General features: G+C 37.1%; 56 protein-coding genes and 1 tRNA gene (2 of these 57 running past the window's edge). 20 read left to right on the top strand and 37 right to left on the bottom strand.

All coding sequences use genetic code 11. From position 1 onward, the window contains the following. From lipB to folP, 7 genes are all read right to left on the bottom strand, one after another. Positions 1 to 546, bottom strand: the 5' portion of a protein-coding gene (lipB, locus tag B8780_RS02205) for a lipoyl(octanoyl) transferase LipB (protein WP_236719355.1). Its footprint begins 99 nt before the window's first position; 546 of the gene's 645 nt are visible here — the first part of the coding sequence; it begins with the start codon at positions 544 to 546; its stop codon lies beyond the left edge, outside the window. Then, complete coding sequence (locus tag B8780_RS02200) at positions 530 to 1810, bottom strand: FAD-dependent oxidoreductase (protein ID WP_011177347.1); 1281 nt, start codon at positions 1808 to 1810, stop codon at positions 530 to 532. The genes lipB and B8780_RS02200 overlap by 17 nt, the downstream gene beginning before the upstream one ends. A gap of 1 nt (position 1811) precedes the next feature. Then, a complete protein-coding gene (locus tag B8780_RS02195; protein ID WP_084272496.1) occupies positions 1812 to 2972 on the bottom strand; it encodes a dihydrolipoamide acetyltransferase family protein in 1161 nt (386 codons plus the stop codon). A gap of 9 nt (positions 2973 to 2981) precedes the next feature. Then, the gene (locus B8780_RS02190) at positions 2982 to 3947 is read right to left on the bottom strand and encodes an alpha-ketoacid dehydrogenase subunit beta (protein ID WP_011177349.1); all 966 of its coding nucleotides are present in this window, start codon (positions 3945 to 3947) and stop codon (positions 2982 to 2984) included. Further along, a complete protein-coding gene (locus B8780_RS02185; RefSeq protein WP_084272495.1) occupies positions 3944 to 4945 on the bottom strand; it encodes a thiamine pyrophosphate-dependent dehydrogenase E1 component subunit alpha in 1002 nt (333 codons plus the stop codon). The genes B8780_RS02190 and B8780_RS02185 overlap by 4 nt, the downstream gene beginning before the upstream one ends. Then, positions 4938 to 5798 carry a lipoyl synthase gene (lipA, locus tag B8780_RS02180; RefSeq protein ID WP_011177351.1) on the bottom strand — a complete coding sequence of 287 codons (861 nt, stop codon included), beginning with the start codon at positions 5796 to 5798 and terminating at the stop codon, positions 4938 to 4940. Before lipA ends, B8780_RS02185 begins: the two co-directional genes overlap by 8 nt. 64 nt (positions 5799 to 5862) lie before the next feature. After that, on the bottom strand, positions 5863 to 6831 hold the full coding sequence (gene folP / locus B8780_RS02175; RefSeq protein ID WP_084272494.1) for a dihydropteroate synthase: 969 nt from the start codon (positions 6829 to 6831) through the stop codon (positions 5863 to 5865). 78 nt (positions 6832 to 6909) lie between these two features. Here folP and B8780_RS02170 point away from each other — a divergent pair, with 78 nt between their 5' ends. Next, positions 6910 to 8088, top strand: coding sequence for an MFS transporter (locus tag B8780_RS02170; protein WP_011177353.1), 1179 nt, complete (start codon positions 6910 to 6912; stop codon positions 8086 to 8088). A gap of 2 nt (positions 8089 to 8090) precedes the next feature. Here B8780_RS02170 and B8780_RS02165 read toward each other — a convergent pair whose 3' ends face one another. Beyond that, complete coding sequence (locus B8780_RS02165; RefSeq protein ID WP_084272493.1) at positions 8091 to 9482, bottom strand: MFS transporter; 1392 nt, start codon at positions 9480 to 9482, stop codon at positions 8091 to 8093. Between the two features lie 175 nt (positions 9483 to 9657). Here B8780_RS02165 and B8780_RS02160 point away from each other — a divergent pair, with 175 nt between their 5' ends. Together B8780_RS02160 and B8780_RS02155 are read left to right on the top strand one after the other, a co-directional pair. Then, complete coding sequence (locus tag B8780_RS02160) at positions 9658 to 10089, top strand: DUF6015 family protein (RefSeq protein ID WP_011177355.1); 432 nt, start codon at positions 9658 to 9660, stop codon at positions 10087 to 10089. A 26-nt stretch (positions 10090 to 10115) separates the two neighbouring features. Continuing rightward, positions 10116 to 11882, top strand: a complete 1767-nt coding sequence (locus B8780_RS02155; RefSeq protein ID WP_011177356.1) for a ribosome biogenesis/translation initiation ATPase RLI — start codon at positions 10116 to 10118, stop codon at positions 11880 to 11882. Here B8780_RS02155 and B8780_RS02150 read toward each other — a convergent pair. From B8780_RS02150 to pyrG, 5 genes are read right to left on the bottom strand one after another with little or no spacing between them, the layout of a single operon-like run. Then, complete coding sequence (locus B8780_RS02150) at positions 11873 to 12484, bottom strand: hypothetical protein (RefSeq protein WP_084272492.1); 612 nt, start codon at positions 12482 to 12484, stop codon at positions 11873 to 11875. The genes B8780_RS02155 and B8780_RS02150 overlap by 10 nt on opposite strands. 1 nt (position 12485) lies before the next feature. Next, positions 12486 to 13421: a transcriptional regulator gene (locus B8780_RS02145; protein ID WP_084272491.1), complete on the bottom strand. Its 936-nt coding sequence runs from the start codon at positions 13419 to 13421 to the stop codon at positions 12486 to 12488. A gap of 34 nt (positions 13422 to 13455) precedes the next feature. Continuing rightward, a complete protein-coding gene (locus tag B8780_RS02140) occupies positions 13456 to 16698 on the bottom strand; it encodes a DNA polymerase II large subunit (protein ID WP_084272490.1) in 3243 nt (1080 codons plus the stop codon). Between the two features lie 2 nt (positions 16699 to 16700). After that, entirely contained in the window at positions 16701 to 17030 is a 330-nt protein-coding gene (locus tag B8780_RS02135) for an SCP2 sterol-binding domain-containing protein (RefSeq protein ID WP_084272489.1), read from the bottom strand. Next, a complete protein-coding gene (gene pyrG / locus B8780_RS02130) occupies positions 16999 to 18603 on the bottom strand; it encodes a glutamine hydrolyzing CTP synthase (RefSeq protein WP_084272488.1) in 1605 nt (534 codons plus the stop codon). The genes B8780_RS02135 and pyrG overlap by 32 nt, the downstream gene beginning before the upstream one ends. A gap of 112 nt (positions 18604 to 18715) precedes the next feature. On the opposite strand from pyrG, the gene B8780_RS02125 reads away from it, so the two are divergent. Further along, positions 18716 to 19204: a DUF367 family protein gene (locus B8780_RS02125; RefSeq protein WP_236719354.1), complete on the top strand. Its 489-nt coding sequence runs from the start codon at positions 18716 to 18718 to the stop codon at positions 19202 to 19204. Here B8780_RS02125 and B8780_RS02120 read toward each other — a convergent pair. Genes B8780_RS02120 through B8780_RS02110 form a run of 3 tightly spaced genes read right to left on the bottom strand, consistent with a single transcriptional unit; the run spans position 19201 to position 22597 of the window. Next, complete coding sequence (locus B8780_RS02120; RefSeq protein ID WP_084272487.1) at positions 19201 to 20613, bottom strand: metal-binding protein; 1413 nt, start codon at positions 20611 to 20613, stop codon at positions 19201 to 19203. The two genes, B8780_RS02125 and B8780_RS02120, sit on opposite strands and share 4 nt — an antisense overlap. Positions 20614 to 20621: 8 nt before the next feature. Further along, positions 20622 to 21650 (bottom strand): N-acetyltransferase DgcN family protein, encoded by a 1029-nt coding sequence (locus tag B8780_RS02115; protein WP_084272486.1) that lies wholly within the window; start codon positions 21648 to 21650, stop codon positions 20622 to 20624. Then, the gene (locus B8780_RS02110) at positions 21650 to 22597 is read right to left on the bottom strand and encodes a pyridoxal-phosphate dependent enzyme (RefSeq protein WP_084272485.1); all 948 of its coding nucleotides are present in this window, start codon (positions 22595 to 22597) and stop codon (positions 21650 to 21652) included. The genes B8780_RS02115 and B8780_RS02110 overlap by 1 nt, the downstream gene beginning before the upstream one ends. Positions 22598 to 22702: 105 nt before the next feature. Here B8780_RS02110 and rpiA point away from each other — a divergent pair, with 105 nt between their 5' ends. Beyond that, the gene (gene rpiA, locus B8780_RS02105) at positions 22703 to 23359 is read left to right on the top strand and encodes a ribose-5-phosphate isomerase RpiA (protein WP_084272484.1); all 657 of its coding nucleotides are present in this window, start codon (positions 22703 to 22705) and stop codon (positions 23357 to 23359) included. A 3-nt stretch (positions 23360 to 23362) separates the two neighbouring features. Here the strand turns inward: rpiA and B8780_RS02100 are convergent, their stop codons facing one another. From B8780_RS02100 to B8780_RS02090, 3 genes are read right to left on the bottom strand one after another with little or no spacing between them, the layout of a single operon-like run. Continuing rightward, the gene (locus B8780_RS02100) at positions 23363 to 24325 is read right to left on the bottom strand and encodes a phosphate signaling complex PhoU family protein (RefSeq protein ID WP_084272483.1); all 963 of its coding nucleotides are present in this window, start codon (positions 24323 to 24325) and stop codon (positions 23363 to 23365) included. Positions 24326 to 24380: 55 nt separating this feature from the next. Beyond that, positions 24381 to 25097 (bottom strand): hypothetical protein, encoded by a 717-nt coding sequence (locus B8780_RS02095; RefSeq protein WP_011177368.1) that lies wholly within the window; start codon positions 25095 to 25097, stop codon positions 24381 to 24383. 26 nt (positions 25098 to 25123) lie between these two features. Beyond that, positions 25124 to 26263 (bottom strand): geranylgeranyl reductase family protein, encoded by a 1140-nt coding sequence (locus tag B8780_RS02090; protein WP_011177369.1) that lies wholly within the window; start codon positions 26261 to 26263, stop codon positions 25124 to 25126. A 63-nt stretch (positions 26264 to 26326) separates the two neighbouring features. On the opposite strand from B8780_RS02090, the gene B8780_RS02085 reads away from it, so the two are divergent. Continuing rightward, positions 26327 to 27370: a DUF763 domain-containing protein gene (locus tag B8780_RS02085; protein ID WP_084272482.1), complete on the top strand. Its 1044-nt coding sequence runs from the start codon at positions 26327 to 26329 to the stop codon at positions 27368 to 27370. Here B8780_RS02085 and ribA read toward each other — a convergent pair. Then, positions 27362 to 27940 (bottom strand): GTP cyclohydrolase II, encoded by a 579-nt coding sequence (gene ribA / locus B8780_RS02080; protein WP_084272481.1) that lies wholly within the window; start codon positions 27938 to 27940, stop codon positions 27362 to 27364. The two genes, B8780_RS02085 and ribA, sit on opposite strands and share 9 nt — an antisense overlap. A 189-nt stretch (positions 27941 to 28129) precedes the next feature. Here ribA and B8780_RS02075 point away from each other — a divergent pair, with 189 nt between their 5' ends. Together B8780_RS02075 and B8780_RS02070 are read left to right on the top strand one after the other, a co-directional pair. Continuing rightward, positions 28130 to 28675, top strand: coding sequence for a hypothetical protein (locus B8780_RS02075; protein WP_084272480.1), 546 nt, complete (start codon positions 28130 to 28132; stop codon positions 28673 to 28675). Positions 28676 to 28816: 141 nt separating this feature from the next. After that, positions 28817 to 29716: a 4-hydroxybenzoate octaprenyltransferase gene (locus tag B8780_RS02070; RefSeq protein ID WP_011177373.1), complete on the top strand. Its 900-nt coding sequence runs from the start codon at positions 28817 to 28819 to the stop codon at positions 29714 to 29716. Here B8780_RS02070 and B8780_RS02065 read toward each other — a convergent pair. Further along, entirely contained in the window at positions 29713 to 30576 is an 864-nt protein-coding gene (locus B8780_RS02065; protein WP_084272479.1) for an NAD(P)/FAD-dependent oxidoreductase, read from the bottom strand. The two genes, B8780_RS02070 and B8780_RS02065, sit on opposite strands and share 4 nt — an antisense overlap. 35 nt (positions 30577 to 30611) lie before the next feature. Beyond that, complete coding sequence (locus B8780_RS02060) at positions 30612 to 31403, bottom strand: winged helix-turn-helix transcriptional regulator (protein WP_084272478.1); 792 nt, start codon at positions 31401 to 31403, stop codon at positions 30612 to 30614. 78 nt (positions 31404 to 31481) lie between these two features. Here B8780_RS02060 and B8780_RS02055 point away from each other — a divergent pair, with 78 nt between their 5' ends. Together B8780_RS02055 and B8780_RS02050 are read left to right on the top strand one after the other, a co-directional pair. After that, positions 31482 to 32567 (top strand): M20/M25/M40 family metallo-hydrolase, encoded by a 1086-nt coding sequence (locus B8780_RS02055; RefSeq protein WP_084272477.1) that lies wholly within the window; start codon positions 31482 to 31484, stop codon positions 32565 to 32567. Positions 32568 to 32696: 129 nt separating this feature from the next. Next, complete coding sequence (locus tag B8780_RS02050) at positions 32697 to 33734, top strand: TrmB family transcriptional regulator (protein ID WP_236719353.1); 1038 nt, start codon at positions 32697 to 32699, stop codon at positions 33732 to 33734. Here B8780_RS02050 and B8780_RS02045 read toward each other — a convergent pair. The 9 genes from B8780_RS02045 to B8780_RS02000 form a co-directional block, all read right to left on the bottom strand. Then, on the bottom strand, positions 33721 to 35439 hold the full coding sequence (locus B8780_RS02045; protein WP_084272475.1) for a glucosidase family protein: 1719 nt from the start codon (positions 35437 to 35439) through the stop codon (positions 33721 to 33723). The two genes, B8780_RS02050 and B8780_RS02045, sit on opposite strands and share 14 nt — an antisense overlap. After that, positions 35423 to 37336: an amylo-alpha-1,6-glucosidase gene (locus tag B8780_RS02040; protein ID WP_236719352.1), complete on the bottom strand. Its 1914-nt coding sequence runs from the start codon at positions 37334 to 37336 to the stop codon at positions 35423 to 35425. The genes B8780_RS02045 and B8780_RS02040 overlap by 17 nt, the downstream gene beginning before the upstream one ends. Then, positions 37320 to 38420 (bottom strand): ABC transporter ATP-binding protein, encoded by a 1101-nt coding sequence (locus B8780_RS02035; protein ID WP_084272473.1) that lies wholly within the window; start codon positions 38418 to 38420, stop codon positions 37320 to 37322. The genes B8780_RS02040 and B8780_RS02035 overlap by 17 nt, the downstream gene beginning before the upstream one ends. A 4-nt stretch (positions 38421 to 38424) precedes the next feature. Beyond that, entirely contained in the window at positions 38425 to 39291 is an 867-nt protein-coding gene (locus B8780_RS02030; RefSeq protein WP_084272472.1) for a carbohydrate ABC transporter permease, read from the bottom strand. A 5-nt stretch (positions 39292 to 39296) separates the two neighbouring features. After that, positions 39297 to 40001 carry a carbohydrate ABC transporter permease gene (locus tag B8780_RS02025; RefSeq protein WP_236719351.1) on the bottom strand — a complete coding sequence of 235 codons (705 nt, stop codon included), beginning with the start codon at positions 39999 to 40001 and terminating at the stop codon, positions 39297 to 39299. Between the two features lie 230 nt (positions 40002 to 40231). Beyond that, a complete protein-coding gene (locus B8780_RS02020; protein WP_084272470.1) occupies positions 40232 to 41554 on the bottom strand; it encodes an extracellular solute-binding protein in 1323 nt (440 codons plus the stop codon). Between the two features lie 940 nt (positions 41555 to 42494). Beyond that, on the bottom strand, positions 42495 to 42764 hold the full coding sequence (locus B8780_RS02010) for a hypothetical protein (protein ID WP_084272468.1): 270 nt from the start codon (positions 42762 to 42764) through the stop codon (positions 42495 to 42497). A 282-nt stretch (positions 42765 to 43046) separates the two neighbouring features. After that, positions 43047 to 43118, bottom strand: a tRNA-Ala gene (locus B8780_RS02005). Beyond that, positions 43118 to 44074 (bottom strand): replication factor C small subunit, encoded by a 957-nt coding sequence (locus B8780_RS02000; RefSeq protein WP_011177388.1) that lies wholly within the window; start codon positions 44072 to 44074, stop codon positions 43118 to 43120. Before B8780_RS02000 ends, B8780_RS02005 begins: the two co-directional genes overlap by 1 nt. Before the next feature lie 82 nt (positions 44075 to 44156). On the opposite strand from B8780_RS02000, the gene rdgB reads away from it, so the two are divergent. Next, complete coding sequence (rdgB, locus tag B8780_RS01995; protein ID WP_084272467.1) at positions 44157 to 44693, top strand: RdgB/HAM1 family non-canonical purine NTP pyrophosphatase; 537 nt, start codon at positions 44157 to 44159, stop codon at positions 44691 to 44693. A 30-nt stretch (positions 44694 to 44723) separates the two neighbouring features. Next, entirely contained in the window at positions 44724 to 45368 is a 645-nt protein-coding gene (locus tag B8780_RS01990; RefSeq protein ID WP_084272466.1) for a phosphoribosyltransferase, read from the top strand. On the opposite strand, the gene B8780_RS01985 is transcribed toward B8780_RS01990, so the two are convergent. Then, entirely contained in the window at positions 45359 to 46210 is an 852-nt protein-coding gene (locus B8780_RS01985) for an amino acid kinase family protein (protein WP_011177391.1), read from the bottom strand. The genes B8780_RS01990 and B8780_RS01985 overlap by 10 nt on opposite strands. Before the next feature lie 210 nt (positions 46211 to 46420). On the opposite strand from B8780_RS01985, the gene B8780_RS01980 reads away from it, so the two are divergent. Together B8780_RS01980 and eif2g are read left to right on the top strand one after the other, a co-directional pair. Beyond that, positions 46421 to 46804, top strand: a complete 384-nt coding sequence (locus B8780_RS01980; RefSeq protein WP_011177392.1) for a 30S ribosomal protein S6e — start codon at positions 46421 to 46423, stop codon at positions 46802 to 46804. Further along, on the top strand, positions 46804 to 48021 hold the full coding sequence (gene eif2g, locus B8780_RS01975) for a translation initiation factor IF-2 subunit gamma (RefSeq protein WP_011177393.1): 1218 nt from the start codon (positions 46804 to 46806) through the stop codon (positions 48019 to 48021). Before B8780_RS01980 ends, eif2g begins: the two co-directional genes overlap by 1 nt. Here eif2g and B8780_RS01970 read toward each other — a convergent pair. After that, the gene (locus B8780_RS01970; protein ID WP_084272465.1) at positions 47989 to 48636 is read right to left on the bottom strand and encodes an endonuclease III domain-containing protein; all 648 of its coding nucleotides are present in this window, start codon (positions 48634 to 48636) and stop codon (positions 47989 to 47991) included. The genes eif2g and B8780_RS01970 overlap by 33 nt on opposite strands. After that, positions 48637 to 50631, bottom strand: coding sequence for a threonine--tRNA ligase (locus B8780_RS01965; RefSeq protein ID WP_236719350.1), 1995 nt, complete (start codon positions 50629 to 50631; stop codon positions 48637 to 48639). 40 nt (positions 50632 to 50671) lie between these two features. On the opposite strand from B8780_RS01965, the gene B8780_RS01960 reads away from it, so the two are divergent. Then, on the top strand, positions 50672 to 51001 hold the full coding sequence (locus B8780_RS01960) for a DsrE family protein (RefSeq protein ID WP_084272463.1): 330 nt from the start codon (positions 50672 to 50674) through the stop codon (positions 50999 to 51001). Here the strand turns inward: B8780_RS01960 and B8780_RS01955 are convergent. After that, positions 50992 to 51417, bottom strand: coding sequence for a winged helix-turn-helix domain-containing protein (locus tag B8780_RS01955; protein WP_084272462.1), 426 nt, complete (start codon positions 51415 to 51417; stop codon positions 50992 to 50994). The genes B8780_RS01960 and B8780_RS01955 overlap by 10 nt on opposite strands. Before the next feature lie 56 nt (positions 51418 to 51473). On the opposite strand from B8780_RS01955, the gene B8780_RS01950 reads away from it, so the two are divergent. Then, positions 51474 to 52085 (top strand): type I 3-dehydroquinate dehydratase, encoded by a 612-nt coding sequence (locus B8780_RS01950; protein WP_084272461.1) that lies wholly within the window; start codon positions 51474 to 51476, stop codon positions 52083 to 52085. Here the strand turns inward: B8780_RS01950 and B8780_RS01945 are convergent. Together B8780_RS01945 and B8780_RS01940 are read right to left on the bottom strand one after the other, a co-directional pair. Then, positions 52066 to 52695, bottom strand: a complete 630-nt coding sequence (locus B8780_RS01945) for a MarC family protein (protein WP_084272460.1) — start codon at positions 52693 to 52695, stop codon at positions 52066 to 52068. The two genes, B8780_RS01950 and B8780_RS01945, sit on opposite strands and share 20 nt — an antisense overlap. A gap of 35 nt (positions 52696 to 52730) precedes the next feature. Continuing rightward, positions 52731 to 54572: a glycoside hydrolase family 15 protein gene (locus tag B8780_RS01940; protein WP_084272459.1), complete on the bottom strand. Its 1842-nt coding sequence runs from the start codon at positions 54570 to 54572 to the stop codon at positions 52731 to 52733. A gap of 92 nt (positions 54573 to 54664) precedes the next feature. Here B8780_RS01940 and B8780_RS01935 point away from each other — a divergent pair, with 92 nt between their 5' ends. The 4 genes in view from B8780_RS01935 to B8780_RS01920 are tightly spaced (each overlapping or abutting the next) and all read left to right on the top strand, a layout consistent with a single transcriptional unit that may run on beyond the window. Then, positions 54665 to 55681: a 3-dehydroquinate synthase gene (locus B8780_RS01935; protein ID WP_084272458.1), complete on the top strand. Its 1017-nt coding sequence runs from the start codon at positions 54665 to 54667 to the stop codon at positions 55679 to 55681. Further along, a complete protein-coding gene (locus B8780_RS01930) occupies positions 55678 to 56478 on the top strand; it encodes a shikimate dehydrogenase (protein WP_084272457.1) in 801 nt (266 codons plus the stop codon). Before B8780_RS01935 ends, B8780_RS01930 begins: the two co-directional genes overlap by 4 nt. Then, entirely contained in the window at positions 56471 to 57310 is an 840-nt protein-coding gene (locus B8780_RS01925) for a shikimate kinase (RefSeq protein ID WP_084272456.1), read from the top strand. The genes B8780_RS01930 and B8780_RS01925 overlap by 8 nt, the downstream gene beginning before the upstream one ends. Continuing rightward, positions 57288 to 57671, top strand: the 5' end (the start) of a protein-coding gene (locus tag B8780_RS01920) for a 3-phosphoshikimate 1-carboxyvinyltransferase (RefSeq protein WP_084272455.1). 852 nt of this gene lie beyond the right edge of the window; only the first 384 of its 1236 coding nucleotides appear in the window; its start codon is at positions 57288 to 57290; the stop codon falls past the right edge of the window. Before B8780_RS01925 ends, B8780_RS01920 begins: the two co-directional genes overlap by 23 nt.

Here is a 57671-nt window from a genome sequence, read left to right as displayed (position 1 = left end):
TATGTAATCCATAACGGCCGGCGGGAGCCCGCATGGGTTTATTTTTATAAATCCGTTTAAAACCTCCTTGTTTATGTTAAGTGCAACACCATGATATGATACATAATCATCTATGGCCATGCCTATGGAAGCAACCTTTTTTAATTTACCGTTTTTTTCTATCCAGATGCCCGGTTCATCACCTGTTGATGCACTGTATCCAAGATTCTTTAGTAGATTTATGTAGACGTTTTCTATATTATTAAGAAAGGTTTTTACCTCCTTTTTACCATTTATTCTTACATCAAAGATAAAGTAAGAAACCAGCTGGCCGGGGCCGTGATATGTTATATCACCACCGCGGTCTGTTCTTATAACATTTACGTTTGAATAGTTCCTTGGGTCAGCCTTTCTGCCTATTGTGTAAACAGGATCGTGCTCAACGAAAATTATTGTATTACCTATTAAATCGTTCTTTCTCATTGAGACAAGCCTGTACTGTATGTCAAGGCATTTTTTGTAATCAAATCTTTTAAGATCAATATAATAATTAATTTTCGAAGTCATCATGTATCCCCTCGGCTATTGTTGGATGTGGATGTATCGTAAGCAGCAGATCATTTATATTTAAATAAGATTCAACGGCAAGGCTTATCTCTGTTATAATCTCTGATGATCTTGGCGCGGCGATGGCCGCTCCTGTTACTGTTCCATCATCATTGTAGTAAATCCTGAAGAAGCCATCGCCCTCATTCATTGTAAGTGCCCTTGGAACTGCCGATGTCATAATCTTCTTTGAATTGTTTGATACACTACCTGTGAACGATATCTCAGGATCTGTATATATCACATATGGCATTGCTTTATAGTCTATTATTACGTCATTGCCGAGAATATTCTCTGATGCAATGTATGCATCATAAAATGCCTTATGTGCCAGCATCGGTCCTGTTGTGACATCGCCTATCGCGTATATATTTTTTACATTTGTCCTTCTATGCTCATCGGTTTTTATAAATCTTCCATCCATTTCAATTTTAAGATTCTCAAGCCCTATATTTTTTGTGTTTGGTATCCTTCCAACAGACATCAGAACCATTTCAGATTTTATCTCATCGTTCTCTGTTTTCACAGTGTAATATTTATCTTTTGATACAGAGATTACCTTGCTGGACGTCATTATTTTTACGCCGATGGATCTTAATTTTTTATCAACGGCATTTGAAAGCTCGCTGCTGACCTCTGGAAGTATTCTCTCCTTTGCCTCTATAATGTAAACATCTGAACCAAGCTTTGCCATTGCCGTTCCTATCTCAACGCCTATGTAACCGCCGCCTATGATTGCAATGCTCTCCGGTATATGATCAATGCCAAGTATTTCCCTGTTATAATAAACATTGTCTATTCCAGGTATCCTTGCCGGCGATGATCCCGTGTCTATTATAATGTTTTCCGCAGTGTAATCCTTTCCATTGACATTAACGGTGTTTTTATCCTTTAATGTTCCAAAGCCATATAATATATCAGCACCAAGTGATTTGCACTGCCTCTCTGCGTTTCCAGTTATCCTTGCAACCATACTATTCTTCCAGTCCTGCCATGCCTTCATATCTATTTTATATTCCATTGAAATGCCCGGCATGTTCTTCAGGTAGTAAATACTCTCACTCATCTCTATTAATGCCTTTGATGGTATGCATCCGTAGTTAAGGCACTCACCGCCGAATTTCTCCTTTTCTATCATTAATACTCTTTTTTTATTTTTTAGAAGATGAACAGCAGCTTTATATCCACCAGCACCGGCCCCAAGGATAATGACATCGTAATCCATGTTAATCACCAATGTAAAGCATTGGCTGCTCTATGATCTCCTTTATCTTTTTTATAAACCTTGCAGCCTCGGCACCATCTATTAATCTGTGGTCGCAGGCGAGTGTAACATAGACGCCGCTTCTCATTGAACCATCTATAAATGCATTTGTCCTTGTGTTAACAGCAAGAATTGCGACTTCAGGATAGTTTATTATCGGTGTTGAATATATTCCGCCTATTGCCCCTATGTTTGTTACTGAAAACGTCGAGTCCCTAACATCATCCATTTCGAGTTTGTTTGATCTTGCCTTTTCGGCGAGCTCCCTTATTTCCATTGATATCTCAAAGATGCTCTTCTTATCAACGTCCTTTACAACAACAACGGTTAATCCATATGGAGAATCAACGGCTATTCCAATATTATACCTCTTCTTTATTGTGTATGTGCCATCATCATTATATAAGGCATTCATCTTTGGGAACTCCTTAAATGCTATTGTGCATGCCTTTGCAAAGAATGATGTAAAGCTAACATAGCCCTTCTTTGAATAATAATCAATGGCCTTTTCAATATTCTCCGTTGATATAAAATCTGTTATTGTAAAATGTGGTATGATCTGCTTTGATTTCGTCATCTTGTCGAAGATGATCTTTCTTATGCCTGATGGTTTATATACCTCATCGTTTTGTATCTCGACATTTTCCTGAACAGTTTTATTCTTCATTGATATATAGTTGTCTATATCCTCTTTTCTTATCCTGCCATCAGGTCTGGACGGCCTTACATTTGAAAGATCTATTCCCTTCTGCCTTGCGTATGCCCTCACAGCGGGTGTTGCCTTTACCAGCTCAACGTTTTTTACATTACTCCCATAATTTTTGTTTTCTATTTTAATTTCCTTTGATTCCTGGGCATTGTTCTCATTGTTAATTTCTTCATTGCCCTCCTGCGAATCTATTGTTGCTATGCTGTCACCGACCTTGACGGTTTTTCCCTCTGGCTCAATCAATTTTAATACCTTTCCGCTGACCGGGGATGGAATCTTTATTGTTATCTTATCAGTCATTATCTCAACGATCTCCTGATCCTTTTCTATTGTGTCGCCCTCCTTTACATTCCATTTTACTATCTCGCCCTCACTGACGCCCTCTCCTATTGGTGGAACCTTCAACGTGTACATCAATCTCACCTAATAATTTATAACCTTATTTATAGCATTCATAATTCTCTTCTCATTTGGAACATAGTAATCCTCAAGTATAAAAGGAACAGGTATGTCCATGCCTGTAACCCTTAAAATAGGTGCCTGAAGGTAATCTATGGCCTTTTCAGCTATTGTTGCTGCTATTTCAGCACCGGCACCAAACATCTTTGGCGCCTCATGGACAATTACCGCGCGGCCCGTTCTCTTAACAGAGTTTATTATAGAATTCACATCAAATGGATTTAATGTTATTAGATCTATGACATCGGCATTTACATTGTTTTTCTGAACAACAGATTTTACCAGTGGAACCATCGGGCCATATGTTATTAAGGTAACATCATCACCCTCAAGGATCCTTTTGGCCCTTCCTATATCAACCTTATAATAATTGTCAGGCACATCGTTCTTTATTGAATAGTAAATCCTCTTGGGCTCCAAAAACATAACAGGATCATTGCTTTCTATTGCAGATATTAAAAGGCCCTTTGCATCGTATGGATTTGATGGCGTGACAACAACAAGACCTGCAGTATGTGCAAAGTATGCCTCGCTGCTCTGTGAATGATAAGGCCCGCCTGAAACGCCACCGCCATATGGTGTTCTAAGAACCATTGGCAGGGTGTAATCGCCATTTGTTCTGTACCTTATCTTTGCCATCTGGCTCACTATTTGATCCATTGCAGTGTATATAAAATCCAGAAACTGGATCTCAGGCACGGGCCTCAGGCCATCCATTGCCATGCCGATGCCCATGCCAACTATGCCAAGTTCTGAGAGTGGTGTGCTTATAACACGCTCCCCACCGTACTTTGCATAAAGACCGTCTGTAACTCTGAAAACACCACCGTCCTTGGCTATATCCTCTCCAAGAAGTATGACGTTTTTATCCCTTTCAAGCATTGTATCAAGTGCGCTGTTAAGCGCCTTTACCATATTCATCTCGGTCATTCTATCTCACCCCTTTCCTCTGTTATATACCATGGCTCGTTTTCATAGATGTTTTTAAACAGCGTTTCCTTTCCAGGCTTGTTCATCTTCTCGTATCTTTCAACCTCCTTTGATACCATGTTATTTATCTCGTTTTTTATATTTGATATCTCCTCATCGTTGAGTATCTTCATCTTTTTTATATCATCCTCAATGATGGACAGCGGATCAAGGGGATCACCCTCATTTATTATGGTTTTTCTGTATTTATTTGGATCATCCGCCGTTGTATGCGGCCCCATTCTGTATGTTACAGCATCTATTAACAATGGCATTTTATTTTTTTCAACATCTTTAATGGCATTTCTTATTGCGTGATATGCCTCTATGAAGTTATTGCCATCGATCTTTATGCCTGTAAAACCATAGGCCTCTGCCTTTTTTGATATCTCAACCTTTGTTTGCTCCTCAACAGGATATGATATCGCCCACTGGTTGTTCTCACATATAAAAAGTACCGGAAGCGAATAAACCGCTGCGAAATTCATTGAAACATGGAAATCCGGCGTTGATGTTGCACCATCACCAAACGTTGTAATAACTATGCCCGGCTTTTTCTGATATTTGTATGAGTATGCAACACCGGTTGCAGCCATAAGATGCCCGCCGACGGTGGTTATAACCGGGCCAACCTTTTTGGCCTTATTTGATATATGCAACGGCATATCACGCCCAAGCTCGTTGTCCATTTCAGTTGAGAACATCTGGGCAAGCACAAAATCAAGTCCAACCCTGGCTATGTCCGATCCAAGGTCCCTGTAATATGGATAGAAGAAATCATCATCCCTTATGGCCATGCCTATCGCGGCATGCAAAGCCTCATGTCCAATGTTTGGTATATAAAATGGCAAAAATCCCTGTCTGTTTATTCCAAGCAGTTTTTTATCAAGAAACCTTTCCAAAACCATGTTTCTGTATGCACTAATAATATCCTCTTTACTAATATCTTCTTCAATCATTTTTAAAACCCCCCTTGACAAAAGCCTCAGCCGCCCTGTAAGATGTCCTTACAAGCGGACCCGAGGCCACAAAGGAAAAACCTATGCTATAGGCGGACTCCTCAAGATTTTTAAATCTTTCCATTGGGGAATACTCCTTAACCTCAAGCTGCTTCTTTGTTGGTCTGAGGTATTGTCCAATCGTTACAATGTCAACACCAGCATCATGCAGGTCGTGCAGTGTTTCGATAACCTCATCATCGGTCTCTCCAAGGCCAAGCATTATAGACGATTTTGTTATGATGTTTGACCTGGACTTCACATACCTTAGAACGTTAAGACTCTGATCATATCCGGCCCTTGGATCCCTGACAGTTTTTGTAAGCCTGCGAACCGTTTCAATGTTATGTGCTATCACATCAGGTCTTTCATCTATAATTTTGTCAATAAATTTATGAACGCCGCTGAAGTCCGGGATCAAAACCTCTATTTTTATTTTAAGGTCTTTTAACCTTCTTATTACCGCTGCGAAGTGTGATGAACCCTTATCCGGAAGATCATCACGATCTACCGATGTAATAACAACATAATCAAGATTCATCATTTTTACTGACTCGTAAACCTTCTCAGGCTCCATTGGATCCAGGGGCAGCATCCTTCCATGGGTGACGGCACAGAACCTGCATCCCCTGGAGCAGTTTGAACCCATTATCATAAAGGTTGCAGTACCGCTTTCCCAGCATTCGGCTATGTTTGGGCAGTGCGCCTCCTCGCAGACAGTGTAAAGGTTTCTTGCCGATAATGTACTCTTGATAAAAGTATACCTTTCCCCGGAGGGCAGTTTAACCTTGTAGTTTATTGGACCTGCATTCATTATTTCTATATTTTCTGTGATTATTAAAAATTTGCGTAAAAAAGAAAAATACCATTTAGCCATTTCACGTAACAAGCATTTTATATAATTCTATTGCAGACCTGTTCTCTGAAACATCATGAACCCTTAATATGTCCACATTGTTCATTGCAAGGTATATTGATGTTGCAATGGTGCCGCCAAGTCTTTTATTAACGTCGTTTCCGGTTATTTTACCTATGAATCTCTTTCTAGATGTACCATACAGGGTTTTAAAGCCAAAGGCAAATGACCACGGGCTTTTAATCAGTTTTATATTTTGCTCATAATTCTTTGAAAAGCCAATTCCGGGGTCAATTATTATATTTTCAGGCTCTATTCCAGAATTTATCATGTTTTTTATTCTATCAAAGAAAAAGGCATTTATCTCAAAGAATATATCATCATAATCTGTGAATTTGTTCATGTTCTGTGGCTCACCACGCATGTGCATAACTATGCACTTTTTTTTATACTCAGAGGCTATCTTTATCATTCTTTTATCGATAAAGCCGGAAATATCGTTTATGTAATCTATGTCATATCTTTTTAATAGTGCTTCTATGACCCTGTAATGCCTTGAATCTATAGAAATCTTTATATTATATGATTTCAATATGTTTAGAACACCTTCGAGTCTTTTTATCTCTGTTTCCGGGTCAACCTCTGAGCTGCCGGGTCTGGTGCTTTCACCACCTATATCTATAATATCCGGCTTTTCTTCAAGCATCTCATATATTTTATCATCACTGCCTACCCTTGATCCCGGGAAGAATGAGTCCGGTGTTGCATTTAATATTCCCATGATCTTTGTTTCCCTTTTACCAAAAATGTTTTTTATTATAATATCCTTAAAGGGCGATAGAAAATCGTAATTTTCTATTATCATTGATACATTTTCAACGTTTTTTTCCAGCCTCTCCGGAACTATTTTTTTATTTCTTATTAATGGCTCGCCGTTTATATGATAAAAAAGTATATATCTATCATCGTCCGGATCCGTGTAAAACGTCATGAAAGATAAGCTTTTTAACGTTTTTAATTTTAACGCTTTTAAAGAAACTATTTATAGATAAATAATTTATCTATTAACATGGATAGATCAAGGTTATCTATTTACAGCAGCTTTGTTTATGCAATCTCGATAATACTTGTTATAACCATTTCTGTAAGGTCATCAAACAATATGATAATGACGGATATATCCCTGTTTGGAAGATACGTATTAAATTTCAGCCAGTTTCAGGTTGGACTTCTGGAATCCGTTCTTGCCTTTGGAACGTTTTTCACAACAGCATTTATAAATTCAAGGGCAGGCACGCATACAAGGAGGTATCTATTTATATCAGCAAACATAGGTTACACAATAATGCTTGCCCTGATACATTTTTCAAGCTATTTAACGATATGGCCTGTTATATTAATCTCTGGCTTTTCATTCGGGCTGATAATGCCAAACATAATAACTGCAGCAAGCCTGTTTCCTGACAGGAGAACACGTGAAAGGGTTCTTGGTATTTACACAATATCATTAAGCATTAGTTTAATACTCGGGCCGTCAATAGCATCATATATATTAAAATACTTTCCAATAGGCGATGCATTCTTCTTTTTTATACCGTTTGGCATTGCATCAACGGTTTTATCACCATTTTTAAAGTTCCCCGATGAGAAAAGATCAAATGTTAGCACAAGGGTCTTTTCAAATCCGGGATTCATGGCAGCTGTCTTTGGAATACTATCATATAATATAATATTTGCACTGCTTACTGCTTTTGGCGGTATCTTTGCAAGGTCAGATCTTCACGTTTCGCTTTCAGTTGCAAACGCAATCTTCGCATTATTCTTTTTATTTTCCTTTGCATCAAGGCTGTACATGTCATTTAGGCCACCAAGCAATCTATGGCACTATCTTGGAACAGCCATGATGATAACCTTCATGGGATCAATTCTAATATTCTTAAGCAGTGATCTCATTATTTATTTAATTGCATATATTATACTTGGAATTCCGCACGGTGTTACATATCCTACATCAATAATATCGATAAGCAGGTCATTCGATGAATCATCAAGAAATCTTGCAAACAGCTATTTTTTCTCCGTTATGATGTCGATAGGAATAGTAATGCCTGTGCTTGGTGGATTTATAATAAAGTACATTGGCTTTAGAACATTGTTTATTTACATAGCACCATTGATAATAATCCTGATGGCATTGACCTTTATAACATTTAAAAGAATACCAAATATAAGTGCAACATCAAATTAATTCTATTTTGCAATTGAATATCTTCTCTCACCAGAGGTCTCGCTAAGCGGTTTTCTCTTTGTTTCAGGAAGCAGTGCAAAGGTTATTACAGCACCCGCAAATGAAAGGAATGCAAGTATAATCATTAAATAATTTACATTGTAAAATGCCAGTATTATGGTATCGGTTAATGTTCCAGCAAAGGCCCCTATCTTACCGCCTGCAGCTGATATTCCCGTTCCAAGACCCCTTGTTGTTATTGGAAACAGCTCCGGTGGATAAACAAAGGTTGTCATGTTCGGCCCAAACTCTATGAAGAAGTAGCTTAATCCATAGACCAGAAGAAAATATGATATGTAAGATGCAGAGGCTATGCCTGTTAGCGCTATTAATATATATGACAGCCCCATAATGGAAAACCCAAGTATCTGTATTAACCTTCTGCCAATTTTATCTATTAAAAATGCAGCAGCCCAGTATCCGGGAAAGGCAGCAATACCGAAGATCATTGCTGAGTACTCTGAAGTTCTTATTATGCTTTGTATACCTGTGATATACGAAGGAACAATATATGATAATATTTCATTTGACATTATTGAATTTCCATACAAGGCCCAGTCCATAAGGAACCATGTAACACTGGTTCCAATCAACGTTATAAAAAACCTTTTATCCATGAAAAGCCGTGTCCATCTTATTGATACAATTCTGCCTGTTGCCTCTGAATCTATGCCGGCGAACTTTTTAAGATTTTCAGATGCCCTTTTAAAATCACCACGGACGCTTGCGGTGTACCTTGGTGGCTCAGGCATTGTCCTTCTAAAGTATATAACAAGCATTGCCGGTATTGCACCTATGAAAAGCAGTGCCCTCCATGTAATATAAACAGGTATGCTTGATGTTAAAAATAATATCGTTATCAATGGGCCCGCAACAAGACCTATACTCTGCATTGAAAAAACCATGCCTATGAATCTTCCCCTGGATTTTCTGTTTGAGTACTCCGTCATTATTGTCGAGCTTGTCGAATAGTCGCCGCCTATGCCAAAGCCAAGTAGGAATCTCCATATTATCAGTGCAATTACATTATTATATGGCGTTGCAACGGCGCTACCAATGGCTCCTATGACAAGAATTATAATCTCGCTGCCGTAAACAGCCTTCCTTCCAAGAAAATCAAGGAGCCTGCCGTAAAGCAGGGCACCAAAAACAGCTGCAAGCAGGGACGTTGAGTCCAGTATTGCCCTTTCCTGTATGCTTAAATGCCATCCAGACAGCGGCAGCAAATTTATAACAACACCAATGATGAAAAGGTCATAGGCATCCGTAAAGAAACCGAGACCTGATATGAAAACAACCCTGTAATGGAACTTTGAATTCCCGGCATTTTCAAGAGCTGAATCAATACTATTCATTATGAATGTTCATCTTTATAAATATTTTAAATATTATCCATATATACTATATATAATATATATTTTTTATAATTAAGAAAAAGTTTTTATACAATATAAAATATATATATTATACTAAATTAAATAACCTTATAAAACGAGATGTAATAAGGTATGTTTAACATAGGTGATGTTAATGGAAAATGTATTTCAGGTCAATGGTAATATGAAAAACCAGAGGAATTATGTTAGGATGGACGAGCTATCAGCCGCAATAAGCAAGGGTTTGAGCCTTCAGCAGCGGAAGATGAGCAAGGAGGAGGCGGAGTCATCTGCAGAGCATATTATTAATTTTTTTGGTTATGGAACCCGTGTTATTGACAACATGCTTGAGCCCGAGGATCGTGATGCATTTTATACAATGGAGGATATTGGCATTCTTGAAACAGAGCGCGAGGAAACAACACTTTTTGATGGCCGTGAATGGCGCATTCATTACTGGATACTTAATGTAAACCGTGTTATTGAGCTTGCAAACATGGACATTAGTGAAACAATAGATGACGATTCATCAAAGTATGATATTTACAATGATATCCCGGAGGAATACTGGAAACTGGAAAACTAAATTAAAGATCATTTAATGGAGAGATTATGCATATAGCCATTCTTGACCGTGACAGGTGTCATCCTAAAAAATGCAATCATGAGTGTCGTTACTACTGCCCGCCGGTGAGGAGCGGATCAAAGACAATAGAATTTCCAGACGTGGATGCACAGCCTGTTATAACAGAAAACCTGTGCATAGGCTGTGGCATCTGTGTCAGGCGATGCCCATTCAATGCGATAAAGATTGTTACAATACCTGATGAATTAAATAAAAAGATACTTCATCAATACGGCCTTGATACATTCCGGCTTTACTCAATACCGATGCTTTCAAAAGGTAAGGTATCGGCGATACTTGGACAGAACGCCCTGGGGAAAACAACAACATTAAATATACTATCTGGAATAATAATACCAAATTTTGGGAATTACAATAAAAAGCCTGATAAGGACGGTGTTATAGAATACTTTTCAAAAAGTGTTATGGGCCAGTACTTTAAGGATCTTTATAATGGCAATAAAAAGGCTGTCTTGAAAAGCCAGTATGTTGATATGATACCAAGGGTTGTATCCGGCACTGTTCGTGACATACTCAATGAAACAAACCATGGAAACATGGACGAAATCGTTTCAGAGCTGGCAATGGAGAACTATCTTGACCATGATGTTAGGGATCTTTCAGGCGGTGAGCTGCAAAAGCTGGCAATAGCAAGGTCATTAATGAAGGACGGCGATATATATCTCTTTGATGAGATGACGTCATATCTTGACATAGGTGAGAGGCTCAGGGTTTCAAACATAGTAAAAAGGCTATCAGAAAGCAAGATTGTAATGATTGTTGAGCACGATCTTGCAATACTTGATAAGATAGCAGATGAAATACACCTTGTCTATGGTGAGCCAGGTGCCTACGGTGTAATAACGCAGCAGAAATCGCCATCAAAGGCGATAAACTCATTTTTGGAGGGCTATTTAAAGGAAGAAAATGTAAGAATAAGGCCTTACAGTATAGAGTTCTCGGTAAAATCAAGCAAGAGGACAAATGTCTCAGTTCAGGCATCATCATGGGAATCGCTTTATAAAAGATACAAGACCTTTGAGCTAAGAATAAACCCAGGATTCATTAACCGTGAGGAAATTATAGGCATTCTTGGTGAAAACGCACTTGGAAAGACCACGTTTGTTAAGATGCTTGCAGGTGTTGTAACCCCTGATAATGGATCTGTGAATAAACAGGTAAAAGTTGCATACAAACCACAGTACATATCATCTGATTACGATGGCACAGTTTACGAGATGCTTTCAAACACATTAAAGGAGAGGCTTTCGGATCCATTTATAATAAACGAGATCATGTTTCCGTTAAACATAGAGGAGCTTCACGAGAAGAACGTCAGCGATCTTTCAGGCGGCGAGCTGCAAAGGCTTTCCATAGCGTTAACGCTATCACTGGACGCCGATCTTTATCTAATAGACGAGCCCTCCGCGCATCTTGATGCATCTTATAGAATCAACGTTGCAAAGATTATAAGGCGTGCAATAGAAAACAGCAAAAAAAGTGCAATAGTTGTCGATCATGATATATATCTAATCGATCTCATATCAGACGCACTGATCGTTTTTAAGGGCTCCCCTGGAAGGAGCGGCGAGTCATTTGGCCCGATGGACATGAGATCCGGCATGAATTTATTTTTAAAGGACATAGGCGTTACATTTAGAAGGGACGAGATAACCAAGAGGCCAAGAATAAACAAAACGGACAGTGCACTGGACAGGGAGCAGAAGGAAAAGGGTGAATACTATTACATATAAGATTTTTTAATGTCTTTATAGAAATCATAATCAATGATTATCATTATCCTTTTATCAGAGTTTTTTAATGCATTGTCTATACCGGTTCTTATATAATCAAGCCTTTTCATGTAAAGCCTTTTAAACCCATGCAAATCAACATAGCTGTTCCATAGATCAACGAATTCCTCGGCACTGTCTGCCCTGAATATCTTGTTCTTTATCCTGCGCTTTCTTAAAGAATGCATTATTAAATCAAACGTTTTAATGCTGTTTGAGTACTCCCTTTCATATAATTCCTCATTCATATCCAAGGGTTCTATTTCTATATCATTTTCATCGGCATATTTAACGGCCTCTATGTATGTCGGTGGCGGCGTCATAACCTCGCCGTATCTTGATAAATTAACACCGTATAATATCTCGTAATCTGAAAGGGTCATCTCAAAGGGATTTTTAATAAAGTATCTCAGGCCATCTATCTCCTCTTTTGATAGCGTTATATATATAATCTCTGGCCTGAAGAACAGCAGATCCTTCCTTAATTCGTTTCCATCCTCAATCAATCCCTTTATGCCCGCAAAGAGCAGGACATTGTTTCTTATATAATCCTCCCTGGCCATATTAATCGTAACTGTATCTCTTCTCTATTAATTTTTTAAATGCGGACATGCTGCCCATGCTCCTTAACTCAGATATTGAGACAACAGGGCATCCATAGATATTCTCCTTTTCAGTATACTCCTTTTGTATAATCAATGGTATGTTATTTAAAACCTGGCTGATCTTTTTTATTGAGATTATCCTCTCATTTTCCATGTAATTATTAAATATACCAAGCATGAACATGGTTTCAGGATCATATGAAAATCCATCAAATGGGGATTTCTTTATGTATTCATAGGAATAGCCAAGTGCTGAAAGCATCTGGAACGTTTCCCTTATAAAAACATCCTTTATATCGTCCTTTATATTATAATCATATTTTTCGTTTCTTATATCTATGTCCTTTGTCAGATCCTCGCCAAGTGTTTCCTCAAGCTTTAAATAGATGTCTATGGTTGCAGAGCTTCCTGATTCGTAAAGTGATATTGATCTCCTTGATATGCCAAGCTTTGATGATAAATATCCAACAGAGTAACCCTTTAACTCCCTTATCCTTCTCATCTTATCCCCGTCTATGGATACATAGTATCCACCTGGCGCAGAATATATATATGGGCTCTCACCGTTTATGTAATCAATAAACGTTTTAAATGACATTATTGGTATATGATGCCTGTAATATAGTATTCCATCCTCAAGCCTCCCGCTACCGCTCTTTTCACCTATTACTATTATGCTTGATTTTGTAACGCTGGCCATGGCCATTAAAGATGATATGCTAAGCCTGCTGAACGTGTCTATATTATATAAAACCTTTATTATGTACTTTTCATCATTACGCCTGCATATTAGATCAAAGGTAACAAGGCCGTATAAATCAGGCTCTGATACATTAAAACCATTCTTTATGAGCGCATCGTAAAGCTTTATGATCAAATCATGCCTGTAATCCACAATCTAAAATAAATAAATTGTTATATAAATATTTCTATTCATTTTCAATTAATGCATCAAGGGTAGTGTCATTGCCATTTTCAATGTCAAATGTGCTCTCTATCTGCTCCAATAACCTGTTTATTCTAAAAACCAGGTAATCAGGCAATTTATATTCGTTCATTACCTTCTTTGTTTCATTAAGGTACTTTACTATGCTGCCGTGATGTATTGTTAATATTATATTCGATGAACCACATCTCAGGCATCTTCCTGAGAGGGGAACCCTGCGGTACTTGGCATTGCATTTTGTGCATCTAAATTCCTGGGTAAAGAAGCTTCTGAAATTTCCATATATATCAGGAAGGAAATGTGATGATAGCACACGGGCTGCAACATCGTTTTCATCAACAGATCTTAATATCCTTGCAAGGCCCAGCTGCTTTTCTATCTTTTCCTCCATTGAGCCTATTGTTTTATATGCTGAAAGCCTGGTACCGGATGATATATCACCTGTATCAAAGGAATATGAAATCCCTGTGTACCTTCCATCCCTTATCAAAACTTTCATGGTCTTCATCATGTTTTCTATGCTTGCCGGAGGTGCATTCTTCTCAGTGGCAATATAAAAATCGAGAGGATACCTTTGCAGTGTGTCAACGTTTAGTGCCTCCTTATCGATCTCCTCTGGATCAAGTATGAGCGTTAGAACCAGCGGTGCATCCATAAGGCCGCCTGTTGTTGATGGCAGGTACTTCTTTGAAAAGTTTAATAATCCATCCAAAAGCAGCATTATGCTATCCTCATCACCATCGCAGTTCCTTCTCTTTGCAGCATGGAAGAATGGATGTGCATAGCAACCATTAACATCCGAAAATCCTATGATTCTGCCAACTATACCTCCAGATGTGTGAGGCGCAAGCCCTATTACAAGATGGCCTATGAGGTCATCCTCGCTGTTGCACATGTAATAAGGTCCAAGGCCATAATAATTGACAAGCAGATCGTCGATAAACTTTGAAACATTTAAAAGGTATGAGGCAGCGTCCCTTGGTATGATTATATCCTGTGGATATATCTCATTTATATCAGAATCACTGTATCCAAGCTCCATGAGCCTTTGCCTTGTTAATGATATCTCATTGTATTTGAAATGTGTTATAGGTATATCTGACATATCATAGCGGCATGTTCCATCCTTATTTATTGATATGCCGTGCTTTGCCCTTAATATGGCCTTTTCCAGTGGTTCAATTACTGATCTCCTTGACATTAACTTTTTAACGCCCTTTAATTCCTTTATGGTGCCAATGTCCGTGGAAACCCTTAAGGCTGCATCATCAAGAGCCTTTGATATGTCTATCTTAAATTTTTTCTCTGAATCAGAATCCTCTGTTGGCATGCCACATTTCGGGCATCTTACGAATGGGGTCTCGGTGCCGCATACCCTGCATATCCTTGCACCGAGCTCGATATCCATGATTGAGCCGGATCTTGCGGCGTTTATTATTGATCTTGTCGAACCGCCATAGTTCATTAATGGAAACAGTCCATGAACCTTTGGCTTCATCTTTCTATCTCCGGCCTTTTCCGGCCTTCCAAGCCTGGCACCAACACGCACCGGAGCCCTTGGCTTTATCTCAATGCCTGAAAGGGCATTAACTGTGCCTAAAACGTCGTTTTTCCTTTCATCACTTACCTTTACAATTTTTTCATTGATTAAATCAAAGCCGCAGGATACAATTAATGGATAGTACTCATGCAGAATTAATTTATTATTATGCTTTTTAAATTCAATGCCGAGCTTTATTAATATCTCGGAGACTGAGGCATCAAGCATCATGGAATCATCATTTATAATTCCATTTGCTATTGCATTTATTAATAAATTAAGCTCCTCCATTGTGATATCATGCCAGAAGTAATCGTATCCTGGAAACATTGGTATCTTATATTTCCTTGATATATTAACCGCATCGAACTGGTCCGGATCCCTGCTTTTATAAATTGACAGCTCATCATTTAAATAGTACTCCCACCACTCCCTTGTAAACGGAGATAAATCGAGGTTTCTATTGTTTTCAAGAAAGTCTCCGTATGCAATTAATATCTCGCCAAGATCTGTTATTCTTTCTATATCGTTTTTTATCTTCTCCGCCTGCTCAATGCTTTTTACCTTTATATGATCCCCGGATCTTGTTAAGACCATCGGGCCATTTATTGAATCGCATGGTGTTATAGCCGCGGCCTTTCCTGGCAGCTCAACCTTTATCTGGGACCCTATGGCAATAAAATCGTTTAGAACCTTCATGGTAACAGGATTTATCGAAGCAGCTGCAAGTCCTGAAATCCTTGAACGGCCATATCTTAATCTGAAGCCACCTGGCCTGTTCGGGTAACCGAAGACGGGCCTGCCGGCTATAATATCCTTTAAGTATTTCTCGGACTTGTTCTCTGTTTTCTCATCGCTTTTATTCTTTCCTATGTTCTCAAGGATATTCCATTCATTTAGATGCATTACATTTGTGTATTTTAGCACCTTTTTTGCCTTCTGTATTAAACCCTCGCAGAGTACAAGGCACATGCCACCCCTTATCCTGTTCGTTGTTATCCTCTTCATATCCCTGTGGCCTGATACCTCTTCTTCCTCGCTGCCCTCGCCATCTATCATTACAGGAGAATTCTTTAAAACAAGTCTTATCTCATCAGGTGTTGGCATGTATTGCAGATGCTTTAATCTATTGTATGCCTCTACTTCCTCTATGTATCTCTCAATCTCATCATCTGTGGGCGAAAATGATCCTATGTTTAATTCCCTTCTAACTATATCTGCGATAAGCACGCTTAATGCCTGCGCCGTGCCGCCGGCACTTCTTATCGGTCCTGAATAAACAATTGAAACGTATTCTGTCCCGTCATCATTTTTATTTATCTTTACATCCTTTATGCCCTCAAGTGGGGCCACAAGTATGCCCTCTGTTAAAATCGCAAGACCAACACGGACAGCCTTGTCAAGTGCCTCAACCCTGTTATCCTTTAAAAGTGATGCAACCTTTTTTGATATATGAAGAGATAATTCCTCCCTGGACATGGATTTTGAAAGCTCTCTAATCTCACCTGCAATGCCGCTTATATGTATTAATTCCTCAACGCGTTCGGCCATGTCATTTGCAATGGGTATCTCAACCTCATCTGAGACATCAAGGCCCATGGCCCTTGCCTTTTTTGCTATTTCATAGCATTCATATGTTTCCTTTCTTAATCTTTCATTGTAATCAAAAAGGGAGTGATCTATCATCACTACTTTAATAGATCACTTAATAATAACTTATCCATTAGAGACGATTTTATTATAATCTTTTTATTTAAATATGCATCCATTGCATTCATTTCCTTGTTTAATATCTTTTTAAAGTTCTCTGATGAGACACTTACCTCAATGTCCGCAGGGACCTTTCCCTCCTCCGGGTTTGTTATATGGCCGTTCTCAACCTTAAAATGGTATGTTTCCTTATCATCGAATGTTATTGTTATTGTTTTATTTACATTTTTAAGCTTATCAGCGTACTTTGGGTCATCCTTTATCTTATTATTTGCCTTATCTACTAATTCCTGAAGTGTTTCTTTCATAAATATTCCTCCTGTATTCGAGGGCCTTCAGCACAAGGTGCATGTGCACTTTCGATGGGTTCAATGGTCTGGATTTAAACTCTGCATGGTACTGTGTTGCTATGTAATTATCACGGTCTGATAACTCGAGTATCTCCATGCGTATCTTTTCATCGTCTGTTCCGGAGAATATCACACCTGAATCCTCCAGTCTTTCTATGTAATCCGGGTTTACCTCGTACCTGTGCCTGTGCCTCTCGTATATTATATCTGATTTATAAATGTTTTTTGCGAGGGTTCCATCTTTTATTAATACCTTTTTTGAGCCAAGGCGCATTGTGCCGCCAAGATCGCTTATATTGCTCTGCTCCGGAAGTATATCTATTACAGGATAATCGGTATTATTATCAAATTCTGTGCTGTTTGCACCCTTTAATCCAAGCAATGACCTTGATATTTCTATTACAGAAACCTGGAATCCAAGGCATATGCCTAAATATGGTATTCTATTCTCCCTGGCATACCTTGCGGCTATGATCTTTCCCTCAACACCGCGGTAGCCGAAGCCGCCCGGGACAAGTATGCCATCAACATTTTTAAGATCATGTGTACTGTTTAAGAGCTTATCAGCATCAACCCAGTGTATGTTAACCGATATTCCAGTGTTTCCTGTTACATGTGAAAATGCCTCCTTGTGGCTTATATATGCATCCTGGAGCTCTATGTACTTGCCAACTATTGCAATGTCAACCGATTCTGCCGGATTCTTTATATTCTCAACAAAGTTCCTCCATGTGTAATCTAAATTATGATTCGATGTCCCGGTTCTCTTCTTTATGTATTCTAAAATACCCTGGCGCATCATTATTTCAGGGATCATGTACACATTTTTTACATTGTACATGCTTATTATTCCGCTTGCAGGGACGTCCGTGAACAGCGAGATCTTTTCAATAACGTCCTTTCCAAGGGGCTTTTCAGATCTGCAGAATAGTATATCAGGAGATATGCCAAGGGATCTTAATTCCTTAACACTGTGCTGTGTTGGCTTTGTTTTCTGCTCACCGTTTATCTCGGGAACCAAAGTTACGTGGCTGTATATAACGTCATCCGTTGACCTTAACTGCCTTACAGCCTCTATGAATGGCATTGATTCTATGTCACCGACGGTTCCACCGACCTCTATTAATGCTATATCATAGCCGCTGGATGCCTTTTTAATTCTTTCCTTTATTTCATTGGTTATATGCGGTATTATCTGAACAGTTTTTCCAAGATAATCGCCATGCCTTTCCCTTTCTATAACGCTTTTGTAAATCTTTCCTGTTGTTATGTTATTATTACCTGTTAGATCAGTATCAAGGAACCTCTCATAGTTGCCAAGGTCGAGATCGACCTCGCTGCCATCGTCAAGGACAAAGACCTCTCCATGCTGGTATGGGTTCATTGTGCCTGCATCGTAATTTATGTACGGGTCTATCTTTATGTTTGTTACCTTAAAGCCGCTATTCTTTAAAAGATATGAAAGGCTTGAGGTGATCGTACCCTTGCCAAGCCCTGATATAACACCACCGGTTATAACTATATAATGCATTGTTATAAAGTAAAAATGTTTTAATAAATGTTTTCATTGATTTATAAAATATTATCCATGGAGTATTAAATTATAAACACTGAATTTATATACAATGACATATTTGAATACCGTGATATATTACGTGGATTTCCACATGGACGATCCAAAAAAGGCAACAATGAGGAAGCTTGAGCGCTTTAGCCTCGCAAGGCACATACCATTAAAAGCAATCGGTAAAAAGATCGTTTTAACACCGTACAGCGAAATATATCTAAATAACAAAGATTCAGGGCTTTACAGTGCCTATGGCCTCTGCATTCTTGAAACCTCATGGAATTCAATAAATGATATATCAAGAATAAGGCCATTGAATGCAAGAAGGCTCCCATTGCTGCTGCCTGTAAACCCCGTGAACTATGGAAGGCCTGGAAAACTATCATCGGTTGAGGCCGCTGCCGCCGCTCTTTACATTCTTGGCAGGCATGATGAGGCTTCTAAGATTCTTGAAAAATTTTCATGGGCGCAGACATTTTTAAGTGTAAACATGATGCCATTATCTGATTATGAAAGATGCAGAACCCAGGAGGATATAAAAAAAACAGAGGATATGTACTTTTAGGATATCCTCTCCCATTTATTATTGTTTAATTTGTAAATTCCTGAACTGTACTCATTGAATATTTTAAATATATTATCCCTGTACATCTCTGGAACCTTTGATAATATACTATTTTCATATGGCATTATGTGAATGCCTGCAACATGATTATAGTCATTATCATTAATTATGCCTATTCTTGATTCTGTATATTTTATCTCATCAGGATCAAGCCTCAGCCTTGCCTTTTTTAACCTTCTTGGAAGCAATCTTATATCGTTATTGGAATACCCTATCTCCCCTGGGTCGCCGTTGTTTGCAAGAATGAAGAGCAGTATGCCAAGGCATTTTGTGCATTTACCGCATGGAACTATCCTTCCGTCCTTTATATGGCATGAATGGCATGATCTCTGGTTCAAAAACAGATCATGGTACCTTTCCATTAGTATTTTTTCCTCAAGGCTTCCTGTTATTGGATAAACTATTGAATAAACATCTATGTCTTTGCCAGTTAATTTAAAATAATCGGTCATCATATCGTTGAAATCAACGGTTTGATCGAATATACCATAGTAATACTTCATACCGTGGAATAACTTCATCTGCCTGGGATCATCGAATTCATCCCCCATAACTATGTTTCCAATGCCGTATTTTTTCATAAATGGTATCATCGAGAATATATATACAGGAAATATAAAGACCTGTATTGGATAGTCGTCTGCCCTTATATTAATTTTTGATTTATCAATAATTTTTAATTTTAGATTCATAAACTTATAGAATCTATCCACATTTGACCAGATCTTAAAAACGTTCTTGAAATGCCTTGAATAGTAATCATAGGCTGTTTTTGCGGTCAGCCAGTGTGAACCGGATTCTTCAAAGTAAAATGCGTAGGTTTCAGCACCAATCTCGTTTAAAATGCCATAGCCAAGAAGGCTTTCCTTGCCCCCAGAAGACATTATGGCAACCCTGTTTTTATTGGTTTCAAATCCCTTATTATTTGGCCTTGCATTTGCATTTAAAACTGTTATTCCACTGGCATTCTTTTCATTTATATCAGAATCATCTGGTATGTATTCATTTAATATAAAATCATACCTGCGGTTTATAATTTTGTTTATAAAAACCTCATGATTGTTTATTTTTATGAATCTTTCTATTAAACTTTTATCCTCGTATGACAAATCAAAGTTCAATGTGATTTCCCTTGAGAAGTAGGCATAGTTTATAACAGGCATTGTTAGTATAAGCCCTGCTGTTGACTCATCAACGTCTATGTCATCATCGTAGCTAAAAATAATCTTAAAATCATCCCTTGAACCATCAGCATTTTCTATGCCTATGCTTCCGTATATCCTTCTACTTGTTATATTTAATACGGAAACAGTGATATTTTTAAAAGAAATTACACTTTCAGCGTACATAAAAACACTTAAAGGCTTGCAATTACCTCTCTCATGCGCTCAAATTCTTTGAGTGGATCAAAGACCGGTATATTATACCTTTTTTCCAGGCTTTCCTTTTCAGACTGGACCTCATCGTCTGTCATATTTTCCCTGTTCAGTGATATCGCTATAACAGGTTTATCTGATATTAACTCAAGAACCTTTATGTATCTTTCAAGAGGCGGTATCTCAAATTCCGGGAAGCCATCGTAATATTTCCTCTTTGGTGCATGCTGAAGTATTATTGCATCCGGTCTAAGTGCACCTATGATCTCAAAGCCTCCAGGATAAGCCGGATGTATTATCGAGCCCTGGCCCTCAAGGAACATGTAATCCGGCCTTTCCTCATCCCAGGCCTTTAATGTTATGTATTCAAGAGAGCCGGCAACAAAATCGTTTATTATCGAGTCCATAACAACGGTGTACTTAAATCCCTGCATCCATGATGTTTGCCCTGTGCCTATCATTACTGATTTTTTACCTGCATTGTTTATGGCCTCGTTCAGGTATATGGCAGTCGTTCTTTTTCCTATTGCGCTATCGGTACCAAGAACCGCTATCTTTTTTGATTTTACATCCTTTATTCTTCCGGTGAACGAGTATTTATATGATTCAAACATCTTTCTTACATCGATTAATTTAACATTGTATATCTTGGCAAGCTTTCTAAACTCCGGGTCATCGCTCAGGTATTCATGCAGTCCGCTTACAATGTTCATTCCCATTGATATTGCCTCTTTTATGTACTTTCTGTACTCGTTTGGTATAAAACCGCCATCAGTTGCAACACCTATTATCATTGTATCCGATCCAAGGTTGTGTGCCTCCTTTATTGATGATATAACAGGAATATTATTTGGCCTGCCCATTAAAAGCATGCCGGCATCCATGCCATGGTACCTTGAATCTATAACAGATGTTATATCGTACCTTTTACTGTATCTTACAAGACCATTTGCGGTCTTTCCATAGGTTGTTGTAAAAAAACCCTCAGCCAGTAAAGTTGCCCTATCCATTAGTGATCACGACCTGTTATAACTATAACACACTCATCGTTATTTTTTAATACCCTCGCCGCGGCAACGGCCGCAGATGCCGATGCGGGCAAAACAGAAAGTCCATTCATCTTCATTAAATGTGATGCATTTATCATTTCATCATCATTTACATAGAATGCGTAACCGTCCGTATCATAGAGTGCATCAAGGGCCTTTTGCCCATCGTATGAGCGGTAAGCCACCAGGGGCTCATTTACGTTTGTTTCCCTTATTTTTTCCTCGCTTAATTCCATTATTTTTTTGGAACCATTCATGTATGATTCTACTATTGGATTACCGCCAGAGGTGCTTGCTGCAATGAATCTCGGGACATTTGAGGCGTATCCATAATCGTAAAGGGCCCTGAAGCCATAGTATATGCCTGCAAGGGTTGTTCCATTGCCAACGGGCACGGCTATGTAATCCGGGGAATGGCCAAGCTGTTTATATATCTCTATTGCTATTATTGAATATCCTATAATATCGTAAACATCATTCCTTGAACCGGGGCTTGCATCATACCATCCATTCCTCTCTGAGATCTTATGGAACAATTCAACGATCTCCTCGTACTTGTAAGGATATTTTATTACCCTTGAACCGTTTGCAACCATCTCCTTTGATCTAACATTTGAATAGTACTCAGGTATTCCTATAACAGCATCGATGTTATACTTTCTTGAATAATACGATATCGATGCCCCGTAATTGCCGCAGGTTGCAACAGATACAGTTTTCATTCCAAGAGACAGCGCCCTCTTAACATGGTTCTCAGAAATTCTGTCCTTCTGCGTGCCAGTTGGATTTGCACCCTCATATTTAACAAAAACCCTATCACTGTCAATTATACCTCTGAGGTAGGCTCCTGATAAAAGTGGACTACCTGGAGGCTTTTCCTCTTCAAGTGAACTGATTATTTCGTTCATCTCTTTTCCTTAAGGTGTTAGCAATAATGATTATTTAAAGTTTTCTTATTGATTATCGCACTATATAATTAACAAAAATCTTATCCAATATTATAATTAACAAACATGTTTGAAAATGAAAAAAGGATGGCCGCCATGGAGGCCCTGAAATTTGTCAGGAACGATATGCGCATAGGTATAGGAACAGGCTCAACGGCATACTACTTCATTGAGGGTTTATCAGAGCTTGTTAAAAATGGCCTGAGGATAACCGGAATTCCAACATCGAAGAAGAGCGAGGAACTCTGCAGATCATTCAATATACCGGTCGATTATAATATAAAGGATATAGACATAGACTTCGATGGTGCAGACGAATTCGATCCATATGGAAACCTAATAAAGGGTGGTGGCGGCGCACTTGTGCGTGAAAAGATCGTTGCATACAACAGCAGGGAATTCTACGTTCTTGTCGACCATTCAAAGTACTCTGAAAGGCTTCATAAGTTTCCGCTGCCCGTGGAGGTACTTCCATTTATGAGTGAAAAGACCCTTGAAAACATAGAGAGGCTTGGATGCAGGGCATCATTCCGCGATGATAAAAAATTCATAAGCGACAATGGCAATTACATAATAGACTGCGTTTTTAGTTATACAGACCCGGAGCTTGAATCACAGATAAAGATGATACCTGGCGTTGTTGAGGTTGGAATATTCAGGCATCTTGCAACAAAGATCTTTCAGGGAACAATTGATGGCTGCAGAATAATAGATGTTAAATAATATTTAAATTGAGATCTCATCCCTGGATGAAAAGACCGAATCAAGTGAGAGCTCTGCTATGTCGGTTGCATAGAGGCCTATCCTTGATATCTCCTCGGCAGATAATGATACGGTCATGATGTCCTGTGTGCTGCTCAGAAAGAGCAGATCCTTTCTGGAATTATAAATCTCCTGTTTTTTCGATATAATACTGTTTATTGATTTGTATTCATTTGAGTAAAACATTGATATGGCCTCCTGAAAGATATTAAAGGCCTCTTTAAGGTTTTCAACGATCTTTGCCTTTGGTATTTCTATATTTCTTTTTCTGTTTATCCATATTGAACAAAGATTTACCGCATGATCCGCTATTCTCTCCATTATCCTTGATAACAAAAGATAAAATATGTTATCATCATCCATTGAGATCCTTGATTCTCTATATATGTACCATTGAAACCTGTCTATCTCATCATCCCTTGCTATTACATTGTTGAGAAGGTTCTCATCATCATCTGTTATACCCTTTATAACATCACCTATCATTGATTCAACATTTAATGACATTCTCTTTATTGCCCTGTTTAACGGCATTGAATCAGATTTAACAACATTTTGCAGAACAATTCTGTTTGAATCCTCCTCAAAGATCTCAATGCCTATGACTAGCTTCGCAAAGTTTTTTATTGAGTTTCTTACCTTTTCATTTATGTAAAATGGGCTTGATATAACCATTGAATCATAACCGGCTATGTATCCGGAGATCAAATATCTCTGTATATCCTCATCCTTTGGTATTCCGTTTATTATCAGCTTTTTTATCTTTTCATCCTTTTTTGATGTCTTTGTGTATATTGTTATACTATTTCCCTGTTCATCTATAAAAACCTCGTCTCCCTTGCCCAAATTGTTCTTCTTTATCCATTTTGACGGTAGCGAAACTATGTAGGTTGAGCCGCCTGTAAGTTGAATCCTTCTTGATACCATATATAGAAAAATGTTATTTTATATATCTATTTATCTATTCACATAGTTTATATTGTTACCTGTCCTTATTTATATCGTTCCTTTTTGCAGATCTCTGTATATAGCTTGCAAAGAAGACACCGATCAGGTAAAGAACTATCACTATGAGCAGGTATTTAATCAATATTGCATACGTTGCATATGTATAAAGTGAGGATTCACTGGTATTTACAGGCCCAACGCTGTCTATGTAATAATTCTTATTAACCTTGTAAACAACATAATATAGGCCCCTGGGAAGATTAACAGTGTAATACATACCCCGCATGCCGTCAATGGATATTGCATTGCTTGAATTGTATGTAATATTAAACCTGCAATTAGACGTCTCTGATATAATCTCTAGATATGAATTATTTAATGAACCGTTATAGCTTGTTAATGCCGTTATGTTATGTAAACCTGTGTATCCTGAGTATGGCACTATGATCGTTTCAACCTCAGTACCGTTTATATTTGCCTTTTCTGTTCCGCCCAGCGTGTAAATATAGTTTGTATATATTCCACCGAAGATCATGGTTATAAGTATAATTATTATTGCACCTGCAAGCAGCCTTTGCCTTAATTTATAAAGACCAAGAAAGTGCATTATTAAAAATATGAATACCGGCAATAATATAACAAGGTAAACTGCGTATGGAACATATATTGAAAGCGTGAATACACCAGCTCCAAGAAGGACTGAGAATATTATTGAAAAGAGGCCTCTATTCTTTTTTATATACTGGTTCATTCTATTAAGAAAGAAAACATAATATATTAAAGTGATCCAACTATATATCTAAATATCTGGGGCCTCCTCAAAAGTATTGATATCGCTATTTTTGATGGATAGTCTATGTCTCCAAGCCTGTTTATCTGCTTTATTATTGGTCCAGAGCTGAGTATATCATACAACCTGTTAAGTGCCCTGTCATTTACAGTAAGTCTTGAAAAAACGTCCTGAATTTTTGAATCTATGTAAAGCTCACGGCCTATCTCTGATCTCCAGAGTTTTTGATAAAGGCTCATGGATTTTTCTGAGAAGTCCTCTCTGTCAATTATTGATTCAGCTGCAATGGCCGCATTTTTTCCTGAGATCATTCCTGTGTATATTCCACCACCTGATAGCGGCTTTACTATGCCGGCAGCATCGCCAACAAGCATGTACCTTTTTCCGTATGTTTTCTTTAAATATCTTATCGGTATTGGGCTTCCGTTTATTCCAAGAATTTTATCATTGAAATTTTTATTTATATTTTTAAAGTATTTTATCGCGGTATCATGATCGGCGCCAACCCCTATTCTGGTTATATCGCCTGAAGGTACGGCCCAGCCAAAAAATCCCCTGCTGCTGGATGAACCAAGGTAAACGTTTACATCATCCTGGTCATCCATTTTATAAGATGAATCAACCTGGTATGTTGATATTATCCTTGACGGCCTCTCATTTGATAATAACCTTCTTACTGTGCTGTTCACACCGTCAGCGCCTATAATGATTTTTGTTTTCTCCTCCTGTATTTTTCCATTCTCCCTGAACTTAACAGATGCAAAATCATCGTTTACAGATGCATCAATGGCCCTTGCATTTATTCTCAGATCGGTTCCATTTTCTATTGCCATGGCGGCAACATCCTTGTCAAACTGATCCCTGTACATTACTATTGTTTCCTCATTCTTTGATACATGTATATATTTATTATTTGGAAAGTAGACATTTGCGCCATGAACCTTATTTATCATTGATCTGCTTCTTACCATACTAAAGACCCTTTTTGATACAAGCCCGGTGCATTCAACCGGCTTTCCTATCTCCCTATGCTCCTCAAGCTGAAGCACATCAAAGCCCTTTTTTGATAATAGATATGCAGCGTATGAGCCCGCAGGACCGGCACCAACAATTATAACATCCCTCACAGATGTTAAATGCAAATTTAATATAAATAGTAAAGCTTTTATTTATCGAAGATAATTTATTATATGGATAGAACAGGCACCTCTGTGATGCCACTTCACTACGGCCATCCACCTGAATACCTTTATAAAAGGATGGTTAAATTATCCGGAATACTATCAGATATTATTATAGATAATTTTGGAACAAGGAAACTTCTTGAAAATTTAAGTGATCCGTACTGGTTTCATTCATTTTCACTTGCCATTGGTTTTGACTGGAACTCAAGTGGAACAACAACAGCAACCTTGGGCGCAATGAAGGAGTATTTAAATAAAAAGGATGATATTATAATACTTGGTGGCAAGGGCCGCCACATCAGAAATATTAAAAACGAATTCGATGAAATAGAAAGATCAGGCAATGTAGATAATAAAGATCTTTACAGGGTAATGAAGGGATCAAGGCTCTCTGGAATAACAGATAATAAGCTATTACAGGATTCATTTGATCTATACATACAATTTATCATAATGGATTATCATGGAAATTATACTGTTATAAATCAGGGAATGAACACTGATCTCGGCCTTGCCAGAAGATACCACTGGATAAATCCAAATGATTTTTACAACGGTTCAAGGAGCGGTATCTCTGGCTATGAAAATAAAAATGTTCTTGATCTATCATCAATTGAGAGCGAAAAAAACAGGATGGACATGATTGATGTTATACATGATATGCCAAAATATGATAAACAGAGGACCCTGGACAACTTCAATGAAAGACCGGAACTGGACCTTAATTATAAAATAGAATGGAAGAAACTTAAAAAGATATATGATTACAACCCAGAGAACTTTGATGATTTCATAAAAATAAAGGGCCTCAGCAAATCCACGATAAGGGCCATCTCATACCTTGCAGAGATAATATACGGCGATAAACCATCATATAAGGACCCTGTAAAGTTTTCATTCTGTCTTGGCGGAAAGGATGGGGTGCCAAAACCTGTAAATGTAAGGGATTATGACATTTCAATAGATTTTTTTAAAGATGCAATAGAAAAAAAACCATATGATGCACTAAAAAAAATTTCGGAGTTAAGCTTTATGCTGAGCTCAAAATAGATGGCCCATCCTCTCCTTTTTTGTCTCGAGATAAAATTCATCAAACTTTGTTGGTGGTATTATTATTGGTATCCTCTTTGTTATCTTTATGCCGTGCTCCTCAAGGTATTTTAGTTTTTCAGGATTGTTTGTTATAAGCTGGATGCTCTCTATGTTAAAGTACTTTATTACATCAACGGCATAATCGTACTTTCTCTCATCCACGGGAAGGCCCTGCTCAAGATTTGCCTCAACTGTGTCAAGTCCCTGATCCTGTAAATTGTATGCCCTTATCTTGTTTAAAAGGCCTATGCCACGTCCCTCCTGTCTCATGTATATTAGCATGCCGTATGGCTGGCTTCCTATGTATTTTAGTGATTCTATAAGCTGGTCACGGCAGTCACACCTCATTGAGCCAAGGACATCACCGGTTAGGCACTCGCTGTGTATTCTAACCGGAACATCACTTTTGCCTCTCACATCACCATGAACTATAACCGCATGATCCTTGTTCTCATCGTTCTTGAAAACGTATATTTCGAAGCTGCCAAACCTTGATGGCAGCCTTGCCTTCGAATAGAACTCTATCATTTAAATCGATAATAATATATTGTAAATATAAAAGATTATCTAAAATACTTTTTTATAATTGATATAATTACGGTTTATAAATTATATATTCAATATATAATATTTATATTATGATATTTTCTATCGTTCAATTGTTAAAATCATTTATACAAAAATTTATATAGATGACAAAATTTACTCACTGATAGCATGAACAAGAAGAGGTTATATGTATTATTTGCAATAATCATAGTTGCACTCCTTCCTACAGCAGTCTTCGCAAGCGTTGTTATTACAAGCACACATGCGATTTCAGTTTCAGGGGAGGCTCCAGTTGTTTATATGGCACAGGGACCAAATTATAATACGGCAAATGCAGATGGTTTTATATATGCACCGGTAACAGGATCGCCCTTAAACATAACCAGCGGTACAACAATTGATGTTAATACCACTGCCGGTGCTGGTGCTGTTTATCTTTTGAACGTGCTTTACATAAATTCAACGGTTGCAGGCACACTGTACATAAATGGAACGCTTCCATCAGGCGTCACGATATATATTACAACATCACCCGCAACAGTTTCAGGCTCGGCATCATCAACAACATTGTCTATAAATGCAACTGCATACACTCTTGGAACCCCAATAAAATTATCTGGATCATCAACAAGCACATACACACTTTATGTGAGCTTTGAGCTTTCAGGAACCGCAACAGGATCAGGTGCCCTTGCACTGAACTATTACAGCTAAATTTTTTAATTTATTTTTTTAATTTAATAAACCAGTAAACCTAAAATCATAATTTTTGAAAATTTGTCTTAAATAATTATAAAGCGTAATATTTCAAACTTTTTTAAACAATATTTATAAGGGGTGAAAAAATCCTGAATCGTGTACTGGGACCCTGGTGGAGTCAAGAATAAACAGAGCAAGTTCTATATTACGCTTAGATTTCTTAGATTGGAGCAGACATTATTCAGCCTGCCAATGGCCTATCTTGGCGCATTCCTTGCGGCCAGGGGGATACCATCAATAAGATTATTGTTATTGATATTTGTTGCATTATTCTTTATAAGAATAGCAGGGATGACAAATGACAACCTTGCCGATCGCTTCATTGATGCAAAGAATCCAAGGACAAGGACAAGGCCAATGGTTACAGGCGTGATAACCGTTAAGGATGCATACACAATGATAATCATCGGTTTAATAGGCTATTTTGCATCCGTTGTTTTCATAAGCAAGGTTGCACTTGCACTAAGTCCAATAGGTGCACTCGTGATAATGAGCTATCCGTATATGAAAAGATATACATCATTTGCAAATTATCAAATAGCATCGATTCAGGGTTTATCTGTCATGGCAGGTGCCATATCTGTCCTTGGAAACCATGGGCCTTTATATATAATATACAGAATACCATGGCTTTTTGTCTTTGCGACTGTATTCTGGGCCCTTGGCTTCGATCTTTACAATCATATACCTGACATGGACTATGATCGTGAAAACAATTTGCACAGCTTTGCCGTGCTTCTCGGCAAAAAGGCATTAAAATTTGCAGGTATAAATCAAATAATATCTGTATCCCTTGCCATTGCGGCAGACATTGTTTATAAATTATACTTTATATCATACACGGCAACAGCACTTCACGGTATAATAATGCTTGCGGCATTCATTTTTGCTTATAAAGGCAATTTTGGCAGGGCCTTCTATTATAATATATATGCATCAATTGTGCTGGCCCTTGGCATAATAATAGATGCGGCTCTGGGTTTCCCTGCATTTTAAATATATGTTAGAAAGCCCATTTTACCACGCCTTATTTTATAATAATAATGGAGGAACTCCTTCATGTAATGAACGTAAATACCTTTGCTTATTCTTTCAGTATTGCCATTCCAGGGCCTTGTGCTCTTTATTCTAAAGGCAGATCCATTATATGTATCAATGATATTTATAAATACCGGTTTAAATTCGTAATTAAGTCCGTTTATAAGATCGGCAACATACCTTCCGTGTCTCATGGATAGCTCGCCAAGCTTTGGCCAGGAATCTATTACATCGCCTATGGCATAAACGTTATTATTCAATCTGAATTTTGAATCGGTTCTTAAAAAATCTTTAAACAATGGATTTGGCATGCACTTCGGTATTTTAAAATCATATCTTTCAGAGAATTCAATGCCGTTTCTATCCATTATGCTCTTTATTGCAGAGCTTATCCTGTTGCCAAGGAAATTCATGTAATTTCCATGGTATTTTACATTTTTACCAAGATATTTTAAATAAAAGAGCTCCTGTATTAATATATAATCATCAAAATCATTTTCAGAGGCCAATGATATATTATCCTGATTTTCCAAATATTCAAGGAACCTTATCTGGTCTGTTCTTGAGCAGCCAAGGGCTATTACAAGATTTTTATAATTGTATTCATTTTTATCAGTTTTTACAAGATTCTCTTCAAATTTTATATCGATTACATTTTCATTTAATATATTTTTCAATTCTATCCTTTTATAACCATGTGATTTGTAATAATTAAGATATTTTTTATTGCTTATTAATACCTTGCTTTTTGATTTTATATTATAAAATGCGTTTAGTCCGGAATAACCGGACCCAAGAACAACGACATCGAAATTCATTAAAATTGTAATTTTAATGGCCTTTTAAATTTTTATCAATTAATTTCATTGAAATCATCATAAAAATCGTATTCGTATATTACCATTACATCAATATTTTTATCTATCTCACGGCATTTATTTATTATCTGTTTTGCCCCGCTTAAACTCTCGGAGAAGCAAATGGAAATTCCTGACTTAAGATCATTTACATTAAAAAGTGTGATATCCTCAACTATTTTTGATACCGCCTTAAAATTCATTGTGAAGAGTCCAAACAAAACAATATCTGTCTTTGATAGATCAAGTATTGGTATTATTGAAATTATATTCTTTTTAAGCATGTAATTGATCCTGCGCTTGACAAAGTGATACCTTAAATTAAGCTCCTGGGCTATTTCAGATGCCGATCTTCTTGGATTCTTCCTTAGGCTTTCTATTATGCTGTTATCATATTTATTCAGTGATGGATGATCATCCATGACCGGTATATACCTCATGGCTGTTGGACCAAGCTTCCCGGATGCCTTTTTTATATTTTCAGACACCTCGTCATCAGAATCACCATAGAAACCGTATATCGAAAGCTCCTCAAGACATTTTATCTCTGTAAAAACATGGTCATTGTAAGAAGATGAGCCCTTAAATGCTGCAAAACCAACCTTCTTATTATATACTGCAGGATTAACGTGAAGCACAAATTTTTTTATTATGCCATTGCTAACAAGCTTATCAAACCGGTACTTTAAAACCTGTGGCGATATGTTCAGCTCCGTTGATATCTTTCTCTGCTGCACCCTTGCCTCCTGAAGGTAATAAAATATGATCTTTCTGTCAATCTCATCCATTGAAAAGTAAATAATTATACATTTAAATTTTTATCTATGCCATGGGAACATTTATAAAAATTATAATTATTGCATTATATGAATATCAACGATTTCTATAATTATGAAGAAAGCATGTTAAATGATCTTAAAAGATTAATAGAGATGGAGACACCTTCTTATAATAAAAACCTGCTGGATGGATTTGCATCATATTTATCTGGATACATAAAGGATCTTATCGGTATTGATCCAGAGATTATAGAATCAAAGGAAAATGGTAATGATATAAAACTGTATATAAATAAGGGCTCCGAAAAAAATATTTTGCTGTTATGCCATTACGATACCGTTTTCGACGAGGGAACAGTAAATAAAAGACCTTTTAAGATCATTGGCGATAGGGCATATGGCCCCGGGATCTTTGATATGAAGTCAGGGATCATAGAAACATTATACGCTTTAAAATTCGCATTGAACGAACTTAATAAAAGCGTGGTGCTTCTAATAACATCAGATGAGGAGATCGACTCAAAATTTTCCAGGCCGATAATAGAGAACGAGGCAAGAAATGCATGTTATGCCCTTGTTATGGAGCCATCATTAAATGGAATGTTAAAAACAGAGAGGAGCGGTGTTGGCACAATAAAAATAACAGTTCATGGAAGATCGGCACATGCCGGACTCGATCCAGAGAAGGGCATAAATGCAATATACGGTCTTTTTGATCTTATACCATTAATAAAATCCATGAACAATAATAAAAGGAAATTAAATCTCGATATCGTTCATGGTGGAACAAGATCAAACGTTATACCTGATACCTGCTATGGCATCCTCGATTTAAGGTTTAACGAACCAGGTGATGATCAGTACGTTATAAAAAAATTAATGGAAAATCACGGAATAGATATAAGCTATGATATAAGGCCGCCAATGGTAAAAAGCAAAAAAACCGATGAATTAATGGAAAAAATAAAAAGGATATGCATTGAAAATAATATAATAATAGGAGAGGCCTCAGTTTCAGGTGCAAGTGATGGCAACTTCTGCTCATATTACTGCCCGGTAATTGATGGTCTTGGAACCGTTGGGGACGGCGCACATTCAGACAGTGAATACATATTTACAAAAAGCCTTCCGGAGAGGTCGTTCCTCTTATATATGATACTGAAAAATATTTAAAAACATTGATCTTTCTTAATCATTTTATGTTATGATTTTTTTAATTTCTAATATATTTATTATAACATTATTTATATGCAATTCTCAATTAGTATAAAATTATATTATTATATTTTCAATATTCCTGCTATGCCAGCGAGATCTGATGGATCAGGCCATTCTGATATAATATCTGTTTTGCAGGATATGGGTCTTACGGAAAACGAATCCAGGGTTTATATCCTGCTCCTTGAGCATGGCAGCATGACCGCACAGGATATATTAAACTATCTGCCACTACGCCAGCCACAGCTTTATGACGTAACAGCAGGCCTTGAGAGGAAGGGCTTTATCAATATACTCCTTGGAAGGCCAAAGAAATATGAGGCCATAGAACCAGAGGCCGTTGTTGAGGCCAGGGAGCAGATACTAAACAGGAACAGGGAGTATTTTCTAAACTGGGCAAACATTGCAATCCAAAACAGGCACGAAAAAACCGCGCTCATCAATGCAAAGAACATTAAAAGCGTGATAAACAACTCAATAGAGCTAATAAACAATGCAAATGAAACGCTGGAAATAGAAACCACCTGGGAGCTATACAATTATATAAGGGATCCAATAATTAGAAAGCTCAAAGGCGGATGCCGCATTGAGATTATGTTCTTTGGCAATGATATTAAAACTGAAATGATAAAAAACGAATTTTCAGGCATGGAAATCGATATAAAATATATCATGCCAGGGCAGTTTTTTGCAGTCATCTCTGATGAAACAAATTCCGTTTTCATGCCACGTGGTGTGGCAATGAATATAAACATGGAAAGGTATGGCTATATTATAAAAGATAGGGACATGTCATGGTTCATAACCCATAACTTTTTCACTGGCTGGTACAGGGCAATGGAAATATTAAAGATGCCGTTGATAAGGCCATATAAATATTCATCACAGAGGATACTAATAGGTGATTTAAAGGGCCTAAATGGAATAAATATCAATGGCGTGCTGGATGGATCATTCCGCCTTACAGGAAAACGCTTTCATGAGCAGGGGTCCATAACAGGAATAAATCTGGACAGTGATGTCATAAACTTTGTTTTTGAAACAAAAAATGGAAAATTTACTGTTGGGGGCTACGATTCACAGCTTGAGGATGTAATAATGAGGTATTTTAATATAAATTAAAATTGTATAAAACACTGCCAAACCTTAATTTTTCAAGCCGTGCATGCCCAAGGCCATGGTTCTTCAACGGTGATGATACAGGTTTTCCATTCTCTATTTTTATGCCAAATATTCCGCTGGCAATGGACTCTATGTATAACGAACCAGACCAGGCCTGTAGAAAGCATCCATGACTGTTATTTGAAATCTCCGGGCATGAGCCTGGTGAGAACCTTTCAAATGAATTATTGAGCTTTTCCAGGCAGTAAAGTGCATTTTCTGAATCTTCATATGCTGCCGCGGCAATTAAAAACATTCCTGTATTCAATGGCATTGTATTCCCGGATCTATCAATCATAATACCAGAATCAGATTTCATCGATGATAAACCTCCGTTGTAATCTGCAAACATCCTGTACTGATTATTTGTTGCCAGATTTGAATAAAATGGCAGTATTGAAGTCCAGAAGCCATGGTCATAGGGCGTATTGTCTATTATCCTGTTTGCAAAGGTTTTTTTCTCATTTAACCAGAAATTATTTATGATCTTTTTAAGCCCATCTATTTTTTCACCCGGATTTAAAACATCGATCATATTAAGTATCTCTTCGCTATCGCAGTTTTTAAAATCCATCAATTCCTTTAATGACATGATTGTGAACGTTATTGTATCTATGTCAATGCCGGAGCCCGCGCCAGGATCCTCCATAATGCCGCGGCCACTATAACCATGCTCCATGATATAATTAAATGATTCACCTGCAGTTTTTATTAAATGCAGGTTTTCTTTTAAATTCCATGAAAATTTAATGTACCTAAAAACTGCATATGGATAAAGTGCCGTTTCCTCAAGATCACCATCATTGTATATCTTTCCACTTTGCAGTATTTCATGCGGTATTTTACCGGACCTGCTGAACCTTGCCAGAATGTTCAGCGATCCACGTGCAAGGTTAAAAAAACCCGAGTAAAGCATGCCATTTATTGAAAGCATGCTGTCTATACCGAAGTACCATGGAAAGTCAGGCTGCCCTGCGGTTAATCCGTATCCTATTCCTGGAATAATCATGGAGAGCCTTATTAGATTTTCCTTGGCCATTGTAAAATTCCTTGGCATGTTCCCCTCTGATTTAAGCACTGAAAACCTATTGATATCACTGTAATTGTTTACAGGTATCTTATTATTAATGTTAAAATAATTATATATTTCAACTTCTGAGGATTTTTTAACATCAATTTTTAAAATACCATCTTTTAAAATAAATGGATTTCCAGTTCTTATTTTTATTCTTGTATCGGTAAACATCTGGCTTGAAATTGTGATTAAATGCTTTTTCTCAAGTATCCGTGTATCGTTTATACTGAACCAGGTGTTTAATGGCATTAATTCCATGATAAGTTCAATATTATAATTTTTCATGCTGTTTATTTTTATCCTGAAAATGCTGTTTTTATCAAACCAGAATTTAAGCAATAGATCATCATTATGGAATTCAATGCCGGATGAATATAAAATGACCCTTTTGGGCTTAACGATTTCATTACCATTTAAAATGTAGACGTTCTTTAAAGCACGCACGGGCGGAAACCAGAGCCCATTCATGTTGCCAGGTATGTGATATCCAATGGAATCGGGCATTAAATCCAGGAATCCTGTAAAATAGGCTTTCATTGATGAGATTGTGTACGGTTTATGATTTGGTTTATAATCACCTATTATCCTCATTTACATCACTCATCTTTATTTCAATTATGGAATGATAATCATGGTTAATGTAAACATCATAGAATTTATCCCTCCATATTAAATTATGAATTTTTACATAATCCCATGATTCAGGTATGTTTTTGCACTCAAAGTTTTCAGGTTTGAAATCCAGGGAATTTATGTTAAGCATTCCCTGCATTAATGATAATACAAACATTGATGATGACCAGCCCTGGGCGAACTGACCCGTTGGTGTAAAGCTAACCGGATCGTATGTTTCATTTATTCTTCCCGGATCATTCGCAGAGAACGCGGCATTAACAAATGTTTTTAGCGCATTAAAGGCCTCATCTTTAAGACCATTGTTATATGCAGATAGTACGAACCATCCTGTCATTAACGGCCATACCGTTCCTGTATGATATCCGCCGTCGTACATTTCATCGTAGACGGACATTGATCTTAAACCCCATGGCGTAAACATCCCTGGTATAAGGTCTCTGAGCCTTTTTGAAATCCTTTGATCCATTAAAAATATGCCCGGCACAAACTGCATGGCACTTTTTATTTCATGTGCTTTTGAATCTATGAAATCTATGCTCATATACTCATTAAAGAAAAGCGATACATATCTCTTCAATGCATAATCGTATTCATCATTTCTGTAATATTTAAGAACCTCAATCCAGAGTGCATTTATGTCAACGGTCTTTCCATTCCTTATGTTTGCCCATGTCTCAGGCCAGCCTATCAAACCTTTCATAAAATCGTTTTCCAGAAGAAGATCGTTGTCAGAATCACAGCTATATAGAAAATCAAGGACATTCTTTATATCATTATCATCAAAATCAGATTTATACCAGTTTTTAACAGATTCATTTACAAGGAGCCATAGCAGGCTGCTGTCTATTGACATGTACATTGTGTTAAATTTTGTATTATTTATTGAATAATTCTGATCCATAATATTACCGAGACCTATCTCATGTGGTATCCTTCCTTTGTCCGAATATTTGAATAGCAGACGCATGTGCTTTAAGGTTAGTTCCGTTAATCCTATCTGATTTGCTGCAAGGGCCATCCAGAGACCATCCCTGCCAAAAAACCATGAGTAAACAGGAAACCCGGCGAACCAGCCACTACCATTTTTTGTCTCGCTGTAGAACTCAAGGATATCGTGCTTGGCCCATAGAAAGAGCTTGTTAAATTCAAAGTCCGGCGTTTCAAGTATTACAGTTTTTTCTATAATATTATGATAATTCAATGTATCATCAATATCATCGGAATAAACATCACTGTCCGATACTATAATCTCCGCATCTGAAAATGATTCAATATCAATGTAAACAAAATTATTATAGGAATCTATTTTGGTGTTTCCAGAGCACAAAACGTTTATTACTGTTTTTGATATGTTCGATGATATATAAACAGTGTTTTTAGCAATTTTTACATCAATTTTATTAAAAACATCACATGATGGCCATGCCCTTGTATGCCCTATTTCAAATTTAAGCCTGACTTTTGCCTTATAATCTGAAATCAGCTGTATATGCAGTGAACCGTCATTTTCAGATATATAATCCAGCCTCTCAAGATTTAAATATTCCCTGTATATGTATCCAAGGCCGCGCACATACTTTAAAAATGCATCACCCATTGATTTATTATTTATATATCCATCAACGGAGGCAAGATGGTTTACATCATTTTTCCAGTATCCGGTCCTTGATCTATGCATGTCAGACCTGTATATAACGCCATTTATATATGATATAAAATGTGCCTTTGATCCCTTGACCATGCTGTAATTAAATGAATCCATTGCATTATTTTTTACCTTAATCCAGTGCCTAATATCGGTGTAATTATCGTCCCAGTCCAGATTCCTTGCCTCCTCAATTAGATCTCTCAACGTTTTTGAAACCACCGTATTCAACCTCCCTTATAATTGAACCGCTATCTGCATTGAAAACATACAGTTTACCTGGCTTTATACTTAAATATATTGTATCACCATTTTTAAAATCCTTTATATATGATTGCACCTCTTCCTTTGGTATAACAGCCCTTACAGGTGAATCATCGATGGTGGCGTGCACCTCAATGTTTAATCCAGAATTTATATAATAATCAAATGCTGCCGGTATTCCGTGTTTTTCTGACAGTCCAAGTATCTCGGGCCTTATTCCAAGGTATGCATGGCCATTTAAATCATCATCAATGTCTATTGAAAAGTCTTCAATAATTAACCTTGAATTTTCCATCTCGCATTTGATTATATTCATCGGTGGATTTCCTATAAAACCCGCAACAAAAACATTTAACGGGTGTTCATACAGGTCATCTGGTGTGCCTATCTGCATTATATTGCCCTGGTTAAGCACAAGTATCCTATCGGCAAGGGCCATTGCCTCGTCCTGATCATGGCAGACATAAACTATTGTTTTTTTAATTTTTTCATGGAAGGATCTAAGCTCTCCAAGCATTTCCCTTCTTAGCTTGGCATCAAGATTCGAGAGCGGTTCGTCCATTAAAAACACGGATGGGTTCCTTATCATTGCCCTTGCCATGCCGACACGCTGCTGCTCTCCACCTGACAGCTGCCTTGGATACTTTTTTAAATGCTGTTTTATATGAAGCATCTCGGTAACATCATTGACCATTTTCTTTATCTCATCCTTTGGCACATGCCTTATCTTTAAATTTAATGATATGTTGTCAAAAACTGTCATGTGCGGATAGAGTGCAAAGTTCTGAAAGATCATTGATATATTCCTGTCTGAAGGATAAAGATCTGTTACATCATTGCCATCTATGTATATTTTTCCTGAATCTATTGGTATTAATCCGGCTATGCTTCTTAGGAGTGTTGTCTTACCACTTCCTGACGATCCAAGTATTACAAAGAATTCGCCGTCATTTATTCTTAAATTAAAATTCTTTAATATTTCATTGCCACCATAACTTACATTTAGATCTTCAATGTCTATACCCATAAAATCACCTTGAGTAGTTTAATGAAATGCCGCTTATGAAGTACTTTTCAAAAACGATGAAGATCACTATCGTTGGTATTATTGTCAATATGTTTACAGTCATCATCTGGTTCCAGTATATCTGCGTTCCATTGGCACCCTTAAAGAAATTGAGCACCAGAGGTAATGTAAACATGTGCAGGCTGTGCACCTCCATGAGCGGCCATAAAAAGTTATTCCATGAGCCTATAAATGAAAATATTGTTGCAGCTGCAATTGCTGGCTTTGCCATTGGGGCACTTACCCTGAAGAAGATCTGCCATGGTTTCATACCATCTATCTTTGCTGCAAGTTCCACCTCCTCAGGTATTGTTAAAAAATACTGCCTCATTATAAAAACATCGAGTGCGGATGCTATCTGCGGAAGTATTAATCCCTGATAGGTGCTGAGCCAGTTTAGATCAAGCATGAAAACATATGATGCTATTGATATAACAGGAAAAGGTATCATAAGCGTTGCAAGGACTGAATAAAATAGATAGGTTCTTCCAGGGAATCTGAGCCTTGCAAATGCATAGCCAGCAAGCATTCCCACAAAAACGCTTCCAATAACGACCGCAATTGAAACAAAAACACTGTTGAAATACCAGAGCGGAAAATCTCCAAAACCCCAGACGGTCTTTAAATTAATTATAAAATATGATGGGCTTGTTTTGCTTAACGGGTTCATATCAGGCGGGAAATTTGCAAATATGCTATTTCTAAATGATTTTATCACAGTCCAGTAAAATGGTATTAAATATATTACTGCAAGCAATATTGAAACAGTATATATTATGTACATCTTTAAAGTTTCGCCAGCATATATTTTTCTTCTTTTTTTCCAGAACACTTTTATCACCTTCTATCCGTTATTACTTTTCTCTGTGTTACTGTAAGAATCATTATTATCACAAAAAGCACGAAGGATGCCGCTGCTGCAAGCCCAATATCACCAACGTAAACAAAGGTTCTATTATATATGTACATTAATGGTACATATGTTGCCCTTGCGGGACCACCATCCGTTATCACATAGATCTGGTCAAATAGCTGCATTGCACCTGTAAGACCGAGTATAACAACCAGTATAGTGGAAAACCTCATCAATGGAAAATATATGTATCGAAACCTCTTTATTCCTGATTTTAAACCATCTATCTTGGCTGCATCCATTATCTCAGATGGTATTGATTGAAGCCCTGCAGAGTAAACTATCATAAAGTACGGTGCCGTTGTGAATATGTTCATTGCCATTATTGCCGGAAATGCATAGGTTGTGCTAAAAAGCCAGTTATGCGGTGGTATGCCAAAAAACGATAGGAAATAGTTTACAAGCCCCGTGTCAGAGAATACCCATATAAATATAATGGACATTGATACCGGGGAGACCACGGCAGGTATAAAGACTATTGCCCTTGCAATTCTGCTTATCCTTGATGCTGTGTTAAATAAAAGTGCATATCCAAACGCAAGGAATGTCTGAACGGTCACGACAACAGCGGTGTATATCAAAACATTTATCAATGCCCTTATAAAGGCCGGGTCCCTTATGACATCCATATAATTTGATGCACCAACGAAATAAATACTGTGAAAAAATGGGTTGTAATGGAACAGGCTTATTGCAAAAGAATAAAAAGCGGGAAAAAATGTGAAAACAGTAATAAAAAACATAAGGGGGATTATAAAAACAATACCCGTGAGCCTTTCAGGGTCTTTCCTTTTTTTCTTATCCCCGACATTTATTTTCTTATTTTCATATACATTTGAATCCATTAAAATCACTGAACCTAAAGGGTTGATGTTCCTTTTAGATTTGCATTTGTCTCGTTTATTATCTCATTATATGCCTGCTCAGGTGTAATCTTTCCTGCAAATAGGTCAACGATTATGCTGTGTGCTGTGCTTTCTGTCACCTGGAAGTTTGTTGTATTGTAGTTCCAGCCATAGGCATTCGGGAACTGCTTACCGGCAAAGCTCTGTATCGGGAAATTTGTCTTGTACCAGCTGCTCTCCAGTATTGACGTCCTTGATGGAAGTGCCAGGCCCTTTGAGACCCAGAGCTTTTCTCCTGCAGGTCCTGTAAAGAACATTACAAACTGCTCCGCTATCCATCTCTGTGTTGATGTTAAATGGCTGTTAATTGCAAGCCCAACATTGAACATCATTGTTGCGTTCTGAACATCATATGGCATGAATGCATATCCAACGGCAGACATGTCATTTTTAAATGCAGAGCCATTTTCCTCAAGAACAGGTACAGTCCATGTGCCTGTAACTACCATGCCAACCTTGCCAGATGCAAAATCACCGCCGTTCCAGCCGGCACTAAGATTGCTGTTCAGGCCTGCCAGGCCACTTGAATAAAGGCCGTACCATAATTTTATTGCAGTTAAAAGTCCATTGCTGTTTGATGATGCACCATCGCCCATGGCATTTATCCACTGGCCCTTTGCCTCATGCATAAAGGCAAGTATCCTGGCAAACTGCGGCCCAAGAACCATTGGATAGTATCCCTTGCCATTGCCTGGTAGCATGCTTTCATTATCTTTGAGCAAAACCAGCGTCTTATGAAAATTCGTCCAGTTCCAGTTTGTATAATTTGTTGGATATGGAACATGCTCTGCATTGAAAATATTCTTGTTAAAAAGTACAAATAGCGGACTCCAGTCCTTTGGTGCGGCATAAAGCTGATCATGCTGCATAAAGGTATCAAGTATCTGTGGTGCGAATCCACCTATATTGTATGTGCTATTTGACGTAAGTACTGGACTCAGATCCATTAAATAACCGCCCTTGACAAATTCAGGTAATATGTCATTCTCCATATAGAAGACTCCTGGACCAGAGTTTGATGAAAGCTCGGTTTCCAGAGTACCATAGTAATTTGTAGTTATTGGAACAAATTTTACGGTGACATTTGAGTGCATGTCATTAAAGGTTTTTACCATCTGTAAATCAAATGTGTATTCTGCACCACTGGAGACCCAACCGGAGAAAACAATGGATGCTTTTGCCGGTTTACTTGTTATACTATGATATTCAACCCCACCAGCTATGGCTGCAACCACAATAATAACAACTATAATGGCTATCAAGGTCTTTTTTTCCATTTCATCCCCTCAGTAGTTTATACTAACTACTATTAGTATATAAAAAATTCAGTATTTAAATATTTCTATCTGGATATAATTTTAAATTAATATATATCGAAATATTTAGATGAAATATTTTTTTATAAACCTGTATATTATAGATAAAATAATTTGTCTTGTAGTATAAAAATAAGGATAATTGAAAATATTAAAATTGATGCATCTTGAAATCCTGTAATTTAAACCACAATTAAATATTTAAATATATAATTTGTATTGCAAGGTGGTATTATATAGAAAGCACCTTTTACCAAATACCCTGGAGTGCATTGAAAATATATTCAATAGAACCATGGATACAGATAATCTTTTACATTCCATGAATAAAAAAGCTAATATTCTGATATTAGGACAGCTAAGGACAATATAAAAATTGGGATTACATGATAAATATACTTCCCAGGTTTAACCATTTTTAAATATATTCTACAATTTCATATGCTTTCTTCTTAAACGGTTATACAAAAAATAGACGCCAAGGGCGGCTAATAAAACGAAGTGAACTTGTAACCAATTGAATTATTGTGGTTAAACACAATAAGATAAAAGACTCCTAACACTACTGCCATTATTAGAAGAACTGCAATGGTAATTGAGGCAATAAAGTATTTTAAATTTGTTCCATTAATAATAGCAACATACACTTGAATAAAGAGTTTAGGGGCAAATTTATTATTTCTATTTTCTTAGATGCTTCGGCCCTTTTGCTTTGATAAATTTTTACTTTATTCGCATCGAGGTCTATCCTGGATTCATAGATTATTTTACCTTGCGGGTCTATTTCCCTAACTTTTCTTATTATCACAATTTAAAATTAAGATCTTATATATTTCTGTTCATAGGCCTGCCGCAGGAAATACGTAGTCTATAATTAGACAGCTGGTTATTTATTCTGGCGTTACCGGTAGAATTTATATCTTTTACCTCTATTTTTTATCTTGTATATTTTTATTACACCACCAAGTGAGATTAATGCTACAGAAAATGGAATTCCATAATCTTGAGCATTAAGCGAACCATAAAGGATCATACTTAAAGAAATCTCAAAAAGTATAATATTTAAAAATATAAAAGGAATTGAAGTAATAAATACATATGAATCCAGAATCAAAACTGCCGTTAGAAGAATAACTCCACTTAATATGAAAAATATTCTCTTTAATTTCATGTAAACACCATAAAGAAATTTGAATTTATATCCCCATCAATTATCTGTTTCCAGTTTACAATTGTTGATGGTTCATCCTTATATTTAATTATAGTAACACCTTCTGTAATTTTTTATCACCTGATTTATATTCCTCTTTATGAGGTACCTCAATTTTTACTATTTTTCTACCTTTTGCACCCATAGAATCTCCACACGCCATAATATCTTAATTAAAATTGCATATATATTGTATTCATTTGAATAACCTGTAAATAAGCCACTTTTTGATATTACAAAAAGTGGACCGGTCGGGATTTGAACCCGAGCCCTCCTGCTTGCGAAGCAGGCGATCTACCGCTGATCTACCGGCCCTATGTTATCTCGCTTCCTATGTATGATATCCTGGCAAGCAGGGCATCCATCTGGACATTATCACTTCCACCCTGCGATATTCTGAATTCAAACTCTGCAAGGGCTATGAGTATCTCAAGCTTCTGTCTGTTTGCTATCCTTTCATTTCTAATTGCTGAATGCATCCCTCTTATTATATCTATCCCTGAAAGACCATAATCAACAAGCATCTTATCAAGAAGACTCTTTGCATCTGAGAACGCTCCGTTTAATGACAGCGATATTAAATTCTTGTATTCATTTTTATTTATCTCACCTGATATTTCATATATCTTTGATGGTTTTATCTCACCGGTGGACTGTATTGCCTGCATGACATTTATTGCCTTTCTCATATCGCCATCTGATATCTCATATATTGCATCCAGTGAATCATCATCTATATCGAATTTTTCATTTTTTGCTATCTCTCTAAGCTTTCTCTCCATGGCCTCTTTATCAAGTGGCCTGAATCTTAAAACAACGCATCTTGACTGTATCGGTGGTATAATCTTTGATGAATAATTGCATGAGAATATAAATCTTGTCGTGGAATAAAACATCTCCATGGTCCTTCTAAGTGCTGCCTGCGCCTCATTTGTAAGTTGATCCGCCTCGTCAAGGAAAATAATCTTAAATCCAAGTTTATTGGAGGGCCTGATCTTTGCAAAGTCCTTTATATTGTTTCTTATTATGTCTATTCCACGCTCATCCGATGCATTTAATTCAAGAAAGTTCTCCTTCCAGTCATCCCCGAAGAGCTCTATTGTAAGGGCTATTGCCGTTGATGTTTTTCCCGTGCCTGCAGGTCCGGCAAATATTAAATGTGGTAAATCACCATTCTTTACAAAGGACTTTAATGTGTTTATATTTTCATCCTCTCCGATAACATCATCAAGCCTCTTTGGCCTGTACTTTTCAGTCCATATATTGATCATGATATAGGTTCGATATCATTTTAACATATTAATTTTGTTGTTTAAATGAAAAAGAAATTATTCTTTGTTTTATTTACCATCCATGCTCTTTATTACAAGCAATAGGCACAAGTACGAGGAGGCTGCAGAATTTCTTGGAAAATACAATATAGATATTAAATGGAAGAATATGAAGTATGAGGAAATCCAGGGTGATACAAACAAGGAGATATCAATGGACAGCTGCAGAAAGCTTATGTATAAAATAAAAGAGGATTTCTTTATAGATGACACCGGATTATATATAGATGATTTAAACGGATTTCCAGGTCCATACGCATCATATGTTAACAAAACCCTTGGGAATAAAAATATAATAAGGCTTGCAGCGGGATCAAGGGCACATTTTGAAACGGTGATATCATTATTCTATTCAGGAAAAATATACCAGTTCTCGGGAATATTAAATGGAACTATATCAGACCATGAATCAGGCTCAATGAACTTTGGCTATGATCCAGTATTTATACCAGATGGCTATGATAAGAGCCTTGCCGAGCTGTCAATATCAGAAAAGAACAGGATATCGCACAGATCAAAAGCCCTGGAAATAATGGTTGAATTTCTTAAAAAACAATAAAAGTTTAAAATTATAAATTACTTAACCCATATGGAGTTTAAGGCAACAATAGTATCATGGAACGACATAGAGCGCTGGACCATTGCCATAAAGAAAAAGATACTTGCATCTGATTTCAGGCCAGATGTTATCATAGGCATAGCCAGGGGAGGCCTTGTACCTGCAAGGTTGATCTCAGATTACCTTTTTATAAAGGAGATGCTATCTATAAGAACAGAGCACTGGGGTATAACAGCAAACATTGATGGTGAGGCCGTTTTAAAGGATAAATTATCATCAACCCTTGAGAATAAAAAGGTGCTCATCGTCGATGATATAACGGATACCGGACAGAGCATGAAGCTCTCAAGAGACTATGTAAAATCCCTTGGGCCCGTGGATGTAAAAACTGCAACAATGCTTCATATTGAGAATCCATCATACAAACCTGATTTTTTTGGTGAGGACATAAGGCGGGATAAATGGTCATGGTTTATATTTCCATGGAATGTATATGAGGACGTATACAATCTTTCAAAGAATATCATTGATGCACCAATGGACATTAATATTATAGAGCAGAAATTAAGGGAAAACTATGGTCTTGAAACTGAAAAGATCAATTTAAACGAGATCTTTAAAGACTACGTTGAAATGAAGATAATAAGGAACGATTCTGGAAAATATTATTTATAAATTACCGTTCCATCATTTAAATTCTTTATATTTTCTATTGATGTTATGTAAACCTTCCTGCCACCACGCTCAAGGAATTTAAGTGCTGCCAGGATCTTGGGCTTTATCGTCCCCTCCTCAAAATTTATGGTATTATAATAATCAAGCATCTTATCATAATCAATGCTCTTTATTATACCATCCTTTTTTGAATAATCTAAATATATGTTCTTTACACCTGTTATTATCATTAATGTATCCGCGTCTATTAAGTTCCCAAGCAGGGCCGAGGCAAGATCCTTATCTATTACCCCGGGGAATCCTGAATAGTACTGCAAGGTTTGTACAACAGGTATGCCCCCGCCACCAACAGCAACAGGCAGAAATCCATTGGCCATGAGATTTGATATCGCTGATTTTTCCAGTATGTCCACTGGTTCAGGCGATTTCACCCTCTTTCTGTATCCACGGTTTATCTCGTAATAGTATGAATCATCAATCTTTTTGTCATAAAACCTTCCAACAGGCTTCATTGTATAAATATCAGGATTGACAACAGTCCTTGTAACCATTGTAATTATATCCTTTGATATTCCTGATATGTACTTTGCCCTGTCATATGCCATTGATATTATATATGAAAGCATGCCATTGGACATTGCAACGCTTAGGTCAAGATCATAGCCCTTTTCATATATGTTTCCGACCTGTGGCCCGTTGCCATATGTTATTGCAACCTCGTTGTTGCTTATTATGTCAGCAAGCTCTGAGAAGGCCTTTACGGCCTTTTCTATCTGCTCGTTTATACCGGAATTTCCGCTGTCTATTGCGTTGCCTCCAAGTGCTATGACGATCCTTTCCATATAAGATTATACATCATTAATATAAAAATTGATAGCAGCTGAACTATAAAGCGTCTTTAATATAATTTAAATAAAATCATAAAAATTAAAGTTTTTTAAATAATCTTTAGAAAAGGTTTTATTAAATACTTTAATGTGGTATTAGACAAATGATATAAAAAAAGAGATATAGTTAATAAAGATAGACCATAAAATCATTGGGTGATAATTGTGGCAGTAATTGTTATTGCAGATAAAAATACCGGAAAAACTTACAAGAAGGAGATCGATCAAAATGTTATCGGCCTGCTAACAGGCAGAAGAATTGGTGATGAGATAGACGGTTCATTCTTTGAGATGCCCGGCTATAAATTAAAGATCACAGGTGGAAGCGCAAACAATGGATTTCCAATGAAAAAGGATCTTCCAATAGCAGGCAAAAAGAGGATATTAATAACCTACACTCATGGAAGGAAGGGCAAGAACGGTATAAGGAAGAGGGTTACGCTAAGGGGAAACATTGTTGGATCGGATATATCACAGTTAAATATGATCATAACACAGTACGGCCCACAGCCATTAGAAAAACCAGAAGAGCAAAAGGGAGAGCAGTAATGGAGCAGCCTTCTGTCAATATTGGAATGGTTGGCCATGTTGATCATGGCAAGAGCACTCTTACATATGCATTAACCGGTAAAAAAACTGACGTTCATTCAGAGGAGATAAAGCGCGGCATCTCAATAAAGCTTGGTTATGCCGATACACCGATATACAAATGCTTCGACGAAAACGGAAATGAGTTCTATTCAAACAAAAAATTAAACGAGGATTGCATACTTTCAAGGGTGATATCAATAGTCGATGCCCCGGGGCACGAAACATTAATGGCAACAATGCTTGCAGGTTCATCAATAATGAATGGCGCCATTCTTGTCATAGCCGCAAATGAAAAATGTCCGCAACCACAGACAAGGGAGCATCTAACAGCCCTGGAGATCATGGGCATAAAGGAAATTATAGTTGTTCAGAACAAGATCGACCTTGTTACAAGGGAAAGGGCAATGGAGAGCTACAGGGAAATAAAGGAATTTTTAAAGGGAAGCATAGCTGAAAACGCACCGATAATACCGGTAAGTGCCTATCATAACACCAATATTGACATGGTATTATACGCCATAGAGAATATAATAAAAACACCTGAATTTAGGGAATCAGACGATCCATTAATGTACATAGCAAGATCATTTGATGTCAACAAGCCCGGAACATCGATAAAAAACCTTAAAGGTGGCGTCCTTGGCGGCTCATTGATAAAGGGTGAATTAAAGATCGGGGATGAAATAGAGATCGTTCCAGGAATACAAATGACAAGGGGAAATAAAACCGTCTGGCAGAATATTAACACTGAGATAGTAAGCCTGATGGCCGGGTCAAGCTCTTACGATAAAATAAGGCCAGGAGGTCTGGCCGCTGTTGGTACAAAGCTGGATCCATTTTTAACAAAGAGCGATTCATTAACAGGCAGGGTTCTTGGAAGGCCTGGAAAGGTGCCTGAGGCCGCATTCTCATTAACGATGGAATCGCATCTTTTAAAGAGGGTTGTCGGCTTCGATGAAAATATAAAGGTTGAGCCTCTAAAAACAAATGAAAACATCATGCTAACAGTTGGAACTGCAAACACCGTTGGTGTTATAACATCATCGAGGGACAACAGCATAGAGGTATCGTTAAAATATCCTGTTGCGGCAAGCCCTGGCGACCGTGTTGCAATAGGCAGGCGTGTCATGAACCGCTGGCGCCTAATCGGTTACGGTTCTATTATTTCCATATAGGCATAGATCATTTAACGGGCATTTTAAACATAAAGGTTTTTTCCTGCAGTAATCCTTTGAAAGCTCGACTATCATTGCATGGAAATTCTTTAATTCAAAGACTGTTTTTAGCGATTCCTCCACACTGCTTTTTATCTCAATGTATGAAAAATTTTTACCGTAAAGTCTTGAAAACAGTCTTAAAGTGTACTTATCAATCACAAAGGTTCTGTAATTCAATGCGTATAAAAGTATTGAATCCCTGGTTTCAGGTCCTATACCCTTTAAACCTGATAGAAAATCATAGACCTCATTGAAGTTTTTCTTCATGTTATCAAGATTACCATATATTGCTTTTATTGAAATGCATGCGTTTTTTATGTATCCTGCCTTCTGATTATAAAAACCGGCACTCCTTATCTTTAATGCAAGATCTTTACAGTCCATTTTTATAATCCAATCGATTGTTAACTGCCCGGAGCTTTTTAAAGATTCTATTGCCTTTTCAACGTTCCTCCATGATGTGTTCTGTGTTAATATCGCACCTATTAACACCTCGAAATCATTCTCTGCAGGCCACCAGTGCAAATCACCGTAAAATGAAAATAACCTTTTATAAATTTCAGGTATATTCATTTAAAACATCTGGTTTATCTCCCTTGAAGATATCTCATCTTTAATCTTTTCTATGAATTCATTCACCGGCATCTCGATGGTTTTATCCTTTCTGTTTCTAATTGAAACGCTCTTGTTATGCTCCTCCTTTTCACCGACAACTATTATATATGAAGGTCTCATTTTTCTTATCATCTTTATCTTTTTTGATATGGTCTCTGGGGATAAATCAATTTTTGACCTTATGTTATTTTTTACAAAAAGGCTGTTTATTGACTCTGCATATTCATTGTAATTCTCACTTACCGGTATTACATAACACTGAATTGGTGAGAGCCATGTGGGCAGCTTCCCATTGTAATGCTCCAAAAGTATTGCAATGAATCTTTCATAGCTGCCATATATGGCCCTGTGAATTATAACAGGCCTTTCCTTTTTACCATCGCTGTTTATGTAATAAAGATCGAAGTTTATCGGCATGAAGAAGTCCAGCTGTATCGTTGACAGCTGCCAGAATCTGTTCAGTGCATCCTTTACGTGTACATCTATCTTTGGCCCGTAAAAAGCAGCCTCACCAGGGTACTCCTTGTAATTCAGGTTCCTGGATTCCAGGGCCTTTCTTAAATTCTCTGTTGCCGCATCCCACATGGAAAAGTCCATTTCAAGATCCTTTGATGAGCACTTTGGGCATTCAATTTTTGATGAACCTGCCCTGAGCATGAAGACGTTGCCGCAGTTCCTGCATTTGTATTCTATTAGATAGTTCTCCGGGCTGTTCTTATCCATTACACTGAGATCAAATGAAAATTCGACATTGCCAAGTATTGTATTAAAAACCTCATGTATCATTCCAAGTAACGATGAGACCTCTTCCAGTATCTGGTCCTGCCTCAAAAACCCATGACCATCATCTATTGTAAAGCCCCTGGGCCTTGTTAAACCACCCATCTCGCCTGATTTTTCGTATCTGTAAACGGTGCCTGGCTCGCAGTACTTTACAGGCATGTCCCTGTAGCTGTAAATGCCTCTCTGAAAGATTGTTATATGACCTGGACAGTTCATTGGCTTTAGGCCATAGTGCTCACCGTTTTCAAGCTGAAATAAAAACATATCATTTTTGTATTTATCATAATGGCCCGACTGCTTCCATATTAAATCCCTGAAAACATGTGCGGTCCAGACCTCCTGCCAGTTATTCCTTGCATTGATCTCGCCCATGTATTTTATTAATTCGTTTCTTATAACCGCACCGTTAGGTGTATAAAATGGCATTCCCGGTGCCCTCTCGGTATCGAATATAAAAAGATCCATCTCCTGGCCTATCCTGCGGTGATCACGTTTCATGGCCTCCTCCCTGTTCTTTAGAAAATCATTTAACATCTTTTTGTCAGGAAATGCAGTGCCGTAGATCCTTATCATCCTTTTCCCGTTTATCTCGCCGTTGTACGTTGTGCTTGCTATTGATAATAATTTAAATGCCTTTATAAAGCCGGTGGATGGCACATGTGGCCCACGGCAGAACTCGTAATAGTCACCCTCCCTATATACCGTTGCATCATCATCGGCATTTTTGTTTATCTTATCTATTTTATATGGATTGTTTTTAAACAGGTTTAATATATCATCCTTTTTCATTGTGTATTTCTCTATTTTTATGTTTTTGTCTATGATATCTTTCATCTTATCCTCTATCTTTGGAAAATCATCCGTCGATATTGGCTGCATGTCAAAATCATAGTAAAAACCCTCCTGGTTTTCATTGCTTGTATTTGGCAGTGCATTGTAAAGCTCAACAACGGCATTTGCCAGCACATGGGCCGCCGAATGCCTTAGTATAATCAAACCATCATCGGAGTAAACATCTATGAGCTCGGCATCCCCATCCTCGGGAACGCTGTCTGAAAGATCAAAGAGCCTTTTATTCATTCTTGCGGCAACAATCCTCTGATTAAGCTTTTCAGGGACAAGATCCGAAAACTTTTGACCCTTTGTTACCTTTAAAATAATATCTGCCATTCTCTGTAAATATTTAATTAATATATTAATATTACATGGCATGCACAATGTAATAGTGAACGGCAACGATTTTGAAAAGATGAATCTAATATTAAAACAGATAAAAAATTTAAGGGATGCAATGCCGGATGGCAACATCGAGATTGTTTTCACCAGGTCTGCTGTAAAGGCATTGTTAAAAAACTACGAAAACATAGATAAAATAAATGATTTAATAAAATCCGGAATAAAATTCTTTGCCTGTGAGAACTCATTGAAAGAGCTAAAAATAGATAAAAGTGAGCTGGCAGAGAACATAGGAACCGTAAGGGCTGGCGTCATGGAGATCGTTGAAAAACAGGAACTCGGTTACTCATATCTTCAGCTATGATCCATGGATCTTCTTATATTCTCCACGGTCTTTCTGTAATTGTCAAGGGCCATCTTTACATTCACCTCAACCCAGCTCCATGCGCTTTCTATGTTTCCAGATCTTAATCTGTATTTTTTCTCCCTGCCATCATTTAGCTCCTCTATTATATCCATGGATTTTAGTTTGTTAAGATGCCTGTAAAGCGTGGTTCTTGATGTTTTTAAATATGATGTGAGCTCATCAACGCCCCAGTACCTGTCCGTAATTAAAAAGCATTTAAACAGCTTAAAATATGCGGATGACTTTATACTGTTTATATCATGCTCTGGATTGAACCTTGGTATGTATCCTATATCAGACAAAAAATACGCTATGATCCTATCAGGGTCATCATCATACCTTGATGGCACCGATGTTATTGTAATCTTGAACATAGATCTCAATAATAAATTACCTTAATAATTTTTATACATATTTGTTATTTATTGCCATGCAACCGTTAATAGTTGAATCAATATACTTTAAGGATATAAAAGAAATGAAGGATAGATTTAAATTCAACAAAAATAATGTTTACGAGCTAAGGTACGATCTTTTTTACGATCATTCCATTGAATCACTTCCGGGTATATTATCATACCTGAATGATAATTCGATTAAATACATATTTACATGCAGGCTTGGTGTTGATTATTATAAAATTGCCGATGATTACAATCCATGGATGATGGATCTTGACATTAACATGGAATTCAGGCCAAGGAATTCCATGTTAATGGTCTCATACCATGGAAATAACAACGATAATGTTCCAGCGATATTTACAATTATGAATGAAAAAAACCCGGATTATTATAAAATAGCATTGAACTATAATGACAATAAAAAATTTGTCGATGACCTTCAATACCTTTTAATGAAAAAGGATGAAAAATACAAAATAGTCTTCATACCAATGGGCCGGGGTAACGAGGCATTAAGGATATTCTCGGGATTTATATTATCGGAGATTGTATATGCAAGGTATATTAACGAAAGCGCCCCGGGCCAGATAACAAAGGATGAATACGAATCATTTTATATTAAATATGGAAAACGTTGATTATTCCAGAGGCAACAAGCTGAACACCTATTGATGCAAGCAGAAGACCCATAATCCTTGTTATAACTATAGATCCTGTCTTTCCAAGCCTTGCGAATATTGGTATTGAAAACTTGAGTATTATATATGTTAAAATGATCAGTATTATAACGCTCATTATAACAACAAATCTTGTCATTATTGCGTTTCCGTTGCCGTTAAAAAAGATTATTGCAGTTGTTATCGTTCCGGGGCCTGCCAGCAATGGCGTTCCAAGGGGGGCCACACCAATGGCCTCCCTTTCAACGGATTCCTCCTTTTCTGTGCTTGTTATCTTCGTTGGTGATGTCCTTCCCTGAAGCATGTCGAATGCAACCTTAAAGAGAAGCATGCCACCGGCTATCTCAAAATCATATATGCTTATTCTTAACACCTGGAATATGTAAACACCGATGAGCATAAAGCCAAGCATCATGCCTGCAGCAGTAAAAACACTTTTTAAAATAACATTGTTTCTTTCATTTCTGGTATATCCATCAGTCAGTGCAATTAGTATTGGCACAGCTCCTATCGGGTTCATTATCGCAAAAAGCGTGACAAGCGATGATACAAATAGATAGGCATAGCTCATTGGATTACCTATATTTAATGATTATTAATAATTTCCTAAAAATCGCTGTTTTTTATCTTTTTAAATGCGTTGTTCAGCTTTGTTATGGCCCTTATAACACCAAGATGCGTTATTGCCTGCGGGAAATTGCCAACAGGTTCAAGCGTTTTGAAATCAATCTCCTCTGAAAACAGCATTAGATGATTTGACATGTTTAGTATTTTATCAAGGGCATTCTTTGCATCCTTTATCTTATTCATTAGTATTAGGTCCTCGACGTACCAGAATGATAGCAAGAGAAATGCATTGTCATCGCCCTTTAAACCATCATCCTCGTTGTACCTTTTAAAAAGGTAATCGCCATGCATTAATTTTTTCTCTATTAATGAGATCGTTCCCTGAATCATTGGATCATTAACAGGCAGGAAATTTAAAAGTGGCATTCTTAGCAGTGAGGCATCCGTGTCATTTGAACCGTAGTACTGAACAAATGAATTTAATTCCTTATTAAATCCATTTTTTATTATATCATTTTTTATCTCATTTTCTGTTTTTCTCCATTTACTGTACGGTGCAGAGTAACCAAGGCTTTTTCCCATCTTTATTGCCCTGTCAAAGGCTGCCCAGGACATTAATTTTGAATAAACATAGTGTCTTGGCTCGGTTCTGAATTCCCAGATGCTTGAATCAGGGTACTTCCATATTATTGATAGCTTATCAAGAATGTCGATAACAAAATCCCACATGTATGAATTTATGGTTCCGCCTATCTTGTTTAAATGATAAAGGGCATTTATTATTGATCCGTACTGATCAACCTGGAGCTGCTCCGAAGCCCTGTTGCCCATCCTTACAGGCCGTGATCCAAGGTATCCATCGTAGTTTATTATATCCTCAAATAATTCATCGTAGTTGTGATCAATTGAGTATATTGTTCTTAAACGTCTCTCCTTTTCTATTGTGTCCATTATATCGTAAAGGAACTTTGTTGCCTCCCTTTTTAGGCCTATGAACGATAATGTCTCTATGACGTACGCTGTATCACGTATCCAGGTGTACCTGTAATCCCAGTTTCTCTCACCGCCTATGGACTCCGGCAGGCTGGACGTCGGTGCAGCAACCATGAGTCCCGTGGGATCATAGAAAAGTCCCTTTAATGCCAGTGCGGATCTTAAAACGTACTTGTGGTACACGCCGTGGTAATCTATGCTGTTTGACCATTTTTTCCAGTATTCCCTTGTTTCCTCAAGACGATCGTATGATTTATAATCCTCAACAGGGCTTATGTGTTTTATTCCTGTTGGTATAACAATCCATTCGTATGAACCACTTGTTAATCTTACTTTAGAAGATAGCATGTTGCCGTTTTCAAGCTTAAATTTGAAGTTTGATGATATGCCGACGCTGTTTTGAGACCCTGTAAAAAGGTATCCATATCTAGATCTCTCTATCATTGGCCTTTCCATGCCATAATTAAAATTGGGCCTGAACCTTATCTCAATGTCGACATCCCTGTTAGGCGCCTCTATGAACCTGTGAATTTCTGGATAATTTATTGTTGAGTAATCAGATATCGGAAGAAAATCTGTAATTCTTAAAACAATCTCGTGATCTCTCAGGAATTCCGTTATAAGTATGTTTGTGAACTCCTCATAGTACTGGTTTAAAAATGAGTTATCAACAGGTCTTACCGAGAAGAAGCCGCCCCTGTTTTTATCAAGTATTGAATCAAAAACGGGCCTTGAATTAAAATTTGGAAAGCATGCCCAGTCTATGGTTCCATCCATGGCAACTATGGCCGCTGTTCTGTTGTTTGCTATCATTCCATGATTCTTTATTTTGACGTAACCATTAACCCTTATGTCGTTTATATCCGGCAAATTATTGAAAGTTATCATTTAACTTTTATGTGATCTTATTCTAATATATCTATTTTAATCAAATATCATTTTTAATATAAGCTTTTTAAGTTATTATTCATTAGCCATGCATGGATTTGAAATACAAACTCGGTAACGATGTTATAAGAATTGTTACCGGTAAAAACATATTAAAGGATTTTGCATGTGAATTAAATTCCGGTGGAAATATTTCAATAATAAGCAGAAACGTTTACAAAAAGTACGATCTATCATTTATAAAAAATAGGATCATAATCGATGATGGCGAGAGGGCCAAGAGCATGGAATATTTAACATTAATAATAAATGAGCTTTTAAATAAAAGGGTTGAGCGTGGGGATTCAATTATTTACATAGGTGGTGGTACAACAGGCGATCTTTCAGGGTTTGCCGCATCCATTTACAAGCGTGGCATGGGCTTAATAGCGGTACCAACAACCCTGCTTGCACAGGTGGACAGCTCAATCGGCGGGAAAAACGGCATAAATTATATGAACATAAAGAATCTAATCGGAACATTTTACAATCCGAAACTTATAATCGATGATATATCATTTATAGATGATAAAAAGTTGATGATGGATGGCCTTGCAGAGTCATTGAAGATGGGAATAACCATAGAACCAGAGCTCTTTAATATTATAAACAACGATCCTGATTACATTATAGAAAACATTGAGAGAATAATAACACTGAGCATAAATGCAAAGTTAAGCATCGTTTCAAAAGATTTCCATGATAAAAAACATTTAAGGTACGTTCTTAATTTTGGACATACCATAGGTCATGCACTGGAATCATATTTTAATAATAATATATCACATGGTGAGGCCGTTGCAAATGGCATGATAATAGAGGCATATATATCAAAATGCCTTGGAAACGCTGATATATCAAATGAAATAAGATCTATAATAAAGAGGCTCGGCTTTAAAATCATTGATTTCAGGTCAGTTGATATCAACAGGCTTTTAGAGTACATAAAAAATGATAAAAAATCCGAATCAGGATATATAAATATCGTTGCGGTTAACGGCATAGGAAGATATAAAATAGAGGCCTTAAGTCCTGAGGAAATGTTAAGGATCCTCGGTGGGATGCCATGATAATCTCTGGTCTTATAGGCAGGCCTGTAACACATTCAATAGGCCAGCTTGTATACAACAGGATCTTTAAAGATCTTAAAATGGATGCCATATACATGTCCTTTGATATAATAAAAGAAAACCTGGGCATCTTCTGTAAATATGCAGCGGAAAACATGGCAGGTTTCAACGTCACGGCACCATATAAAAATGATATTATTAAATATACAAACAGCGTGGATTCAATATCTTTGAAAACAGGATCAGTTAACCTTGTAAGGGTTCTTGATAACAGACTCTATGGATATAATTCTGATTACGCTGGCTTTATTAAAACAATGGATGAAAATAATATTGAATTAAAAAACAAAAGAATCCTAATCTCAGGAACCGGTGGTATCGCCAGAACGGTTTTCAATGCAATAAAAGACAAAAATGTTAACGCTGATGTATCATTCTTATCCAGATCAGGAAGAAAGCCATGGATACCTGAAAATATAAATGTTTATAATTATAATAATGTAAAGGATGATTATGATATACTTATAAACTGCACACCTCTGGGAACCTATCCTGATAATTCCATTGCATTCCCTGATAATATAATAAAAAAGGTCACTGGCATAGACGTAGTTTACAATCCTGTAAGGACAAGATTCCTAAGCATTGTGGAATCAAATGGTGGTCGGGCGGTGAACGGCGTTGATCTGTTCACAGGCCAGGGTGTTGAAACTTTGAGGTTAATATTTAATATAGATCTTGATTATAATGATTTTAAGTTATATGTTCTAAAAGCCTTAAGTGATATCAATGAATAACATAAAGATAACTGCAAACGGTGGTTTGTCGGTACTGTCAGCATTTGCAAACGGTCACGGGGCAGCATTTTCCATAGACCTGCCAATGAGCATTAAAATAAAGAAATCAGGTTATGATTTATTTCCAAATGAATCGGTTCAGAAAACCGTGGAATTTATAAAGAGAAGATTTGATATAAATGATAATTTTACAATACAAATAAAAAGCAGGATACCACAGGCAAATGGTTTAAAAAGCAGCAGTGCAATGACATTATCTGTGGTTTTCGGAATATTAAAGATTGAGAACATAAAATTAAATGAGATCGATATCTTAAGGTTTGCTGCAAAAGCCTCAATATACAATAAAACGTCCATAACCGGGGCCCTTGATGATCTATGCTCCGTTTACTATGGGGGCTTCTGCCATACCGATAATAAAAACATGAGAATAATAAAAAAGTATCATATTGATTATGTGCCCATTGTCATAGCATATTCCATGCGTGGCAGGCAGACGGTTAATATCGATCCTGAAGGCCTTAAAAATTTATCAAGGAAGGCCGATGCAATAGAAAATTTGATAAAACATGGCATGATATTTGATGCCATGGAGATGAATGGAAACCTTTATTCATCAATATTTGGCTCAGATTATGATTTAATATCCTATTTTCTAAATAAGGGTGCATCATATTCATCCCAGTCTGGAAAGGGGCCTGCAGTCTATGCGATATTTAATAACAACATGCTAAGAAAGAGGGCAATAGATGATTTCAATTTTAATTATAATATTATAAAAACACATCCATCAAACAGGGGAATAACATATGAATGTAAGAATATCAGGTGAATTCAGGCCAGGTGTAATTAATGCACCATCCTCAAAGAGCTTTTCACAGAGGTATATATTATACTCTGCATTTTCAAATATTCCTGTGACATTGAAGAACGTATCATTCTCTGACGATGAAAGGATTGCACTGGAAATCGCAAGGGCCTGTGGTGCGGACATTGAGTTTAATGACTCTTTAACAATAAAACCTGATTTTAGATGCCCGGATGAGATAAATGCAGGCGAGTCCGGCACATCATTAAGGCTTGTCACCGGCCTGCTTGCCGCAAGGAGATGTAAAACATTTATACATGAGGAAGCATCATTATTAAAAAGGCCACTTGATGATTTAATAAAAACATTATCAGAAAAAAACGTA

This window comes from Picrophilus oshimae DSM 9789 (genome assembly GCF_900176435.1).
Lineage (GTDB): Archaea > Thermoplasmatota > Thermoplasmata > Thermoplasmatales > Thermoplasmataceae > Picrophilus > Picrophilus oshimae.
Note: the sequence above shows the minus strand (reverse complement) of the source record. Positions and strands in the feature narration are given on the sequence as shown.

Coding starts and splice junctions, on each gene's coding strand:
- B8780_RS02000 (WP_011177388.1), bottom strand. CDS start 44,074: ATGATCAATATATGGACTGAAAAGTACAGGCCAAAGAGGCTTGATGAT.
- B8780_RS02135 (WP_084272489.1), bottom strand. CDS start 17,030: ATGAAAGAAACACTTCAGGAATTAGTAGATAAGGCAAATAATAAGATA.
- B8780_RS01965 (WP_236719350.1), bottom strand. CDS start 50,631: ATGGCAGATATTATTTTAAAGGTAACAAAGGGTCAAAAGTTTTCGGAT.
- B8780_RS02195 (WP_084272496.1), bottom strand. CDS start 2,972: ATGTACACGTTGAAGGTTCCACCAATAGGAGAGGGCGTCAGTGAGGGC.
- B8780_RS02085 (WP_084272482.1), top strand. CDS start 26,327: ATGGATAGAACAGGCACCTCTGTGATGCCACTTCACTACGGCCATCCA.
- B8780_RS02055 (WP_084272477.1), top strand. CDS start 31,482: ATGAATATCAACGATTTCTATAATTATGAAGAAAGCATGTTAAATGAT.
- B8780_RS01950 (WP_084272461.1), top strand. CDS start 51,474: ATGCAACCGTTAATAGTTGAATCAATATACTTTAAGGATATAAAAGAA.
- B8780_RS02100 (WP_084272483.1), bottom strand. CDS start 24,325: ATGGTATCAAGAAGGATTCAACTTACAGGCGGCTCAACCTACATAGTT.
- B8780_RS02075 (WP_084272480.1), top strand. CDS start 28,130: ATGAACAAGAAGAGGTTATATGTATTATTTGCAATAATCATAGTTGCA.
- rpiA (WP_084272484.1), top strand. CDS start 22,703: ATGTTTGAAAATGAAAAAAGGATGGCCGCCATGGAGGCCCTGAAATTT.
- B8780_RS02115 (WP_084272486.1), bottom strand. CDS start 21,650: ATGGATAGGGCAACTTTACTGGCTGAGGGTTTTTTTACAACAACCTAT.
- B8780_RS02110 (WP_084272485.1), bottom strand. CDS start 22,597: ATGAACGAAATAATCAGTTCACTTGAAGAGGAAAAGCCTCCAGGTAGT.
- B8780_RS02025 (WP_236719351.1), bottom strand. CDS start 40,001: ATGGATGTCATAAGGGACCCGGCCTTTATAAGGGCATTGATAAATGTT.
- B8780_RS01935 (WP_084272458.1), top strand. CDS start 54,665: ATGGATTTGAAATACAAACTCGGTAACGATGTTATAAGAATTGTTACC.
- rdgB (WP_084272467.1), top strand. CDS start 44,157: ATGCTCTTTATTACAAGCAATAGGCACAAGTACGAGGAGGCTGCAGAA.
- B8780_RS02150 (WP_084272492.1), bottom strand. CDS start 12,484: ATGGCCAGGGAGGATTATATAAGAAACAATGTCCTGCTCTTTGCGGGC.
- B8780_RS01955 (WP_084272462.1), bottom strand. CDS start 51,417: ATGTTCAAGATTACAATAACATCGGTGCCATCAAGGTATGATGATGAC.
- folP (WP_084272494.1), bottom strand. CDS start 6,831: ATGACGTTTTACACGGATCCGGACGATGATAGATATATACTTTTTTAT.
- B8780_RS02155 (WP_011177356.1), top strand. CDS start 10,116: ATGCATATAGCCATTCTTGACCGTGACAGGTGTCATCCTAAAAAATGC.
- B8780_RS02010 (WP_084272468.1), bottom strand. CDS start 42,764: ATGAAATTAAAGAGAATATTTTTCATATTAAGTGGAGTTATTCTTCTA.
- B8780_RS01985 (WP_011177391.1), bottom strand. CDS start 46,210: ATGGAAAGGATCGTCATAGCACTTGGAGGCAACGCAATAGACAGCGGA.
- pyrG (WP_084272488.1), bottom strand. CDS start 18,603: ATGCATTATATAGTTATAACCGGTGGTGTTATATCAGGGCTTGGCAAG.
- B8780_RS02170 (WP_011177353.1), top strand. CDS start 6,910: ATGGATAGATCAAGGTTATCTATTTACAGCAGCTTTGTTTATGCAATC.
- B8780_RS02095 (WP_011177368.1), bottom strand. CDS start 25,097: ATGAACCAGTATATAAAAAAGAATAGAGGCCTCTTTTCAATAATATTC.
- B8780_RS02065 (WP_084272479.1), bottom strand. CDS start 30,576: ATGAATTTCGATGTCGTTGTTCTTGGGTCCGGTTATTCCGGACTAAAC.
- B8780_RS02190 (WP_011177349.1), bottom strand. CDS start 3,947: ATGACCGAGATGAATATGGTAAAGGCGCTTAACAGCGCACTTGATACA.
- B8780_RS01945 (WP_084272460.1), bottom strand. CDS start 52,695: ATGAGCTATGCCTATCTATTTGTATCATCGCTTGTCACGCTTTTTGCG.
- B8780_RS01930 (WP_084272457.1), top strand. CDS start 55,678: ATGATAATCTCTGGTCTTATAGGCAGGCCTGTAACACATTCAATAGGC.
- B8780_RS02165 (WP_084272493.1), bottom strand. CDS start 9,482: ATGAATAGTATTGATTCAGCTCTTGAAAATGCCGGGAATTCAAAGTTC.
- B8780_RS02035 (WP_084272473.1), bottom strand. CDS start 38,420: ATGGGTATAGACATTGAAGATCTAAATGTAAGTTATGGTGGCAATGAA.
- eif2g (WP_011177393.1), top strand. CDS start 46,804: ATGGAGCAGCCTTCTGTCAATATTGGAATGGTTGGCCATGTTGATCAT.
- B8780_RS01960 (WP_084272463.1), top strand. CDS start 50,672: ATGCACAATGTAATAGTGAACGGCAACGATTTTGAAAAGATGAATCTA.
- B8780_RS02185 (WP_084272495.1), bottom strand. CDS start 4,945: ATGATTGAAGAAGATATTAGTAAAGAGGATATTATTAGTGCATACAGA.
- B8780_RS02120 (WP_084272487.1), bottom strand. CDS start 20,613: ATGTACGCTGAAAGTGTAATTTCTTTTAAAAATATCACTGTTTCCGTA.
- B8780_RS01990 (WP_084272466.1), top strand. CDS start 44,724: ATGGAGTTTAAGGCAACAATAGTATCATGGAACGACATAGAGCGCTGG.
- B8780_RS02020 (WP_084272470.1), bottom strand. CDS start 41,554: ATGGAAAAAAAGACCTTGATAGCCATTATAGTTGTTATTATTGTGGTT.
- B8780_RS02140 (WP_084272490.1), bottom strand. CDS start 16,698: ATGATAGATCACTCCCTTTTTGATTACAATGAAAGATTAAGAAAGGAA.
- B8780_RS02060 (WP_084272478.1), bottom strand. CDS start 31,403: ATGGATGAGATTGACAGAAAGATCATATTTTATTACCTTCAGGAGGCA.
- B8780_RS01970 (WP_084272465.1), bottom strand. CDS start 48,636: ATGAATATACCTGAAATTTATAAAAGGTTATTTTCATTTTACGGTGAT.
- B8780_RS02050 (WP_236719353.1), top strand. CDS start 32,697: ATGCCAGCGAGATCTGATGGATCAGGCCATTCTGATATAATATCTGTT.
- B8780_RS02160 (WP_011177355.1), top strand. CDS start 9,658: ATGGAAAATGTATTTCAGGTCAATGGTAATATGAAAAACCAGAGGAAT.
- B8780_RS02200 (WP_011177347.1), bottom strand. CDS start 1,810: ATGGATTACGATGTCATTATCCTTGGGGCCGGTGCTGGTGGATATAAA.
- B8780_RS01940 (WP_084272459.1), bottom strand. CDS start 54,572: ATGATAACTTTCAATAATTTGCCGGATATAAACGACATAAGGGTTAAT.
- ribA (WP_084272481.1), bottom strand. CDS start 27,940: ATGATAGAGTTCTATTCGAAGGCAAGGCTGCCATCAAGGTTTGGCAGC.
- B8780_RS02045 (WP_084272475.1), bottom strand. CDS start 35,439: ATGAGGATAATAGGTGATTATAAACCAAATCATAAACCGTACACAATC.
- lipA (WP_011177351.1), bottom strand. CDS start 5,798: ATGAATGCAGGTCCAATAAACTACAAGGTTAAACTGCCCTCCGGGGAA.
- B8780_RS01925 (WP_084272456.1), top strand. CDS start 56,471: ATGAATAACATAAAGATAACTGCAAACGGTGGTTTGTCGGTACTGTCA.